Origin of the sequence: Campylobacter sp. 19-13652 (genome assembly GCF_019702925.1) — a bacterium.
Taxonomy (GTDB): domain Bacteria; phylum Campylobacterota; class Campylobacteria; order Campylobacterales; family Campylobacteraceae; genus Campylobacter_A.
Genome location: NZ_AP024713.1, coordinates 1148426 through 1206096 on the forward strand (window position 1 = coordinate 1148426; position 57671 = coordinate 1206096).

Consider the following 57671-nt stretch of genomic DNA (forward strand, 5'->3'; position numbering starts at 1 on the left):
TCCCGACATCCCAGTAAGGGAGAGTATCATCAGCCATGACTGGCTTAGCTTCTTGGTTCGAGATGGTACAAGGCGTTTCCCAGTCTGTATAGCCACGGACAGCGTTAAGCAATATATCTTTTAAAGATACACTGATTAACGCTATTTGTGTTAAATGTTAAGAGACAAGTTTAAAAGCTTTGTTTTAAAGAAGCTTCGCTTTAATAAAAAGTTTTATTTTACTTTTCTTGTTTTAGGATCTGTTTTTACGTAGCTTTTTTTCGTTAGGCTAGGCGGACAAATGAGAAACAAGGGAGTTACCAAATAGGTAATGACCGAAGTTTCGAATGCAGTCCAACGACGCATAACGGAAAAAGAGCAAGTAAAAATTACCCTTAACAAGGAAGTGATGCTTATTTAAGATAAGCAAACGAGCTATTAGTACTGGTCAGCTAAATGACTTTCATCACTTACACACCCAGCCTATCAAACAGATAGTCTTTCTGAGCTCTTAAAAGAAGATTCATCTTGGAGTTGGCTTCGAGCTTAGATGCTTTCAGCTCTTATCACATCCGAACTTAGCTACGCTGCGGTGCTCTTGGCAGAACAACAGCTACACCAGTGGTTCGTTCAACCCGGTCCTCTCGTACTAGGGTCAAATCTCCTCAATCTTCTTACGCCCACGGCAGATAGGGACCGAACTGTCTCACGACGTTCTGAACCCAGCTCGCGTACCGCTTTAAATGGCGAACAGCCATACCCTTGGGACCTGCTCCAGCCCCAGGATGCGATGAGCCGACATCGAGGTGCCAAACCTCCCCGTCGATGTGAGCTCTTGGGGGAGATCAGCCTGTTATCCCCGGGGTACCTTTTATCCTTTGAGCGATGGCCCTTCCACACAGAACCACCGGATCACTAAGACCGACTTTCGTCCCTGCTCGACCTGTATGTCTCGCAGTTAAGCTGGCTTTTGCCTTTATACTCTGCTGTCGATTTCCAACCGACATGAGCCAACCTTTGTAAGCCTCCGTTACATTTTGGGAGGCGACCGCCCCAGTCAAACTACCCACCAGACATTGTCCTACCTGAGGATAACTCAGGCTAGTTAGCTATCAGAATAAAAAAGAGTGGTATCTCAACAACGGCTCATATACAACTGGCGTCATATACTCAAAGCCTCCCACCTATCCTGCACATCTTTATCCCAATAGCAGTATCAAGCTGTAGTAAAGGTCCACGGGGTCTTTCCGTCTTGCCGCGGGTAGGAGGAATTTTCACCTCCACTACAATTTCACTGGATCCCTCTTTGAGACAGCTCCCATCTCGTTACGCCATTCATGCAGGTCGGTATTTAACCGACAAGGAATTTCGCTACCTTAGGACCGTTATAGTTACGGCCGCCGTTTACTCGGGCTTCGATCAAGAGCTTCGCTTACGCTAACCCCATCAATTAACCTTCGAGCACCGGGCAGGCGTCACACCCTATACATCCTCTTACGAGTTAGCAGAGTGCTGTGTTTTTGGTAAACAGTCGGGAGGGACTCTTTGTTGTAACCTTCCTGGCTTTTGGAGTAAATCCATACACCTGGTTAGGCACACCTTATACCGAAGATACGGTGCTATTTTGCAGAGTTCCTTAAAGAGAGTTCTTCCACGCGCCTTAGAATACTCATCCCACCCACCTGTGTCGGTTTACGGTACGGGCAACACTATCTAAACTTAGAAACTTTTCTTGGCTCGACGGCATCAGAGATTCTCACGCTACTCCGAAGAGTTTTGTGAGCCTTTCAGATCTCGGATAAAGAATTACGGATTTGCCTATAATTCAACCTACATCCTTAGACTAGCACTTCCATCAGCTAGCTCTCTTAGCCCTAAGCGTCCTTCCATCGCACAATAGTGTTGGTATTGGAATATTAACCAATTTGCCATCGCATACCCCTTTCGGACTTTGCTTAGGACCCGACTAACCCTACGATGACGAGCATCGCGTAGGAAACCTTGGGTTTACGGCGTTGGGGATTCTCACCCCAATTATCGCTACTCATGCCTGCATGCTCACTCCTATCCGCTCCAGCGCTCCTTACCGGTACACCTTCAACGCTGAATAGGACGCTCTCCTACCACTTGTCTATGACTATTAAGACTTTTTATACTCATATTTTATTTTATCTTTAAATTTAATCTTACCATTTAAAAACTCTACTATCTTTTAACAAAGAAAGCGAAGTATTTTAAAATGGATTTAAATGTTGCAATGGAATTTTACGAAGTAGCATACATAAAGTATGTAACTGAGTAAAATTTCAAGCTCATTTAAAGACACTTAAAAGACGAGCTAGTCTGAATAGTCATAGACAAGTCTAAAGCTTCGGTACTCATTTTAGCCCCGTTATATTTTCCGCGCAAAATCACTAGACCAGTGAGCTATTACGCTTTCTTTAAAGGATGGCTGCTTCTAAGCCAACCTCCTGGTTGTTTCAGTAACTTCACATCGTTTTCCACTTAAATGAGATTTAGGGACCTTAGCTGTTAGTCTGGGTTGTTCCCCTCTCGACGACGGATTTTATCACTCGCCGCCTGACTGCTGTGATTACATATAAGGTATTCGGAGTTTGATAGGGTTTGGTACATTGGTGTATGCCCTAGCCCATTCAGTGCTCTACCCCCTTATATTACGACACAACGCTATACCTAAATATATTTCGGAGAGAACCAGCTATCACGAAGTTTGATTGGCCTTTCACCCCTATCCACAAGTCATCCCATAGCTTTTCAACGCTAGCGGGTTCGGTCCTCCACTGGTTCTTACACCAGCTTCAACCTGCTCATGGATAGATCACTTCGTTTCGGGTCTGCAGCATCTGACTAATCGCCCTATTAAGACTCGCTTTCGCTACGGCTCCGGGTTTCCTTAACCTCGCCAGACACCACAACTCGCAGGCTCATTATGCAAAAGGCAGTCCATCACCCTGATAAATCATAGGGCTCTGAATGATTGTAAGTAAATGGTTTCAGGTTCTATTTCACTCTGATCACCTCAGTTCTTTTCACCTTTCCCTCACGGTACTTGTTCGCTATCGGTCTAGTAGTAGTATTTAGGGTTGGAAAGTGGTCTTCCCAGCTTCAGACAAGATTTCACGTGTCTCGCCCTACTCAGGATACTGCTAAGTAAAAATCAGATTTCGCATACGGGACTATCACCCTTTATAGTTAATCTTTCCAGATTATTCTGCTATCATCATTTAGTCTATATTGCAGTCCTACAACCCCTAGTGCAAGCACTAGGTTTGCCCTCTTACGCTTTCGCTCGCCGCTACTGACGTAATCTCTATTGATTTCTCTTCCTTTGGGTACTAAGATGTTTCAATTCCCCAAGTTCGCCCCGCATTGCGGTAGTATATATCTCTATATACTGGGTTGCCCCATTCGGAAATCTACGGATCAAAGCTTCTTGACAGCTCCCCGTAGCTTATCGCAGTCTAGTACGTCCTTCATCGCCTCTACTAGCCAAGGCATCCACCATTCACTCTTAGTAGCTTACCTTTTTTATACCTAATAATTATGTTAAAGTAATTAATAGGCAGAATATTAATATTCTAATTCGCATCACTTCCTTGCTAAAGGTAATTTCAAATTTAATGCTTGATTAAATTTAATCTTACGATACTTAATCTTTTATCTTTCAAGACGGAAAGCATTAACACTAAATTAGATAAGTTTTAAATCCTAATTTAGTTGTGATGTTAAACTTCTACTTTAAATACTAAACTTTATTAGTATATAAAGTGAAAAAAGATAAAATCTTAAGTCTTTAACAAGTCCTGTAAAATTGTTTTTTATTAAAACTTGCTTGTGACTCTTAACATTAATAAATTAAAGAACAACGATTTACAACATAAATAACTACATCGCTTCTAAAGACAAAAACAAGTTTGTTTTAGAAAGGATAATAATATAATGTAAAAGAAAAGCTTTATTAACTGTTAGAAAGTTAAAGGTGGTTTCTCAAATCGTGAGCTGGAATTATATAAGAGAGTTGCTTAAGAAAAGCTTAGAAAGTTGGGGGAATGGGGGGGGGTTATGAAATTTAAGTAGTTTTTTGATAAAATTTATAAAATATAGCTATAAAAAAGTTAAAAAATGAGGACTATCTTATGAAAAAAACAAACCATATATGTATCTTTGACACAGAAACCATACCAGATGTTGACGCACTAAGAGCCGTATATGGGTATGAGGGAGATGATGCAAGCGTCATGCAGCAAGCATTTGAAGTGCAAAAAAATAAAACTGGTAGCGAATTTTTACCTATAAATTTTCATAAAGTTGTGGCTATTTCGGCTGTGATGGCTGATGAATTTGGAAAATTTGAAAGAGTAAATAGCATAAAAGCAACAAGCGAGGGCGAGCTGATAAATAAATTTATCTCATTTATAAACTCACAAAATCCTAGGCTAATCAGCTTTAATGGACGAGGGTTTGACATGCCTATGCTTATGGTACGGGCGATGAAATACAATCTAAGCTGCCCAACCTATTTTGATACCAGTGGCGACGGCAAGGACAAATGGACAAACTACAGAAGCAGATATGATGGAGTGTTTCATCTGGATTTATGTGACCATATTGGAGATTTTGGGGCAGCTCGTGGCATAGGGCTAGATGCAATATGTAAAAGCGTAAACATACCTGGAAAATATGACACACATGGAGATGACGTTTTTAGGCTATATTTGCAAGACGAAATAGAAAAGATAGAGGAGTACTGCGAATCTGACACACTAAACACATACTGGCTTTTCCTAAAATACGAGCTTTTGCGCGGAAATATCACTGGACTTGATTACGCAAACCACCTCCTAGTTATGTCTGAGTGGCTTGACGAAAATAAACCAGAACAGGGGTATACGGAGGTATTTTGCATAGCGATAGATAATGAACTAGAGCGAATAAATTTAAGCCAAACAAGGCAAAATAACCAGCAAATAAAAGTTAAGCTAGAACAAGAAGCAATAAGCCCTATTAGTAAAGACGAGCTAAACTCAAAGCTCGATAAACTAGGAGTGCAAAAAGGGGTCACAAATTTAAAAAGCAAGCCAAAAAACCCACAAAATCAACCACAGGAACTGCAGGAAATAGAAACATATGACTTAGAGCTACCAGAGATAGATCTAGATAGTGAATAAAGGCGCGCTAGCAAAACCTGCACTAGAGCGCCAAAAACAAGGAAAAAGCGGACTACTCGTCGGCGCTCATCTCGCCATCTATGCTGATTTTTATCTCATCTCCTATCAAAGAAGAACCAAAGCCTTGGGCAAAATCAAAATCAGAGCGCTTTATCTTTCCAGAAAGACTAAAACCAACGATAGTTTTACCATCTTTTTGTAGATGTCCGTTTATATCAGTATCTAGCTTTACCTCTTTACTAACGCCAGCGATTGTCAAAACACCGACCATTTTTCCGTCATCTCCATCTGCTTTATAGTTAGTCATTTCAAAAGTCATGTCTGGATATTTGTCAACATTAAAAAAATCAGCCGTACGTAAATGCTCGTCCCTTTTTGAATTATCAGTATCTACACTAGCGACCTTTATATCGGCTTTTAGAGCATTAAATTTATTCTCTTTTACATCAAAATCTATCAAAGCAGAATAATCTTTAAAAAATCCATTTACATTTGATAATCCCATATGCTTTATTTTAAAAGCTACATTTGAGTGAGCCTTATCTAAGATAAAGGTATCTGCACTAAGACTACTTGATAGCGCTAATGCCGCTAAAGTAGAATATATAATTTTTTTCATGGTTTTCCTTTGTTTAAATTTATTTTTCTTATTCTATCTATCAAATTTAAACAAAACATATATTTTTAAATTTTACCGCGACTTTTTCTAAATAACACAAGGCGAAACAAAAATACAAATACCACAAATATAAAAAGTATCAAAAACGAAACAACTATCATAGTATTAGTACTAATTGGTGCACTAATCGCAGCGTCTTTATCGCTTTTTTTCAAAGATGAGCAAAGCAACCACCCATGATCTCCAACAAATCGACAAACGGCCTCTTTTACCTCTCCTGCATATTCATAAGCCACGCTTCCGTCTTTTTCTATATCGCCGCTGTCTAACTTGTCCATTATAGTGTGCATCACTGGCAAATGCTCTCCTTGGTTTTTGGCATCTGGGTGCATTAACATAGTAGAGTCTTTTTGTGAAATAAAGCTATAACTATTTTCACCAGCTCCCATTTTATTCATGGCTTTAATCACAGAATCAAGTCTCACATCAACACCAGCAACTCCTATAAATTTATCAGCTTTTATGATTGGTGCGTAAAAAGTAACTACGCTTTCGCCATTCAATCTCGTCCTGTAAGGCTCAGAGTACCCCACCTTAATCTTTCCACCAGTATACCACAAGCTCTTACGTGGGTCATAGCTACTATCTTTAGTTGGCGCTGGTATCACTCCGGCAGAGGACACAAACCCTCCGTCCTCCATACCATAATAAACCTCTAAATAATCACCCTGTTTAGCAAAAGCTTTAAGAACCTTTACTATCTCCTTATTGTCCACTTCTCCAAATTCGCTAGCTATGGTATCAGCAGCTATTTTAACTTGCCTAATATTGTTATTTATAAAATCATCAAGATATACTCCCACTCCATCTACTATTCTATTTTGAGTAGCTATAAAAGAGGTGCTTAATTTATCCTGTGTAATTTTATAATCAATAAATAAAAACGCTGAAAATGCGATAACTAAAGACGTAAGAAGCACAGCAACTATCCTAATAGCAATCTCATTCATGGCTTTTACCTTTTTGAGTAGTAATAAATTTATTAAAATAATAACATATTTTTTATAAATTATCTCTTTATTTTAGGAATAATACCCCCCCCCCATTTTTTTCAACAAATCCACCCTTTAGTAAAATATTTCCTTTATTAAAGAAGTTTTCCTTTAGTAAAACCTAGTAAAGAGCTGTAAAAACTGTAAAGAGTTGCAAAAAGCTTCACTTTAGTAAAATCTAGCAAAAAACTATAAAGAGTTATAAAAAGCTTTGCTTTACTAAAGAAGCTTTGCTTTGACTTATAATATATAGACCACTTAATAATTTAACAGGATGACTATTTATTGTATACACATTAAATAAGTAGACAAAGCAAAGCTTCTAAATACAACAAAATTAAACTATAATCAACAGGCATCTTGCACAATACAATAAAAACTGTATAAAAGTAGCTATCATACTAAACTTAGTCTAAGAGTGTTTTTTAGGTTTTTACACCAAGCTTTATAAAATTCTAAAAATCATGATGACATTGCTTTGTAATATTAGTCAATGCTAATATGCTAAAAGCTATTTATACAAATAGTGGAGTATGGTGAAGTTGGGCTTGTGCAGTTAATTAGAATTTGTAATTAAAAAATAACGCTATCTTTTAAAAAAGCCAAAGGTAAATGATATATACCTAAGATAATCTAGATAACCTAAAATACTATAATATCTTATAATACAGCTTTATAAGACATACTTACACAAAAACACTAATGTAGATAATTTTAATTTATATAAAATCATTAAATTTAAATAATTCATATAAATACTATATTAAGTAACCCTAAAAGCAAAGAAGCAACAAGGCAAAAAATCATAAGAGGAAATCATGGTGGGCCTAACAAGACTTGAACTTGTGACCTCACCCTTATCAGGGGTGCACTCTAACCAGCTGAGCTATAGGCCCTTATGAAGCTTAGCTAAGCCTTTGGCTTATGGCTTAACTATAATATAAATATTGTGCAGTTTGTAAGCATCTTTAAAAGGCTTTTTTGCTTTAAAGATGATGGCTTTTAAATTTGATGGTGGAGAATAGCGGGATCGAACCGCTGACCTCCTGCGTGCAAAGCAGGCGCTCTCCCAGCTGAGCTAATTCCCCAAACAAAAAAACAACAGACAATTAGCTAAGCCTTTATGCACGCAGTGTCTATATCGGTTCGCTTACGCTCACAACGATATATCCAAAAAAGCAAAGCAGTTTGCTTTTTTATGTGCAAAGCTCACACTCTACTAGCTGAGCTAATTCCCCATTAAACAGTAATAACTAAAAATAACTATAATAGCAATATAGCTAAATTTAACACATATTGCCACAATAAATAGCTAAGACAGTAAAAACATAAATATAAAAAGCTACTTGCTATTATATTTACATTATACTAGAAACTAAAAATATAACTTAGCTAGGACAATGCCTTTATCTATGTATAGTATATCACCCATACTAGATTAATGATATATTGTAAAATAGGTGTAATAAGTTATTTTATTTATCCTACCCATTTTTACTTTTACATTCACAAAGCTCACACTCTACTAGCTTAGCTTTATACTTTAGATTATTTAAATTCTAAGGTATTAATGCTAATTTATTTAATATTTCAATATAGTAATAACTATTAAAGATTTAACTACTCTTAACAACGGTATATAACAGGGATATAGGCTAAAAGCCTTAGCCTCTGCTTTTGCCTTTGTAAGTGAGTAATGTTAGTCTAATGTCAATCTTTCAAATCTAAACAAGGACGATTGAGATATTTTCCTTTGATAGATATCTTGTGAGAGAATATCTATTGTACTCTAGAAAGGAGGTGATCCAACCGCAGGTTCTCCTACGGTTACCTTGTTACGACTTCACCCCAGTCGCTGATTCCACTGTGGACCATAACCAGTTTGGTATTTGGGCTTCGAGTGAAATCAACTCCCATGGTGTGACGGGCGGTGAGTACAAGACCCGGGAACGTATTCACCGTAGCATGGCTGATCTACGATTACTAGCGATTCCGGCTTCATGCTCTCGAGTTGCAGAGAACAATCCGAACTGGGACATATTTTATAGATTTGCTCCACCTCGCGGTATTGCGTCTCATTGTATATGCCATTGTAGCACGTGTGTCGCCCTAGGCATAAGGGCCATGATGACTTGACGTCGTCCACACCTTCCTCCTCCTTGCGAAGGCAGTCTCATTAGAGTGCTCAGCCTAACTGTTAGCAACTAATGACGTGGGTTGCGCTCGTTGCGGGACTTAACCCAACATCTCACGACACGAGCTGACGACAGCCGTGCAGCACCTGTCTCAAGATTCTAGCAAGCTAGCACTCCCGTATCTCTACAGGATTTCTTGGATATCAAGCCTAGGTAAGGTTCTTCGCGTATCTTCGAATTAAACCACATGCTCCACCGCTTGTGCGGGTCCCCGTCTATTCCTTTGAGTTTTAATCTTGCGACCGTACTCCCCAGGCGGTATACTTAATCCGTTAGGTGCATTACTGCCTTGACTAGCAAAGCAACAACTAGTATACATCGTTTAGGGCGTGGACTACCAGGGTATCTAATCCTGTTTGCTCCCCACGCTTTCACGCCTTAGCGTCAGTTGAGTTCCAGCAGATCGCCTTCGCAATGGGTGTTCTTCTTGATCTCTACGGATTTTACCCCTACACCAAGAATTCCATCTGCCTCTCCCTCACTCTAGATTATCAGTTTCCCAAGCAGTTCTATGGTTAAGCCATAGGATTTCACAAAAGACTTGATAATCCGCCTACGCGTCCTTTACGCCCAGTGATTCCGAGTAACGCTTGCACCCTCCGTATTACCGCGGCTGCTGGCACGGAGTTAGCCGGTGCTTATTCCTTGAGTACCGTCATTTTTCTTCCTCAAGAAAAGGAGTTTACGCTCCGAAAAGTGTCATCCTCCACGCGGCGTTGCTGCTTCAGGGTTTCCCCCATTGAGCAATATTCCCTACTGCTGCCTCCCGTAGGAGTCTGGACCGTGTCTCAGTTCCAGTGTGACTGATCATCCTCTCAGACCAGTTACGCGTCATAGCCTTGGTGAGCCATTACCTCACCAACTAGCTGATACGATATAGCCTCATCCTACACCGAAAAACTTTCCCAACATAACTTGAGTTATGGTGGAGTATGGGGTATTAGCAGTCGTTTCCAACTGTTGTCCCCCAGTGTAGGGCAGATTAGCTATACATTACTCACCCGTGCGCCACTAACGCATAGTAGCAAGCTACTACTTGTCCGTTCGACTTGCATGTATTAGGCACGCCGCCAGCGTTCACTCTGAGCCAGGATCAAACTCTCCATATTAAAAATTAAATATGAAGTTTTAATCTAAAAACTTTTTAAATTTAATTTATTTAAAAAATAAATTGTTTCATTGTTTTAGACTTATTATCATAAATAATAAATAAGTCTGGCTCAATCGATCACTTGTTTAGATTTCAAAGATTGACTATTGAAATATTTAAATACTAACACTATTAAATTATAGAACAACGATTTATTATTAAAGCCTGTAATCATAAAAGCTTATGAAAGAGCTTTTAATGAGTAAAGGGTAAAGTAAAGAAAAGCTTTATTAACTGTTAGAAAGTTAAAGGTGGTTTCTCAAATCGTGAGCTGGAATTATATAAGAGAGTTGCTTAAGGGGGGCTTAAAAAAGCCTTTAAAACAAAATATTTTTTAATTCATACTCTAATGCCCCAAATACAATATCGTTTTTATTCTTGTCAAATTTAAAACTAGTGCTTATCTCGTTGCCGTTTTTTTCGAATACTCCGCTGGTTTTAACAAATTTATCAATTATATCTATAAAGACATATTCCTTATGGGTAAAAAACCTATCAAATACTTTAAAAAATTCGCTCACTCCAGCATCTATGCCTAATTTTCCATCAAATTTTAGTCGATTTAGTATAGGCTTGGCTTCATTTGAGTTTTTAGATATTGCTAATCTAAATTTTAAAAATGCGTTCAAAGAGTTTAAATTTTTTATACTAGCTCTTTCTAAAATAGCTTCAAAACCGCTATCAATAAGGGCGATTTTAGATATTTGAGGGTCTAGGTTTGGATTTAATGAGGTGCTTAAAAATGCGTTTAAATCTATATTCTTAAGTACCATGCTAATTCTAAAATCTTTTAAAGGATAAAATTTTTTGCTATCATTTAAAATGCCTATTTTTTCGATATTAAAATCGTAATTTACATTAATAAGCTCACGCTTTTTTACCTGTCTAGAAAGAAAAATTACATTATCAAAAATAAACTCATCGACTATATTTTTATAGCTTACAAAATCCACCCTAGCCTCTATGCTATCTGGCAGAATTTTATCCAAATCTATATTTTTCACAATGCTTTTTTGAGCAAAAATAGTGGCGTCAAAATCGCCATTTAGACTTATTTTGACACCATTTAAACTCAACTGTTTTTCATCACCTATAAGCTTTAAATTTTTAGCAAAGATATCTAAAATTTTAATTTCATTTGCATGGATTATTGACTTGATGCTTACACCCTGACTTATCTCAAAAACTTTAGAATAAAGTGCTGGAATCCGTACTAAAGCTTCGCTGGTTCCACTAATATAACTTTTTAAATTTATATTAAAGCTTGCTTTTTGGCTTTTATTATCGCTACTAAGACCATCTTTTAGCTTAACACTTAGCTCATTTTTGCTATCTACACCAAAAATAAAGCTAAGTAAAGAGTAGGATATTTCACTTTTTAGGCTATATGGTATATCGTCGCTTAAAGTCCCACTTATTTGAGCATTTGCTCGAAACAACCCTCTATCATAATCACTCATAGTAACACTTAAAACACCATATCTGCTTAGCTCATCAAGCTTTGCGTAAAACATGGACTGGGCTTTAATGCCTATATAATAGCTTGTAAAAAATAGCCCACAACCTAAAGCTAGCACAAAAGCTCCAGCAAAAACAAGGCGTCTTTTAAATCGCACAGATAAAAGCATTATCTTACCTTTTTTGCACTTACCCTACCAAGCCAAATATACCCAGCCACAAGCAGACAAACAACCACAACAGCTGGCAAATACCCACTACTTTCTACTAATTTAGCCAAGCTATCTCCTAAATAATAGCTACCAAATCCTAGCAAAATCGCCCAAATCAGTGAAGCAAATACATTTAAAATATTAAATTTAAAAAACGAATACCTAGCAAGCCCCATAGCAATAGGAACTAGCGTTTTAACACCGTATATAAATTTTTGCAAAAATACAAGCCAACTGCCATTTTTACGCACTAGCAAGCTACAATAACTAAGCTTTCTCTCCTGCCCCTTAAGATATGGCATTATGGCTGATTTATTATGTCTGCCGATATAAAAAAGTATGCTATCACCCAGAGCGTTTGCCGCAAAAGCCACGGCCACGCAAAGCCAAATATCTAGGCTTCCTTGTGCGCTTAAGATGCCGGCTGCGATAATAGCTAACATACCGCCCCCCAAAGAGTAAAAAAATAGTATCACATAGCCGTATGTGGCTAATGAATTTATTGTATCTTGCATTTTAAAATTACCTATTTTAAGTTTTCAAAATTTATGGCATTCATAAGCTCTGTATAAGCATAATCGTCACTCTGTCTAACATCTCCGCCATAGCTAATAACAGCCGCATCTAGGCTTGCTCCAGCGTAAAATCCACTATCCTTTGAAAGGGCATAGATATCACCATAAACCCCATTTTTGGTAGCAGAAGCAGATGCAAAAGTAGCTATCATGTCTGCTTTTAGGACGAGTTTTAGCCCCTTTATGTCCTCGATAAAAGACTGCTTCATCAAAAATAAAACCACCGCACTATCGCTGTATCCAGCCTGCAGCCCTGCTCCTCCACCGCCTATACTAACTAAGCTAACACTATCTACTAAATCCCCATTTAAAGCCACCATTACGCCGCTTCCACCTAGTCCGCCAAACACCAGTCCGACCTTTTTTACACTAGGGAAAATCACTATCGCCTTTGCCTTTTTTATAATATCAGGACGCACGTTATTTGTGCGTAAGACAGCTGTGTATGAGCGAGCTGCGTCTAGGAGCAATTCCTCGCTATCGCTAGCCTTAGCAAAGCTCACCAAAAACGCTAAACTCGCCAAAAAAATGATAAATTTATTTAGCCATCTGTATAGCACGGGTCTCCCTTATCACATTTACCTTTATCTCGCCTGGGTATTGCACTCGCTCTTCGATTTCGCTGGCTATCTCCTTTGCCACCAGCACCGCTTCATCATCGTTTATCAAATTTGCATTTGCGATGACACGTATCTCACGCCCAGCATTTATGGCGTAGGCCTGCTTTATACCCTCTTTGCTCTTTGCTATCTCCTCAATCTCCTGCACCCGCTTTAAAAAGCTCTCCAGCACCTCTCTCCTAGCCCCTGGGCGAGCCGCACTTAGCGTATCTGCTGCACACACAGCAGCGCTTTCTACGCTCGTGGCCTCCTCGTGTCCGTGGTGGGCGTAAATAGCGTTTATCACGACTGGATGCTCCTTGTAGCGGCGGCAGACTTCAGCGCCCAAATCCACGTGGCTACCCTCAAATTCGTGCGTCAAAGCCTTGCCAATATCGTGCAGTATCCCAGCGCGCTTAGCCAGCTTCTCATCTCCGCCAGTTTCAGCTGCGATTATTCCCGCCAGATGGGCGACTTCTAGGCTGTGAGCCAGGGCATTTTGTCCGTAGCTAGCGCGGAATTTAAGCTTGCCGATTAGCTTTACTATCTCAGGATGTATGCCGCTAAGCCCCAGATCCATCACGATATTTTCGCCCTCTTCTAGTATGCTAGCCTCAAACTCCTCCGTTACCTTTTTATGCAGGTCTTCTATGCGTGCTGGCTGTATGCGTCCATCCTCAACTAAAAGCTCAATGACGCGCGTTGCGATGGCGCGGCGGTAGAGATTAAAGCTGCTTAGGATTATGGCGTGTGGGGTATCATCGATGATTATATCCACGCCCAGCACCATCTCAAGCGTCTTGATATTTCGCCCTTCCTTGCCGATTATCCTACCCTTTAGGTCGTCGTTTTTAATATCGACGACGTTTATTAGCCTCTCAGCCGCAAACTCCCCAGCAAAGCGGCTTGTGGCCTGCGCTAGGATGTAATTTACCCGCTTTTTAAGCTCTCTTTTAGCTTCTTCTTCGCCTTTGCGGACGATGTGAGCTATGTCGGCTCGACTTTTTTCCTCCACTCGCTTTAGCACCTCGGCTTTAGCTTCTTCTTGCGTTAGCCCAGCGGCGTGCTCTAGGACTTTTAGCGCCTGGGCTAGCTTTTCTTGGTAGTTTGCCTTTAGGCTCTGCCCCTCTTCATACACACTTTTTGCCTCGTCTTGGGACTTTTTTAGCTCACTTTTGCCGTTTTCAAGCTCGCTCATTTGGGCTTTTATCTTAGCTTCAGCCTTGCCCAGCTCGTCAAATTTAAGCCCATACTCCTTTGTTAGCTTCGCACTTTTTTCATCATACTTTTTTCTAGCTTCAAACTCCGCTTCCTGCACGCTTATTTTGGCGTCTTTTAGCACTCTTTCGGCTTCAAATTCAATCGCCTTTGCCTTTGCTTTTGCCTGTTCTAAAAATATATTGTAATTTGCGTCGTTTATCTTTTTAGCGTACGCGTACCCAGCTCCTGCGCCCACTGCAGCGGCGAGCGAGCCTACTATAACCTCTATCATTTTTTCCTCTTTTTATATAATTTTGTCCAGGGGTTAGGTAAAAATCCCCTATTACATCATGCTTTAAGCTTACCTTTGCTTTTGCAAAATTATCCAAAGCGCTCACAAAAGCGAGCTTTGGTCTGTATCTAAGCCCAGCAAAAAATCTATCATAAAACCCTGCTCCATGCCCTATTCTAGCCATATTTGCATCAACTGCGACAGCAGGGACAATAGCCAAGTCTAACCTAGCTTTAAACTCTCCATTTCCTGCGCTTTCTCGCACATTAAAGCGCTTTTTACGCAAAGGAAGTCTCAATTTTACCATTTTTAAGCTAAGTCCTGCCATAAATGGCGATAATATCTCGCAATTTCTAGCACATTCACGCCTTAAACTATACACATCTATCTCATAATCAAGCGCCAAATAAAGCAGCACAGAGCGTGCTTTGCTAGCTTTTATTAAAGATTTTAATCTAGCACAAATTGCGTGAGATTTTAGTCTTACCTTTAATTCATCTTGCGACTTTAAAGCACGCAAAAACCTCTCTCGAAGCTCTTTTTTATCAAATTTAACGCTCATTTTAATAATCTTTATGTATAATTTGAACTATTTTATCAAATTTATTTTTAAGGAAAAAGATGAAAAGGCTTTTAGCTTGCGCTATGCTTGCATTTTTTATAACTGGATGTAGTGGAGAAAAAGAGAGTGGCGAAGAGACAAAAATCCAAGCACAAAATCAAGAAGCAGAAGTAGAAATAACGGAATTTAAGCTATCAAATTTATCAAACAGCACCATAGATGTAAGCACAATAAATGGTGGATTAAAGCTATCAGAAAATAAAGCCAGTGTAATAATTTTCGTAACTCCTAATTGCGCGCCTTGCAAAACGGAGCTTAGCTACATCTACACAATAGCGCAAAAATACAAAAGCGATGCAAAAATAATGCTAGCAATCCTGGGTGCGAGCGATGATGAGATAAAAGAGCTAAGTGATGAGTTTAACCTCGCCGATGAAGTCGTAACAAAAGCTCAAGACCTAGCCAAAGCACTAAACATAAACGCCCTACCAGCGATAATAATAAGCGATAAAAACGGAAATAAAATTCGTTCATATGTAGGGCTGGCACCAGTTGAAATGCTAGAAAGTGATATAAATTTGGCGGTGCTAAGATGATAGATATTATTAAAAAGGGCTTTGCAAAAACCTTTGGAGTGATGCGCGCTACTAAAAGCGATAGAAAAATAGACAAGCAAACCCTAGAGGAACTACTACTAGAAGCTGACGTGGCGTATGATATAGTGGAAGAAATAATCTACTACCTGCCGCCTGATGATATGGTAAAGCGGGCTGATTTAAAGCGGGTGATGGGTAGCTATTTTATCTACGAAAAAGAGCGTCAAACGCCCGTGGCAAAGCCCTTTGTGGAGCTGATTTTAGGCGTAAATGGAGCTGGCAAGACCACAAGCATAGCAAAGCTAGCAAATTTATACAAAAAAAGCGGCAAGAGCGTGGTGCTGGGGGCTTGCGACACTTTTAGGGCTGGGGCAGTCGAGCAGCTACGCCAGTGGGCTGCGCGCTTAGACGTGCCAATCATCGCCACAAAGCAGGGACACGACCCCTCAGCCGTGGCCTTTGACGCCATTAGCTCAGGCGTGGCAAGGGGGGCGGATAGAGTGGTGCTAGACACCGCTGGACGGCTAGAAAATCAGACAAATTTAAAAAGCGAGCTAGCCAAAATCGTCCGCATAAGCGACCGAGCTATGGCTGGAGCGCCACACCGCAAGATACTAGTCCTTGACGGCACGCAGGGCAATGCAGGGCTAGCGCAGGCAAAGGCGTTTAATGAGCTAGTTAGCCTTGATGGCGTCATCATCACAAAGCTAGACGGCACGGCAAAGGGCGGAATGCTCTTTTCAATCGCAGCCGAGCTCGAGCTGCCTATACTTTACATCGGCGTGGGCGAGAGTGCTGATGATTTGGCTGAGTTTAGCCCAGATGAGTTTTTAGACGGATTAATGGATAGTATTTTTAGCGAAAATTAAGCTTTAAGATAAAAAAGAAAATATTTTTTGGTCTGCCTTTGGACATCAGCAAGGCTTTTGCAAATGGCTAAATTTAAAAACTACATTATAAAAACTTAAGCACATTAACTTAAAAAGGCTTTTTGCAAAAGCATTAAGTCACCACCGCTACCCATATTAACTGCAAATTTTATTACTACCTTAGTCCCTTTTTGTTTCAAATTCAAAACCATACTTTATAAAATTATCAGGTTATAAAATATTTAGATGAATTGTTGTTTTAAAAACGGCAAAATCGAGTAAGTTACATTTGGCTCTTTTAGGCAAATAGTATTGCTTTTTAAATTCCCAGCTTTGTATAAATGGCTTATATATTGCTTGTATAGCAAGCGATATTTTCCGCTCATTCGCTTACGATATAGCAGTATATGCAGGCCATGAGATGGCTTAGTAAGGCAAGAGTCGCTCCACACAAAAAAGTCTATTTAAAAGCTATGACCTTAACCACCTAAGATAGCAAAACACATCTAGTTTGGGCAAAAATAGATGTTAGTGAGCATATTTACTTTGCAACAAGCAGGCTAGTTTTTATACCATTTTTTGCAAAGTGCAAAAGATTGCGCCGACATTACTTCGCAATACCAAAAGTTACTGGCAAGAATTAGCAAAATTAGGCTTGTGTTGGGGGGGGCAGAAATTATAATTAAAAGCAATATTATAGTTTAAAGTATTTAATAGCTCTTTGCCCCAAAAAGCAGGGGCAAAAAATTTAACAAGCACAAGGCTGGGGATTACATCATCCCCATACCGCCCATTCCGCCCATATCAGGCATTGCTGGCATAGCTGGCTTGTCTTCTTTTAGCTCGCTTATTGTAGCTTCAGTTGTTAGTAGCAGACTGGCTACAGAGACTGCATTTTGAAGTGCCACACGCTCGACTTTTACAGGGTCGATTATGCCCGCTTCAAACATATTCACATACTCGCCGCTTACTGCGTTAAAGCCGTAGTTATCGTCCTTGCTGCTATATACTGCATTTACGACTACGCCAGCGTCAAAGCCCGCATTTTCAGCTATCTGACGAAGTGGAGCTTTTACCGCACGAAGCACTATGTCAGCACCTATGGCTTCATCGCCGCTTAGGCTTAGTTTTACGCGCTTGCTAGCTAGGATTAGCGCAGAGCCACCACCTATTACGATACCCTCTTCCACTGCTGCACGAGTGGCGCTTAGTGCGTCATCTACGCGGTCTTTTTTCTCTTTCATCTCAGTTTCAGTGGCTGCACCTACTTTGATTACAGCTACACCGCCGCTTAGCTTGGCTAGGCGCTCTTGTAGTTTTTCTTTATCATAATCGCTCGTAGTTTCAGCTATTTGAGCCTTTATTTGAGCTACACGAGCTTCGATATTAGCCTTTTCGCCAGCACCATTTACGATAGTTGTGTTGTCTTTGTCGATTACGACGCTGCTAGCCTGTCCTAAGTCTGCTATAGACGCGCTTTCTAGCGTCCTGCCTAGCTCTTCACTAATGACTGAGCCGCCTGTTAGGATAGCGATGTCTTCTAGCATAGCCTTTCTGCGGTCGCCAAATCCAGGGGCTTTTACAGCACTTATATTTAGCACGCCACGTAGTTTATTTACCACTAGAGTGGCTAGCGCTTCGCCCTCGATGTCTTCAGCGATGATTAGTAGTGGCTTGCCTGTTTTTTGCACCTGCTCAAGCACTGGCAGAAGGTCTTTTAAATTTGTTATTTTCTTATCAAAAAGCAAGATGTATGGGCTGCTTAGCTCGACTTGCATTTTTTCAGGGTTTGTGATGAAATACGGGCTTAAGTATCCGCGGTCAAACTGCATACCCTCAACTACGCTTAGCTCGTCTTGGATAGACTTTGCTTCTTCAACCGTTATCACGCCGTCTTTGCCGACTTTTTCCATCGCGTCAGCTATTAGCTTGCCTATGCTCTCGTCTGAATTTGCCGAGATTGTAGCGATTTGAGCTATTTCCTTGCTGCCAGCTACCGCTTTTGCGATATTTTTTAGCTCAGCCGAAAGGGCTGCAGCAGCCTTATCCATACCACGCTTTACTTCGACTGGGTTTGCGCCAGCTGTTATGTTTCTTAAGCCCTCTTTAAAAACAGCGTGAGCTAGCACCGTAGCGGTCGTAGTGCCGTCGCCTGCTTGGTCGTTTGTCTTGCTAGCGACCTCTTTTACTAGGCTTGCGCCCATATTTTCGATAGTGTCTTTTAGCTCGACTTCCTTAGCCACGCTCACGCCGTCTTTTGTGATAGTAGGAGCGCCAAAGCTCTTTTGGATTAGCACATTTCTGCCACGTGGTCCCATTGTTACTTTTACTGCGTCATTTAGCTTACTTACGCCTTGATATAGTCTATTTCTAGCGTCGTCTGAGTAAAAAATTTCTTTTGCCATTTTCTTTCCTTGATTTAAATTTTAACTTATTTTATTACGCCTAGGACGTCGTCGATGTTTAGTACTAGGTAGTTTTTGCCCTCTAGGCTTACTTCAGTGCCGCCGTATTTAGCGAAAACGACCTTATCGCCGACTTTTACATTTTCTACTTCGCTACCTACAGCTTTTACTTCGCCGCTTAAAGGTTTTTCTTTGGCATTGTCAGGTATAATAATGCCAGTAGCTGTTGTCTTAGTCTCTTCTACACGCTCGACTAATACACGCTTGCCTAATGGTTGAAAGTTCATATTTTATCCTTTGGATTGATTTCAATTTTAGCACTCTTTATTTTTGAGTGATGAAATCATAGCAAAAATCCAAACAAAAGTCAATGAATTTTTATAAATTTTGCCAAAAACTTTAGTCTAATTGACTAAATATACATGATAGTAAAAAACTAATATTATTAAGGAAAATAGTATGAAAATAGCAAAAATAGTCACAATATTGCTTGTTTTACTAATCGTAGCAATTTACTCCTTAGCCTTTACAAACTACGCAAACTCGATACTTGCCTCATATGCAAGCAAAATTATAAAGGAAAAAAGCGGACTTGAGGTTAGGTTTGATAAATTTAAACTACGACCAAACAACCTAGACATAAAAGCAACCGCAAACAATGAGATAGAATTTGACATTCAAGGCAAGCTTGAGCTTTTAAAGCTTGGATTTGATTTAGATTATAGCATTAGCGCAAACAATCTAAAAAGTCTGGGGCTTAGTCTAAAAGATAAGGTGAATATAAGCGGAAAAGCACTAGGAAGTGCAAAAAATTTCTCAGTTAATGGTTCTGGGCGCGCACTTGGGTCAAATTTAAGCTTTTTAACAAATTTAAAAGACTTTAAACTAAACACACTAAAACTAGACGCAAGAGGGGCCAGGATAGAGGACGCACTAGCGATGATGTTAAAACCTGCTTACCTAAGCGGAAAAGTGGACTTGCTAGCCGATATAAACGAAAACTCACAGCAAAAACCAAGTGGTCCAGCAAGCATAAAAATAAATCAAGCCATTGCAAATAACGCACTAATAAAGAGCGATTTTGGCATTGATTTGCCACAAAATTTTATAATCACGGGAATAATTAACGCAAGACTAGACGGTGCTTTAGTGAGTGCCAAAACAGCACTTAATACCCCAGTGGCTACGATAAATGCGCAAAATACGCTTTATGATTTAGATCAAAAGCTCCTAAATACAGATCTTGAGGTAAAAATCGACGAGCTTTTAAGACTTGAGCCTATCATAAAGCAAAAGCTTAATGGTAAGGTAGAGCTAAATGCGAATGTGGGGCTTAAAAACGGACAGCTTAGCCAGCTAAATGCAAAGCTTGATGGGCTTGGAGGTAGCGTAATAGCCAGCCTAAACGCCGATGTACTAAACGCAAAAATAGAAAATATAGACATACAAAAAGCACTCGCCCTTGCGGCAAAACCACCACTCGCAAAAGGCAAAATAAATGGCGTAGCCCAGCTAAAAGGCATAATAAGCAAAAATATATCTGGTAGGGTATTTGCCAAAAGTGAGGCTGGAGTGCTAAATGCCGCTGAGCTAAATAAACTAGGCACAAACCTCCTAAAAGACATTAGCTTTAACGCAGATGTGGACGCAAGCCTCTCTGATAATGTAGCCGATTTTAGCGCAAACATTATAAGCGGACTTTTAAATTTGCAAAACCTAAAAGGGCGCTATGATTTAAGAGCAAAGGCTCTAAAGGCGACTTTTGGGCTTACTTCAGCTGATGCGAGCGAGTTTAAATCTGCGCTTAATGCTACCTTAAGCAGTCCTATAAATTTAAATGGGGAGATCATTACAAACGATACTGGGCTAGTGAGCTTAAAGACCGCTGGAGTAGCGCTTGGCGGAGACATACAGAGTAAATTTGACGGTAAAAACGCAAGCCTAAAAGCAAGTGCGCTTCATATAAGAGATCTATTTTTACTAGCTGGCAAACAACCTATCCTAGACGCTCTTTTAGACGCAAAAGCCGACATAAAAGGCTTTGATACACACTCTTTAAACGGAGATGCGAGCCTAAATTTAAAAAATGCAAAAATGAGCGCAAAAGAGATAGAAAAGCTCACAGGTAAAAAACCGGATGAGGATTTGATATTTGAGGCTAATATAGATAGCAAAATAGACGCACAAACGGCTAAATTTGAGGGCAAAATAGGCTCAAATTTAGCAAACATAAACGGGCTTAAGGCTAGTTATGATTTAAAAAATAGCGAGTATGAGTCTGAGTTTGACGTAATAAGCGATAATCTTTCAAAGCTTGCATTTTTAACAGGACGTAAGCTAAACGGTGCGATAAAAGCGCATGTAAATGCGCAAGGAAAGGGTGCTGATATTAAGGCTCAAATTAGCTCTAAGATATTTGACGGAGATTTAAGCGCTACGCTAAATGGGGATAAATTTGACGCAAAGATAAGTGATTTTAAGGTGCAGGAAATGCTAAAAATGGTCGATTTGCAGCCGTTTTATGAGGGGCTTTCAAACGGTACTTTTACGTATAATCTAAAAAATCAGCAGGGTGATTTTAATTTTGTTCTAAGCAAAGGGCAGCTAAAAAATACAAAACTGGTGCAGTTTGTCTCCACAATATCTACAAAAGATCTCTCAAAAGAGGTCTTTAATGATGGTAAATTTACAGGAAATCTCAATAAAAATATCATTGATTTTAAAGCAAATTTAGCCTCAGAATCAACAAACGCAGTGGTGGAAAAAGGGACATTTAACACAACGAACAAGGTCATAAACATACCGCTTAATTTAAAAATTCAAAAGACCGATTTAAGCGTAAAAATCACAGGCACCTCAGATGAGCCAAAATACAGCATAAACTCAGACTACCTAAAGCAAAAAGCGGCAAAGGCGATAGATAAACTGCTCGATAAAAGCTTAAAAGATGATAGCAAAAGCGACGTAAAAGAGCTTTTAAAAGGTCTATTTAATTAATGCTTAAGGTGGGGTTATCCTGCCTTTAAACTTGAGTTTTTTATTTGGCTCTTTTAAACAATAGTGCTGTTTTACAAAATTGCAAAAGCAAGCTACCAACATATGTGAGTAGCTTAGCTCCGATTTTAATAGTGCGCAAAAGCCACTCAGCCAAAAATCATGCAACCACCTGTTGGCAGTTATGTCTTACACTACCGCCACATGAGTTTGGGCGATTTTGCAGGAATTAGGATGATAACTACTAAGTAGGGTGTGCCTTATTAAGTTAGTAGACAAGCATATCGCTTTACGATGTAAGCAAGTAGTGTTTTGATTTTACTGTGGCTTAAAATTTGTAAATAAAATAATGCTATTTGTTTAAAAGAGCCTTTTATTTTATAAAAATAGCTTAAATGAAAATCAGCTCGTGCGCCCATATGCGATAAATGATAAAAATAGACGCACTTTTAATTTTTTAAAATGATAAAATTATCAATAAAGCCCAAATTTTCCGTCTTTACGTTTATAAATCACACGCATTTTCGCATCCATATCGTAAAAAACAAAAAACTGCATACTCTCGTCACCTTTAAGCTTTTCTAAAGCCTCCTCTATCTCAAGTGGCTTATATAGCTCAAGCTCCATAGGTACGATTTCGTCAATATTTTCTAGCTCAATTGCCTCAATCCCCACACTCTGACGCTCACTTTTATCGTCGTCTTTGCCTTTTACGGTAGTGCGTCTGTCATGCTCACGCCTAAGCACCTTAGCTGCCCTGCTAGTAGCCTCATCAACAGCAGCGTACAGGTCTTTATTTTTCTGCCTTACGACGATGGTTTCTTTATGGGCTAGATTTAGAATTAACTCCACACTAAAGCCCTTTTTACCCTGCCTCTCATCAGCACTTATTACGCATTTTACGGATATGATGTCTAGGTTATATTTCTCAAGCGTCTCAAACGACGATACGACATAGTTTTTAATCGGTTCGGTTAGCTCAAACTGTTTGCCTGTGATGCTTGTATTCATCATCTCCTCCTTACTTGGTGTGAGCTAATTATAACATAATTTAAAATAAATTTTTAATTTTAAATTTAATATTGTTGGCTTTTTAAATTTAAAAAAGTATTATTTTTTACCATAAAATCCATAAAAAAGTCGCCTTTATTTTAAATTTTTAAATTAAAAATTTTTAATTTTCTTATTAAAGTCCCTTGGATGTTAGAGATTATAGTAGCCTTTACCATTACTCGCAACTCTTTAATAGTCGCCTCATTTGCGCTAAAAGCACCACTGCAAAGCCCTATATCATCGCTATATGTTAGCTCATAGCTAGCGATTACTTCGCCATTAGAAAAGCTTTTTTGAAATTTATCCAAACAGCTTTGATTAAAGTCATGTTTTAGCACTTCATTAATCACGACGGCTTCGCTTGATAGCGCCACAAGATCTGCTTTTGTCTTTGCTATTTGAGTGCTTTTAATAGCGCTAGTAGTGGCTGCCTCCTTTAACACAAACGCCCCAACAATACCCAGTAGCACAAGTGCGCCTATGGCGCTTAGTAAAATATACCCACGCTTCATAGCAAAATCTCTTTAGCACATATCTCATCAATGCAAAGCTCAATCTCCGTCCCAGCCTCGCTAATACTAAATTTAGCCCCACTAAGCCCATCTATTATCAGTGCCTTTGGCGCACTAATAAGACTCTCATCAAGCCACGGATGCCAATCATGATAAAGCCAAATTGCTCCACTATCTTTATCAAAGCTTAAAGCATACGCACTAGATGCCAGAGTATACGCGCCGCTTATTTGCCCTTTATAGCCAGGCTTAATCTGCAAAATGTCATCACCACTTGCTCTAACCAAGGCAAGAGAATTATCCCCAAAATAGCCAAAATCACTGGTATTATAACTCACTCCATTAAAAATAGCCACCACCTTAAACTCACTAGCAAAATCCACCCCAGCACTTTGCGAAAATGCCTCTAAAATGTTTGAGGGTTTAAATTTAGTAATAATTTTCTCCCTATTGCTCCTACTCATATCAACAAGTGATAAATACGAGCTTTGCGCATATTCATTAGCACTAACCCAAAGTAGCTTATCCTCGCTAGATAAAACGCTTTGGGCAATATGGGAACGATAATAAGCGCTAATTATATTAATGGCTGAGTTTAAAGATTGAAGTTTTTGGGATTTTAAAGCCGAGTTTAAAAGCTCATAACTTAGGGTGTTTGAATAAAAAATCGCCCTAGCTACTACGCCAAAAACCAAAATAGCCACACAAAGCTCAACCAAGCTAAAGCCAGGCTTTTTAAGGCTGTAAAATTTTATATTTTCTGCCATGTAAAATTTTTAGGCGCAACAGGTAGAGTGAGATTTAAAGTATCGCTTTGTATTTGGGGTGCTTTAGGCGATTTATCAAAACAGCCAAAGCCGTATTTATCGCAAAATTCGCTATCTTTACCGATACCGCCACTACGCTCTTTTAATCTAGTGGCTAAAATTTGCTTTTGAGCCACTAGAGCCTGCAAGCTCTCTTGTGAGTTTTTAGCACTTAATGCTACCTTTGATATAGGCAGTACAGCAGATATGCTAATGCCAAGTATAATAATAGCAAAGCAAAGCTCAACTAGGCTAAAGCCCTTTAAAAGCCTGCTTTGCATATTAAATTTATTTACTCTCCTCAGAATTAGCCAAAAAATCAGATATGCGCTCCGATTGTCCATATTCTGGATATTTTGCCACGTCTAGGACGACTTGAGAGAGGGTTTTGTTGTCTAAATTTATCACAACTGGGGCGATGAAATTTACAGTTGAGTTTTCAAGAGGAATAGCCACAACCATAATATTATACACACGCAAAGCGCTGTTTTCGTTAATCTGCATAAGCTCCTCGTAGTATGTTGGCACCTCAAAATCATAGCTACGCAAAGCATAAGGGTTTATCGCAGTAAATGAAGTCGCATCGTCTTTACTTTGCAGCCTTACAAAGAACTGATCTATTTCAACAAGCTCAAAGCTCTTAATATGCTCAAAGCCTAAAATAGGGCTTGCAACATTCAAAATCATAAATTATCCTTTTTGTAATTTTGCTTATTTTATCTTATTTTAAATTAAAAAATGAAAAAACTATCAAATTTATGCAAAAATAATGCCAAAAAAGCTAAAATAAGCAAAAAATTTAAAAAAGAGGTAAAGATGAGACATAAATTTATCGCCAAATCAGCCCTGACGATATTTGTAGTTGCGTTTTTTGTTGCTTGTAGTGCAAAGCAAGATGACGGACTTTATGGACTTAGCCCTGATGCGTGGTATGAGCAAATATTAGAGGATATAAAAAGCAGCGATTTAGAAAATGCTGATAAGCACTATACTTCATTTTCTAGCGAGCATGTAAGGTCGCCACTACTTGAGCAGATGCTTTTAATCCTAGCTCAAGCACACGCTAGAAACGAGGAGTATATACTGGCTAATTACTACCTAGACGAGTATATCAAAAAGTACGGCGATGGAGGGAGCAAGACCGAATTTGCTGAGTTTTTAAAGATAAAGGCAAACTTTGACTCATTTACTCAGCCAGATAGAAATCAAAAGCTAATCGAGGATAGCATAGCTGGCATTGAGCGCTTTATATATATGTATCCAAATACGCAATTTCGTCCGCTAATTGAGACAATGCTTGTTAAATTTAAACTAGCTAATTACTTTTTGCAAGAGCAAATAAAAAGCCTTTACGAGCGCACTGGGCGAGAAATATCCGCTGACATCTACACTCAAAGGCTAGAAAACTCGCCTATGAAAGATGCTGATATGATAGCGCCTGATTTACCATGGTATAGAAAGATATTTGAGTAGGAGATAAATTTGCAAATAAATGAAAATAGAATTTTTCCAGCCGAGCTTCCGATAGTAGTCCAGGAGGAGTTTTTATATCCGTTTATGATTACTCCTTTATTTTTTGGTGCTGGCGATGAAGACAATATAAAAGCTGTCGAACTAGCCAAAAATACAAACAATATGATACTTGTAGTACCTAGCAAAAGCTCTGATATTAGGGGCATAGAAGATATATATGACGCTGGCGTAATATGTACGATACTCAGGCTTCAACAGCTAAGTGAAGGCAGGGTAAAAGTGCTAGTACAAGGCTACGAAAAAGGACGCATAATAGGAGCTATAAGCCCAAATCCACCGGTTGCACTAGTAGATCGCATACGAGTAATCCGCCCAAATGAGGTGCAAACTGAAGCCTCTTTAGCCGTATTGCGAGATAACGTAAGAGCCTTAGCCAGCATAAGCCACTATTTTACACCAGATCTATTAAAAACCATAGAGGAAAGCTCAGAAGCCACGAGAGTATGCGATATAATAAGCAGCGCACTTAGACTAAAAAAGAGCCTTGCTTATGAGCTTTTTATAGAGCCTGAGCTAGAGGTTAGGCTAGAAATGCTAATAGAGCATATAGCAGAGGAGATAGAGACAAATAAACTCCAAAAAGAGATAAAAAACAAAACTCACTCCAAAATAGACAAGATAAATAAAGAGTATTTCCTAAAAGAACAGCTAAAGCAAATCCAGCAAGAGCTAGGCACTGATACAAGCCGTGATGAGGAGCTGCAGGAGTATAGAGACAAGCTAGAAGCTAAGAAAAAATTTATGCCAGATGATGCGTATAAGGAGATAAAAAAGCAGATTGAAAAGCTAAGCCGTATGCACCCAGATAGCGCGGACGCCAACACTATCCAAAGCTACCTTGACTGGGTTGTGGAGGTGCCTTTTGAAAAGCTGGCTAAGAAAAAAACCTCAATGGCAGAGGTGGCAAAGCAGCTAAATGAGGACCACTACAGCCTAGCAAAGCCAAAAGAGCGGATTGAGGAGTATTTTGCCTTGCGTGAGCTTTTGGCTCTGCGTGGGGTGAGCGAGAAGGTAAATGGCGGGGCGATTTTGTGCTTTGCTGGCCCTCCAGGCGTGGGCAAAACCAGCCTAGCAAATTCCATCGCCAAAGCCCTAAAGCGTGAGCTAGTGCGTATCGCTCTGGGCGGGCTTGAAGACGTAAATGAGCTACGTGGGCACCGCCGCACCTACATAGGCGCTATGCCAGGGCGAATCGTGCAGGGTATAATCGAAGCTGGGCAGATGAACCCAGTCGTGGTGCTTGATGAGATAGATAAGGTAGGCAGGAGCTACCGCGGCGATCCGACGGCGGTGCTGCTTGAGATACTTGACCCTGAGCAGAATAATAAATTTAGGGATTATTATTTAAATTTTAACATCGACTTAAGCAAGATAATCTTTATCGCCACGGCAAACGATGTGGGTGCGATACCAGCGCCACTGCGAGATAGGATGGAGTTTATCCACCTAAGCAGCTACACCCCGCAGGAGAAATTTGAAATCGCTAAAAAATACCTAATCCCACAGGAGCTTAAAAAGCATGGGCTTAAGCCAAATGATGTGAGCTTTGATAAGGCGGCTTTAAATTTATTAATAAGCGACTACACTCGTGAAAGTGGCGTGAGAAATCTCCGCCGCCGCATAGCAGATGTGCTGCGTAAAGTCGCAAAGTCCCTACTGCTTGACCCAGACGCACCAAAGGCAAAAATCACGAGCAAAAACCTAAAAGACTACCTAGAAAAGAAAGTCTATGAGATAGAACCAGCCGATAAAAAAGACCGCATAGGCGAGGTAAATGGGCTAGCCTGGACTAGCGTGGGCGGCGATGTGCTGCGCATTGAGGCGGTGCGTATCGAGGGCAAGGGCGCTATGCAAATCACAGGGCAGCTAGGTGATGTAATGAAAGAGAGTGCGTCCATAGCCTTTAGCGTGATAAAGGTGCTAATAGATCGTGGCGAGCTAAAAATCCCAGCCAAAATCATACCAGCCCGCCCTGATGATAAGCGTCCGCTCACCCCAAGCGACGTCTATCGCCGATATGATCTGCACCTGCACGTCCCAGAGGGTGCGACGCCAAAGGATGGGCCAAGCGCAGGTATCACAATGGCAACTGCGATAGCCTCCATTCTAAGCGACATTAAAGTCCGCCACGACGTGGCAATGACTGGCGAGCTAACGCTAAGCGGACGAGTGCTGCCTATTGGTGGGCTAAAAGAAAAGCTCATCGCCGCCTTTAAAGCTGGCATAAAAACGGCGCTCATACCACGCAAAAACTACGACCGAGATTTGGCGGATATACCTGATGAAGTCAAAAACAGCCTGCAAATAATCCCAGTCGATAAAATCGAGGACGTATTGGAGCTAGCACTAAAAGCCTAATTAAATTTATAGCTAAGTCTTAAGCTTGTATTAAGACTTAGTCCTGCTTTTGGGCTTTTTACTTTTTGATTACAGTGTGACAACCCAAGGGGCTTTAATTTGGCTTAAACCGTAAAACTTTAGTTTTTGGCTTTGATTTAAATTTATTTTATACTTAAAAAAGTAAAGAGCCTTAAGCTTAAATTCTTTTTTGTCAAGAAAACGAGCCACTGTTGCGAAATCCCCCCCCATTTTTTATTTACCCATCACTCACATAGCTGAGTGATATACTCGCTAGGGTTCAGTTTCGCTTCACCTAGAAACTGCGGCTACGCCTTGTTTTAAAGAAGCTTACTACTTACGACACGCCAACTAGCAGCCGTCTCGCCCACCGATGCCCACACGCACTTTTTTACACAAAGGCTAGGTTTACTTAACGTTACAGCTTTTCTTCTTTGCGCTAGTGGGAAAGGGGCTTGAATTACTGCACTGCGTTTGTTTTCATAGAAGCTGCTACTTCGTCTTGCTTTACAAAGTCGCTCCCTTTCTTTCATTCCAGCACCCTAAAACCCCACTAATTCGTGGTAGTACCCTTAAGTATGACAGTCGCTACTTCGCAACGTTGGCACGATTTTTAGAAGCTCACTTTGTATCGCTATAAAAATCGGTAATAAGCCACTCATTACGTGGGGTTTTGGGTGCAAAGCTTTTCTACGCAGGTATCGAGCGGAGATTGCCAAACAAGGACTAGCTATATGCGAAGTATCGCTCGTCTTGGCAAGGCGAATTTTAAATTTGCGACAGGAGCATACATATAGTATGTGACTGAGCGAATTTAAAAACCAACGCAGTATAAGGCAAAAAGACAAGCTGGCTTAAAAGCTAAATCAAGCAAAATCCAAACTAACACACATACTTTTCTTGCCACTTTTTAAGCTCGCTAAAATATCCTCCGTTAGCACTCCTATCCAAGCTAGCGAGATATTTGCCATAATATTCAAGTACCTCATTTAAGCACCGCTCACAAAAGGCGTCCCAAGCGTGCTATAAACCATCAAGCAATCACAATCACCGCCAGCAAATTTGGCATTCGTGCCGGCACTCTATGTAACGCAAAAAATACAGCCACCTCAAAGTCACTTGATACGCCGCCATTTTCCCAAGATGTGGGCTAGGCTTTTGCCTACTCTTTGGCGATTTATTCTTTGGTATTTTCATACGCATACATGCTTAGCTTTTAGCCGCCTTTAAATCAAACTCCACCCGGCCATAAACACATCAGCAAGCTCAGTGCAAGCGTCTGCTAGCCCCAGCTTGTAGTATCTTTTCGCACACTCTTTACCTTGGCGTTTGAAGTATTCTGCGGACGTAGTGCGTTTTTTCATACTCCACGCCAGCCAGCGAAGCCTTGCTTAAAGCAATGCTAACTCGCGCCTAGCTCTTTTTTGCGTTTAAAAGTCTAAATGCTAGGCAGATTAGGCGATAAATTTAAATATATTATTCAAGCTAGCTCCTTTTTTAAGCAGGATTTCATCACGACTAGCTTTAATTTTATTTAGTCCGCTCCAAATTTAAACCAATAATGCGAAGTATCATGAGGCGATTTTCCAAAGAGGCTTTACTTTACTTGCGCTACTTTCATGGCTTGCACACATTAGATACGGTTGCAAGCAATTTTAAAACAAAGCGTACTTATAATGCAAAGCATCGCTCGTATTAGCAAGACGCGAAATATGCAATCACAGCGCCTGCGGACTTGGGCGTAACGAGGCGAGCCTATATTATTTAAAAGAGGTAAGCCTATCCCTTGCTGCTTGCGTTATCTCCTCCTCATAATCATAAAATTTAAAAGTAGCGCCGTGCTGCGAAAATCCGCTTAAAATATCCCCACTTTGGCGGTTTTTAAGATCCATCGCAGCTACTTTAAACCCATCAAGTGTAGTGCAAAACTCAACAAGCCTAGCAGGCGGAGTCTTAAGCTTAGTAAACAAAAAGCACCAGCCCACTCCGCCATTTCGCCCTACCCTACCGCGCAGCTGATGAAGCGTGGCTAGTCCCAGCCGCTCAGCCCCAACTATAACTATCGTACTAAGACGAGGCAAAGATATACCCACCTCAACCACAGTCGTGCTTAAAAGTATATCCCCACTCTGCCTAAACTCACGCAAGATACGCTCTTTCTCCCTATCTTTGCCGTGAGTAATAAAGACATTTTTAAAATTTGCTAGCCAAAACGCACTTGCCTCATCAAGACTTTGGTATTTTGAGGCTTCTGAAGTGTTTACAAGTGGATATACGATGATAGTTTGTTTGCCTTGCGATATTTGGGATTTTATGTGAGTAATGAGCGAGCTAAAGCCAGATGGCTGCAAAATCTCCGTGATAATGTGCTTTTTAAATGGAATTTGTTTAAGAAAACTAAACTTAACCATAAAAGACTGTATGAGGCTTAGCGTGCGCGGAATCGGCGTAGCAGAAAACTGCACAAAATGAGGACTAAACTCACGACTTGAGGCTAGATTTGAAACAAGCTGGCGCTGAGCCGAGCCAAAACGGTGCTGCTCATCGACCATTACCAGTCTAGCCTCTGGTAGCTTCATATAAAGCAAAGCGTGGGTGCCGATTATTAAATTTGCATTTGGTGCTAGCGGCTTTTTAGTCTGAATCTCATCCGTCTCGTCTATATCATCACCAAAGCCATCATCACGCACTCGCCCACCACCAAGCACGAGTCGTATAGACATAAACTCAGGCAGCAGTCTCTTTGCTTCATCGTAAAGCTGCTCAGCCAGGATTGAGGTAGGCGCCATTAGCACGGCTGTATCTGGGTATACGCTTAGGGCTGAGGCTAGGATTACTAACGTCTTGCCACTACCCACATCACCCATTACCACACGCCTTGCAGCCTCAGGCTTAACTAAATCATTGCGCACATCACTAATAGCGGCTAGCTGGTCGGCAGTGGGGGTAAATGGCAGATTACCAAGCCAGCCTTTTATATCAAAAAGTGCTACGGGACTAGCTGGGACGGTTGTCTTTTTTGCGCTTAGTTTTTTAATATAGTTAAATATTTCTATAAATTTAAGCCTCTTAATTAGCTCGCTATCCTCACTCTCAAGCATAGCAATAGCCCAAACTCCGCGTTCACTAGCACTGTGAAAGCTAAGCAGTGCCTCAGCCTCATCAGCGTTTAACCCCTCTTTTAAAAGCGCATCACGGCTTACATACCTAGCCACCAAAGCCGCCAACTCGTCGCTTTTAAGCTCTGATTTATACCTTAAAATAATTGAGTTTATGTTTGTGATTATTCGTGGATTTGTCAGCTGATAGCTACCATAGACAAAGTGGCATTTACCGGATAGCACGAGCTCCTTATTTGCGCCAAAAGCCCCAAAATGCCACGGCTTTGCGTGAAAGATGACGACCTTTATCTCACATTCCCACTGCTCACACCAAGCAAGCGCTATCATCATGCCTCCACTTGCGCGACGAGAGTGCTTCATTTTCACACTCACGCATACAGCGCCCTCTTTTGGGCTTTGCGTCAGCGTCGTATCATCCACGCTACTAGGCAGATAAAGCGCTAGATCAAGCAGGCTAAACACGCCTATTTTGGCTAGTTTCGCGGCGTCTTGTTTGCTAAAAGCACTCATAGAGCTCTAGTTTAGCCTTCGTTTTTTAATACAGCAAAGCTTAACTCATTTATCTCGCTATGGGATTTGATAAATTCATTTAGCTCATCAAGGCTAAGCGCGGCTATCCTCTCACGCTCTTTTAAAAACTCCCCAAGCCGTCCATACTCGTAAAACTCGCTATCAGCGACATTCGCCCTAGCAAAAAGTGTCTCAAGTGAGAGCGGAAGGCTACCTTGTAGGAATTTTTTCGCCTGAGATAGCTCGGATTGCTTTACGCCATGCTTGATAAATTTATCAAACTCATCTCGCACCACAGCTATAGCTTCCTTTGCGCTTTCATTTTTAGTCTGCAAATATCCATACATGTACGAGGCTGATTTACCAATTACCGCCTTTGCGTACGCACTATATGCAAGCCCACGCTTTACTCGCACTTCCTCCATTATTCGGCTTCCAAAGCCACTCTCGCCAAGGATAAAACTAGCCACTCTGGCCTTGTATCGCTCCTCATTTTGCACATTAAACGCAGAGGCAAAATTTATATAAGCTTGCTCAGATTCTTTTAAACTTAAGCTCTCAAAAGGTACTTTTACAGGGCTAAAACGCCTTACTTCCCTGCTCTGCCCCACTGGCAAAACCTCTATTACCTGCGCTATTTTTGCCACGTCATTATCGCTTAAATCGCCGCCGCATACAACGTATAAATTCGCCAAATCAAGGTGCGAAGCTAAAAATCCTCGCACATCATCAAGGCTTAAATTTTTAAGGCTAGCCGCCGTACCTATGCTAGGATTTGCCAGCGCCGTACCAAAGAAAAACTGCTCAAAAAGCGCCGTACGAACGACATAGTCATTGTCATTATCGTAGTTTGATATTTCGCCAAGGCTTAGGGCTTTACACTTGTCAAATTCGCTTTGGATTAGATTTGACTCACTAAGTACGAGCCTTAATTTTTCAAGTGCAAACTCATAATGCTCCTTTAGTGCGTCAAGCTCGATTACTAGCTTTTCTCTGCCCACACTTGCATTTATGCCGACTGCTTTGCGCTCACATTCGCTGGCAAACAGGGACGATCCAAGGCTTAAGCATCCCTCATTTAGCATTTGTGCACTTAGTCTAGCTAATCCAGCTTTTGCCGCGCTTGCGCCGTCCTCATTTGCCCCAGCCCCACGCCAGCAAAGCCTAATAAAAGCCACGGGCAGGCTCTTTGAGCCTTCAAATACTACTGGTACGCTCACGCCATTTACGTTTAAGCTTAAAATTTTCGCCATTTTTACCCTTTTAAATTTATTTTACCCTTTGGGCTTGTTTTTTATTTTGGTTTTTAAGTCAGCAACACCCAAATAATCAATGCTACAGCTTTTAAATTTACTCCCCAAAAGCTATCTAGCTTTAGTATATCATCAGCCAGGCTATCACGCAAAGCTAGTCGTAGCCTTTTAAGCTGTCACAACGCAAACCGCCAAAGCCAGCAGATACACTCGCAATACTAATTGCAAAGCTCCTAGCCACGCCTAAAAACGACGCACAGCAACGCAAGCTCCCACAATACGCATTGCAAAGGCTCTTAGTAACGCCTGCTAGACGCACCCACAAAGCCCCCAGCCACTTTTGCTAGCAAATTTAAATTTACGCCACCCAGCCACACGCCACACAAGCCAAGCTTAAAACCGCCTTAAAATGTCATAGTTCGTATTTCGCTGGGCTGGTAGCTCGCCCACGTCGCGGATTAGCTCTATCATCTGCTCGCTATTCATTCTATATTTTGCCCCAGCTGCGGCGACGACGTTTTCTTCCATCATCGTGCTACCTAGGTCATTTGCCCCAAAAAGCAACGCAAGCTGCCCCACGTAGCTACCCTGCGTCACCCAGCTGCTTTGGATATTTTTAAAGTTATCCAGATACAGCCGTGAGACTGCAAGCAGGCGGAGATAGCGGTTTGAGCTTTGCTTTTTTATCTCTGGATAAAGGCGCGCTAGCTCGGTGTTTGCCCCCTGAAAGCTCCACAAAATAAACGCCCTAAAGCCCCCAGTCTCATCCTGCAAAGCCCTGATATGCTCCCAGTGCCGCACTATCTCCTCGTCCGTCTCAAGCGTGCCAAACATCATTGTCGCCGTCGTTTTCATCCCCACTTCGTGCGCCTCTTTATGTATGCGTAGCCAGCCTGCGGTATCGACTTTCTTAGGCGCGATTAGCTCACGCACCCTGTCGCTTAGCACCTCCGCCCCAGCCCCTGGCATAGAGTACATCCCAGCCTGCTTTAGCCGCGCTAGGACTTCGCGAGTGGAGATTTTAGAAATGCGAGCTATGTAGTCTATCTCGACTGCTGAAAAGCCGTGTATGTCGATGCTTGGATAGTGTGTGGCGATAAATTTAACAAGCTCTTCATACCACTCGATTTTAAGCTTAGGATGCACGCCGCCTTGAAAGAGTATCTGCGTGCCGCCTATGGCGATTAGCTCTTCTATCTTTTTGCCGATCTCTTCATAGCTTAGGATATAGGCGTCCGCTTCCTTTGCGTGGCGGTAAAAGGCGCAAAATTTACAATCCACCCAGCACACGTTTGTGTAGTTTATGTTTCTGTCGATTATAAAAGTGGTGATTTTTTCGGGGTGTAGCTGTCTTTTTCGCTCGAGCGCCAGCCGCCCCAGCTCGTGAAGTGGAGCGTTTTTTATCAAATCTAAAGCTTCGTCATTGCTTAATCTCATAAATAAACCTTTTTAAATTTAAAGCCTAGATTATACATTAATTAGCTTTTGGTTTTTATTAAGCTAGCCTTGCGCCTTTTCTTGATCTTTTTCCCTCTCTTTAGCCCGCCTTATCGAGCCCTCTTTTTGGATATTTTTCTTTTGAGCTAAAAATATATGCTCCTCAAGCACAACAACCGAAAAAGTCCCCTCAAAGACCTTAATATCCTTTATCCGCCCTATTACTCTGACCTCACGCTTTCTTGACTCGTCAAAGTGTGCACTCGCATCAAATTCTACCACGTCGCCTAGTTTTGCAGGTCCAAAGAGATTAATGCGCGAATTAATAGTGATCGCATAAGTCTCATTTATAGCAGCAAGCGCTGCGTAATTTGCCGCACTTATCACAAAGCCAGAGTGTACAAGCCCCTCATTATCACACACCATCTCATCAGAGGTAAAAAGCTTCGTTCTTGCTCTATTTTTCTTTAGTTCTGTTACCACGCCGCTTAGCGCTATTTTTATATTTGGTGAGGTATTTAGCTCGTTGCGCAGGGGGTTTTCCTCCTCTGGCAAGACTATATTACTCTCCTCAAGCCCCTCGTAAATATCATCAGCCATTATTTTCCTTTAAATTTTTACTCTGACATAAACGCGCTTTGGAGCAGGATAGCCCTCTATTGTTAGATTTGGGTTAACTGGATCTAAAAAATCATTCAAGCTCTGCCCCATTATCCACTCTGTTTTGCGCTGTTCGACATGGTCTGTTTGCGAAACTCCAAGCACTTCAAATTCTTTAAATTTAGCCCTCTCGCACCAGCCTCTAAGAGCACTAATACTGGGAATAAAATAGATATTTGGTATCTTTGAATAACTCCCCCTAGGACAAAGTGCTATCTCCTCATCACTATCAATAAACATCGTATCTATTATAGCCTCGCCACCTGCATTTAGGCTAGATTTTAGCTGCTTTAGCATACCGACCGGATCGCTTCTGTGATATATCACACCAAGGCAGAAAATAGTATCAAATTTATGCTCATAAAATGGCAAATGCTCCACACCAAGCATCTCATATTCCATGCCGCTTTTCATAAAATGATCAATAAATTTAAACTGCATAAAGGTACGTACGCTAGGGTCAAAGCCAACTATGCGCGCTGGCAAAAAAGGCAGCATCCTATACATATAATAGCCGTTGTTACACCCCACATCAGCGACTGTTTTACCATTTAAATTTAAATGCGGCGCAAGCAGATTAAACTTAATAAAGCTCTGCCACTCGCTGTCTATTAAAAGCTCGCCCAGCCTAAAAGGCCCCTTGCGCCACGGCATTAGCTGCTTTGCTAGGCTTTTTACCTGCTCTTTAAAGCTAAAATCCGCACTAAAATTCGCGCTTATCACATCACCATAGCTAGTCTCACACTCTACATTTTTAAGCGCCTTAATCTTTGCTAAAAGGCTTGAGTTTGCTGGTGTATTTAGAATTCTTTGCGCCTCATTTCTAGCCTGTTCTATCATAGCTAGTTCCAGTCTATAATGTTGTGATCGCACTTTTTTTGGTACGTGCCTGTGGCGTCATAATACTCCTTACAATCATTATAATACTGCGTCGAGACGCCACGCTCGTTTAAATAAACGCAACCAGAAAAGAAAAAAAGCGCAAAAATCACGCCAAAGCCTAAGCGCAAACAGTTCACTGATACGCCCTTACTATCTCGCGTAGCACACTTTCTATGCGATCCACGCTAGCTAGCTCGCAACGTTCGCTAACTGAGTGCGGAGAGTAAATATTTGGGCCTATTGAGCAGGCCTCTTTTATGCCGCTTTGTGTATCTTTGATAACCCCAGCCTCAAGCCCAGCATGTACGGCGGCGATTTTGGCATTTTTATTAAAGCCCTGTAGATATTTTAGCACATCTGCACTAAAGCTGCCTACTTCTGGCTTCCACGGCACACTTCTATCCTTGCTAGTTGTGTTAAATCCAAGAGCGTGCGCTAAGCTAACCGTCTCAAACTCAAGCCTATGAAGTCCCTCCCAGCTCATAGAACGAGCAAAAAACTCAAGCTCCACAACGCCATTTTCTTGCTTGATTAAAGATAAATTTATGCTATCAATAGGCATTTTAAGATCCACGTCAAAGCTTCTGACGCCTTGGGCAAATGAATTTATTAAAGCCAGTATCTGCGCGCTATATTCTAGGCTTTTATACTCTGCCTCAAGTTTTTTTACGCTTACGTTTTCGCACTTTTTTGGCGCTGTTTTAAATATCGCCACAGCGCGAGCTGCAACTGGTATGGAGTTGCTTCGCTCGCCACCATTTATCTCGCATAAAACGCCGTCATTTTTAGCCACAAACTCGCCCAGTACCTTTATTGCGTTTGGGATATTTTTATGTATGTCTATACCAGAATGCCCCCCAGCTAAGCCAGAGACAACGACCTCATAACACTCGCCCTTTACGCCATTTACAAATCTTGCAGGAACACTGGCAAAGACATTTACACCGCCAGCACAGCCTACTATTACCTCATCATCGCTTTCGCTGTCTAAATTTAAAAGATAGCTAGATTTTAACTCGCCTTTAAAGCCATTTGCACCGATAAGCCCAACCTCCTCATCGTTTGTAAAAAGACACTCAAGGTTGTCAAACTCGCTAAGCATTTGCATCATCATAGCTACGCCCATGCCGTTATCTGCGCCCAGGCTTGAGTTTTTTGCACGCAAAAAGCCATCATCGCTAAAAACAAGCTCTAAATTTGGAGCATCACCTATACAAACCATATCATAATGACTTTGCAAGCAAAGCTTTGGACTACCCTTTATAGCGTGGATATTTCCTAGCTCATCAACACCAATCTCGCAGCCTTTATCACGGCAAAAATCGACTAAAAAATCCCTCAATCTAGCAGTATCAAAACTGCAGTGCGGAATGCTAGCTATGCGCTTAAAATGCTCAATACTTGCGCTCATAATAAATTCCTTAAGCATGATTTAGTCTTGATTTTACAATTAATAGAATAAATTTTTAATAAATTAAGAATAAAAGCTATGATATAATCTTTTTTATATTTTCATAAGGATACTTAATGCAAAAGCTTGTGCTAATAGGCGCTTCTACAGGGGGACCTGGACACATAAAAAAGCTACTTCACGATATAAAAATAGGGAGCAATACAATCCTAATCGCTCAGCATATGAATAAGCTTTTCTTACCCTCATTTGCCTCACAGCTTGAAAGAGAAACTGGCGTAACAAGCGAGCTTTTAAGTCAAAGAAGCCTGCTAAAGAGTGGCTGCATATATGTGTGTGATCAAAACTTCGAGCTAACAGACGCCCTACCTCTAAGCGCAAAGCCATCAGAAGCGGTTACGACATATTCACCAAACGTGGATCTGCTTTTTCACTCTGGTGTTAAAATTTTAAAAAATATTAAAACAATGGCGATACTTCTAACTGGCATAGGAGATGATGGTGCTAAAGGGCTAAATGAACTACAAAAAGCTGGCGCTAAATGCCTAGCAGAAAGCGAGGAAAGCGCAATCGTCTACGGCATGCCAAAGCGTGCACTTGAGCTAAATCCAAACATAAAATCATTAAGTCTTATGTCCATAAAAAAAGAATTAGAGGAGTTTTTAAATGTTTTTTAAAAAATCCAAAGAGATAGTCCAAGAGGCGACAAATAACGAGGTTGCACCTAGTGATATTAGCGGATTTAACGAACTTATGCGCTATATTAAGGAATTTAGTGGTGTTGATTTAGAGCAAAAGCGAGACATAACCATGCAGCGCCTTAGTAGTTTTGCTAAAAATAACAGCATAAGCACCTATGCGATGCTGCTTTCACGCATTAAAAGCAACACCGAACTAAGGCAGGATATATTAAATTTAGTAACCGTAAATGAGACCTATTTTTACAGGGAGCTAGCCCAGCTAAAAGATGTCATAGCCTACGCAAAAAGCCTAGGCAGCGCTCGAATACTCTGCGCCCCTTGCAGTAGCGGAGATGAGGTTTATTCTATCGCTATGCTAGCTTATGAGGCAAGCTTACCAAATCCTCTAATTAGCATAACTGGCATAGACATAAACTCAGAGGCCATAGCTCAGTGCAATGCTGGCGAGTACTCTCCTAGAAGCCTGCACCGCCTAAGCGAGGAGCAAAAAAAGCAGTTTTTTGAAAATATGGGGGATAAATTTTTAATAAAGAAATCCATGCTCGCAAAGTGTGAGTTTAAGATAATAAATGTCTTTGATGATGCGCTTTTTGGGCTTGGGAAATTTGATATAGTGCTTTCAAGAAATATGATGATATATTTTGATGATGATTTTAGACTAAAGTGTATTGAGCGGCTTGCAAAGGTACTAAAAAGCGGCGGTAGGCTCTATGCTGGGCATGCTGATTTGGTGCCTAATAGCAGGGAATATGAGAAAAAATTTATAAACGGTAGCAGCTTTTATGAGAGGGTTTAGGAGAGCTTAAAGGCTCTTTTAACCCATAAAAGATAAACCGCCCCCACAAAAAATAAAACCCCCAAAATCGCCGTAATAAGGCTTAAGCTAAATCCAGCGTCAAAAAGCCAGCCTATCACAAATGACGTAAGCGAGCCTACGCTTAAAAATATCATGTCAGTATATGCCACGACCCTGCCGTAAAATCTCTCATCGGTGTGGGTTTGAATGAGCGTATATGTGTAAGACCAAAGCGTAGAGGTAAAAAATCCGGCCACAAAAAGCCCTATAAAAGCGGCGTAAAAGTCAAACTGAAACAAAGCCCAAAGCACTATCCCCACACCCTGTCCTAAATACAAAAATACAAGCGTGGAGTTGTTTGTAAAGCGGCTTAAAATAGCTGGAGAGATCATTAAAGCAACTGCACGAACGCCGTTTGTAAAGCCTATGGCTAGTGGGATTGAGATGACTGCGGCGTATTTATACTCCGCTAAAAGTGCCACAAGTGTGTCATAAGCAGTAAGCCCTACAAAGCTGTGAAGGAGGATTAAATTTAACACAAGCGGATTTTGACGCAGATAGCTAAGCCCACTTTTAAGCATGGCTAGGGCTCGTTCTGATTTATGGCTTGCCTCTATGTCTGCCTTAAGGCGAAGCAGTATAAAAAAAGCCAGCAAAAATAGCGCAAAATCAAACAAAAATGCACTAACTATGCCAAAAAAGTGGATATAAACCCCAGCCAAACTCATGCCAGCCGTGTAGCTTACAGCCCAGATTATGGAGTGGATTTCATTTGCTAGCTTTAGCTCGGATTTGCTTAAAATTCTAGGAAGCAGGCTCATCTGCGTCTGAAAGCTAACTCCAGCCACGCCCATTCTAATAAAAATAAGCCCCACCAAAAGCCACAAAAGCTTAATATCATCGATAAAAACAAGCAAAAGCACGCTAAAAGTCTCAATAAGTAACGCACCCATTAAAAGCGACTTTGGTCTTATCCTATCTATAAGCACTCCGCTAAATGGCGCTAGTACAACTCCAGGAATAAATGCCATAGCTGCGCAAAGCGTAATCGCCCAAACTGGGGCTTTAAGCTCAATAAGCAGGGTAAAAATACCAGTATGCGAAAACCACGCACCAAAATAGCAAATAAGCTGTACAGTGCTTAAAATGCGGAAGTTTTCGTTATTTTTTAATAAATTTATAAAATCTCTCATCGTAAATTAGCGCCTATTTAAAGCAGATAAAGCTCATAAAATTCCCCCACTTAAATACGCTCTCAACATGCGAAAATCCAGCCTCTAGCATAAGCGCGCGGTTTTCGGCTTCGGTGTAGGGGATTAAGACATTCTCTAACGCCTCGCGCTTTTGGGCTATTTCGTAGCGCGAATAGCCCTGAGCTAGTTTATACTCCTCATAAATATCTATCATCTCCTTTGCTAGACGCTTATCCTCATAGATTATCTTTTCACTAAAAATAAATACCCCACCATCGCTTAGCCCACTGCATATACGTGCGGCAAGCTCGCTACGGCGAATTGGACGGATAAACTGCATGGTGTAGTTTAAAATAATCGCTTCATAGCCTGAGGGCTTAAACGCTAATATATCGCCCATGCTAAGCTTGATTTCTGCGCCAAAGGCCTTGCATTTTGCCTGCGCACGCTCTATCATCGCACTTGCTTCATCAATACCAAAAAGCAGCAAATCAGGGCGTTTTTGCCAAAGCAAAAGTAGGGTAGTTGCAGTCGAACAGCCAAGATCCATTACTCTTGCGCCACAAGGCAGCCTTTTAGCCAGCAGGTTAGTTATTAGCGCACTTGAGACATCGTAGTATGGCACGCTTCTATTTATCATATCATCAAATACGCTTGCCACGCTAGCATCAAATTCAAACTGCTTATCACGTGCGCTTAAAAATAGCTCATCTTTTAGCAAAGTATCTCTCCTGCTGTTTTTATATCAAGCTCTATCTGCTTTTTTAGTTCGGCTAGGCTGGGGAATTTAAAATTATCTCGAATATGTTTAATAAATTCCACCCTAACCCTACCGCTAATCTCGCCCAAATCCCTAAAAAGCACATGCGTCTCAAAGGCATATCTGCCGTCAGTACTAGCCCTATGCCCTAAAAAGCTCACACTATCATAGTACTGAGTGCCTAAAATAGTGCGAGTAGCGTAAACTCCGTCCTTTGGCAGGACATAACTACTGGTGGATAAATTTATAGTAGCAAAAAGCTCCTTGTGCCCTAGCCCCTGCCCCCTAATAACATCAGCGCACACTCCATAAGCCCTACCCAAAAGCCGCCTAGCCTCGCTTACATCTGCTCGAAACAGCATACTGCGAATAAGCGCACTATGCACACTAAAGCCATCCAGCCTAAACTCAGGCACAACCAAAGTCTCGCCATCAAAAAGCTCCATAAGCTCATTTACGCCAGAAGTCCTGGACTTTCCAAAGCGAAAATCATACCCTACAACTATCTGCTTTAAGCTTTTAAATTCCTTTTGCAAAATAGCGACAAACTCACCCCCATCTAGATCCTTGATGCGATTAATATCAAGCACATAAACAGATTTTTCAATCAAACTAATACGCTCGGCTATGGTCGTTAAATACGGGCTTTGATGCGTGTCAATAAGTAGCACGGCACCACTTTTGCCAAGGAGGGAGATAAGCTCTTTATGCCCTAAATGCACCCCGTCAAATCTACCTATAGCAAGCTGCGTAACCTCATCTACGCTAGCCTCACGCTCGCACGAAACGGTAAAAATACTCGACATTCCCCTCCTTTCCAAGTATCCCACACTCCCTAGTATCAGCTAGTACTAAATTTAGCCTAGCCGCCTCTAGCTCAAAGGATTTTTGCGCACTTAAAATCGCCTTTTTATCCAGTACCACACCCTTTTTACTACGCCTTGCCTCCTTGCCGACCTCAAACTGCGGCTTAAAAAGCAAAATAATACTAGCGCCTACTTTTGCGTTTTTACAAAGTGCTTCAAGAATAAGCTTAAGCGAGATAAAAGATACATCACAGGTGATTAGATCAAATTTATCATCACTTTTAAAGCCCCTTATGTCAGTCTGTTCAAAAACCCTTGCGCGCGTATCTTGCAAAATCAAAGGCGAAATCTGCCCCTGCCCCACATCAACTCCAAGGACACTTGCTACACCACTAGATAAAAGCACCTGCATAAAGCCTCCCGTACTACACCCAACATCAAGTACGCTAAGTCCAGCTACGCTAAAGCCGCTCGAGGCTAGATATGTCTTTAGTTTTAAGGCTGCGCGCCCCACATACACATCGCCAAGCTGCTCTATGTGCGCATCATCGCGTAAAATTTGACTGCTTTTTGCTATGATGGCTTTATCTGCTAGCACACCGCCAAGCGCGATAAGCTCGCTTGCTTGATTTCGGCTTATGCCAAGTCGTTCGCTTACTAGCCTATCAGCCCTCACCCTTTAGCCTCTCATATTCTGCTTCGTCTATGACTTTTACGCCTAGCTCATTTGCCTTTTCTAGCTTGCTCCCAGCTGCCTCTCCAGCTAGGAGATAGTCCGTTTTCTTACTTACAGAGCCTACTACCTTTGCGCCCAAGCCCTCAAGCTCGGCCTTTATCTCATCTCTGGGGCGGCTTAGAGTGCCAGTGATGACTATGCTTTTGCCACTAAATGCAAGGCTGTGCCTGCTTTCGCCAGCACTAACGCTAGGGCGCACCTCATCTAAAAGCTCAGCTATCGCCTCGCCATTTATTTTGATAAACTCAACCAAAGCGCTACTCATCTGCTCGCCAAAGCCCTCAATTAAAATAATCTCATCAAATTTAGCCCCCAGCCACTCTAGCCCAAATGTCGCTTCTATCTTTTTAGCTGCTACTTCACCTATATGCTCGCAGCCAAGCCCAGCAATAAAGCGCCAAAGCGGTGCGCCACGGCTAGCGTCAATAGCGTTTAAAAGATTATTTGCCTTTTTCTCTTTAAAGCCTTCAAGAGCCATAACATCATCAAATTTAAGCCTATAAATATCCGCAATCCCCCTAATAAGCCCAGCCTCAAATAGCTGCTTTACAATAGCATCGCCAAGCCCATCAATGTTTAGGCATTTTTTAGATGCGTAATAGATTATCGAGTTTATCACGCGCGCTTGGCAGCTTAAATTTTGACATTTTATAAACACCCCTTCATCAAGCAAATGCGACCCACACTCTGGGCAGTGGCTAGGGCGGATTATCTCGCTCTCGCTGCCGTCTCTGCGATCTTTAAACACACCTGTTATCTTTGGTATGACATCTCCAGAGCGGATAATACTGACGTAATCTCCTTTCATAAGCCCAAGGCGCGCTATCTCGTCAAAGTTATGCAAAGTGGCTGATTTTACATTTGCGCCGTCTATATCCACAGGCTCTAGCACCCCAACAGGCGTAACCACACCGCTTCGCCCCACCTGCAAAGCCACATCAATCAGCCTAGTAACTTTCTCGATAGCTGGGAATTTAAAAGCCACCATAAATTTAGGAAACTTAACGGTATAGCCAAGCCCAGCGCAAAATGCCGAATCATCAACACGCACCACCATGCCATCCATTAGCACCTCGCGCTCATTACGCTCTTTTAAAAGCTCATCATAGGCCGCATTTATCTCACTCTCGCCATTGCAAATTTTAAAAAATTTATCCCTAAAAAAGCCAAGAGAACGCACAAAATCCATAATCTCGCTATGCTTTTTATAAGGCAGGATATGCTCGCCCACACCCCACGGGATAAATAACAGCCGCCTGCTTGCAGTTATGGCGCTATCAAGCTGTCTTAGGCTACCGCTTGCGGCGTTTCTAGGGTTTGCCAGCGGAGGCTCGCCACTCTCTATACGCTTTTTGTTTATGGTTTCAAAGTCGCTTTTTTTAATGACGACCTCGCCACGAATTTCAATAAGCCCCTTGTACTCTATCGTTAGGGGGATTGATTTAATCGTCTTTGCATTTTGCGTTACGTCCTCGCCAACGACGCCATCCCCACGAGTTAAGGCCCTAACTAAAACGCCATTTTCATAAAGCAAATTTAGGCTAGCTCCGTCAAATTTAGGCTCAGCGACAAAGCTTGCGTTAAATTTATCCCCACGCTCTAGCCACGCATTAAGCTCATCTTTGCTAAAAATATCCTCCATACTCCACATACGCTTTATATGCGCTGCCTTGCTAAAGCCCTCGCTTAGTGCGCCGCCGACTCGCTTAGTAGGCGAAAAAGAAAGCGCCCTGTCTGGATTTTGCTCCTCATAGCTTAAAACATCATGATAAAGCCTATCATACTCCTCATCGCTTGCTAATGGCGCATCGTCTGTATAATACGCCTTTGCCCATAAATTTAGCGTCGATACTGCGTTTTCATACTCTTTTTGTGTCATAGTCTTACCATAAATTTATATCATTATAAGCGTCATTTAGCGCAAAAAGCTGAGCGTGCTCTGCCACGTCGTGAGTTCTTATTATTTCAGCGCCGTTTTGTGCAGCCATCAGGTGTAAAAAAAGCGACCCAGCTAGCCTATCTTTTACATCGCTTTTATAAAATGCGTTTATCACCGACTTTCTGCTAGCCCCCACTAAAAGCGGATAGCCCAGCCTGTTAAAGTGGGATAAATGCTTTATTAAAAGCATATTATGCTCGGCGGTCTTGCCAAAACCTATGCCGACATCAAGGACTATCTTTTTTGCCCCCCTATCCTTAGCAGCCGCTATTTTAGCTGTAAAAAAATCGCTAATCTCGCCTAGCAAATCATCATAGTGCGGACTATCTTGCATATTTTTAGGATTTCCCTGCATATGCATAATGCAAAGCGGCACATCATATTTAGCGGCCAAAAAGGCCAAATTTTCATTAGCCGATATATCATTTATAAAGCTAAAACCCCTATCAAGCGCATACTCTAAGCAATGCTCATCAAAGCTATCAAGGCTTAGCCTCACATTTTCATATATTTTTAGCCTATAAATCTCATCTAAAAGCCACTTCAATCTAGCAAATTCCGCCTCAGCTCCGATATACTCGCTGCCAGGTCTTGAGCTAACAGCCCCAATATCAACATAGCTAGCACCAGCCTTTATCATCTGCTCTATTTTTTCTATAGCAGCTACGCCACTTTTGCGACTAGCTGGGTTAAAGCTATCTTCGTTTATATTTACAACGCCCATTATGCTAACACCAGACGGCTCGTATGAGCTAGCAGATAAAAATTTAGCCAGCTCTTTTAACGAGAAGTCTTGTGCACTCTCTTTTTTTGCCAGTATCTTTAACTGGGCTGGAGTGGCCATCAAAACGGCTTGAAATTTATCTCGTCCGCCTAAAATCGTATCTTTATGCGTTAGCAAATCAGCCCCAACGCTAAGGGCATCTTGCTTTAAAATATTTGCCGCAGCTGCTTTAATATCTTTTAAAAGGATAAATTTAATCTCAGACTTTTTATGCATTATGATAGCTCCAGCCGCACTTGCGCCTATATAGCCAGCAAGCTTATCAAAATCGCTTTTTGGATTTATCTCATAAATTTTCATCTGCGTCCTTTGTGTAAGATTAAGAGCAAAAGCGGGGTCAAAAGAGCGTGGGATTTAGCATTTAAATCAGCTAGTGATATTAGCTTGTAAAAATACTCATACTCATCTAAGCTAAATCGCATTCCAATCCTGATTGCCTCATCAATAATAGCTGAAATTACCGCTTTTAGGTCGTTTTTTGCAATCTCTCCTACCCTTTCGCCAGCCTCTATCTTGTCTAAAAACTCAAGCATACTTTTTAGAGTGAGGGTTTGTAAATTTAAATCCAGCTCGTATCTTTGAGTATTTGCACTATCTTTTGTAAGAACAGGAAGCCTTGAGCGAATAGTTGGTAAAAAAAGGCTTTTAGCGGAGGCAGCTAAGATAAAAACGATATTTTTAGGCGGTTCTTCGATGATTTTTAAAAGTGCATTTTGAGCCGCACTTGAGTAAGCGCCAGCAAGCACTACGATAAATTTTTGGCTAACCTCAGCTATATAAGCCTCTGAAATAATGGCTCTAGCGTCATCTACTAAAAGCTCATCTGTTTCAAAAAATCTTAGTGAATTTATGCCGTATTTGGCTATTAGCTCATCTTTTAGGGCATTAAAATCGCCGCTAATAATAATGCAAGAGCTCAAACACTCGCCTTTGCTAAAAGCACCGCATCCACGCTTTTGCTAAAAAGCTTAAATAAAGAGACAAGCTTATTATCAAGCCTCTCATCAGAGCTATTTAGATAAAAGCCATTTTGAGACTGCTCATCAAATAGCCACATGTAGCTCATGTCACTTGACTTAGCCAGTGCCGCCCTAGTATCAGAGCTTTTGCCTATGTAAAAATAGACAAAGCCGTTTGCAAAAGTAATGCTAAGCATATCCTCAAGCAGGTCTGATTGTTCCTTTACACTTATCTCATCAAAGCGAGGATATAGCGCTCGCAAGGAAAAAAACGGCAACATCGGACGTGTGGCTGGCAGGGGATTTATATGAGATAGAAAATACTTCTCAAACCACTCCCGCTCCCTATCTGTGATGATGATAAATGCTCGCCCTTGCAAAAGATACGACAGCCTAGTAGCCAGCAGCGGCGCCCACTCGCTTAGACGCTGCTCCATCCAGCTCATGCCCACACCCTCATCACGTATAGCAGCTAGGCTCCAGCTCCTAAAATCCTGCATAAAAGACCTAAGCGTCGAGCTTATAAGCGTCGTGAAGCACCCTCACCGCAAGCTCGCCGTACTTTTGATCTACTATCATGGATAGTTTTATTTCGCTAGTTGAGATCATCTGTATATTTATGCCTTCACGCGCTAGCGTCTCAAACGCTAGACATGCCACGCCACTGTGGCTTTTCATGCCTACGCCAACGACTGAAACTTTTACGATAGCGTCGTTAAATTCGATATGTTTAGCAGCCTGAAGCTTATCCATAGCGCGTCTTGCGATTTCTAGCTCATTTTGAGGCACTGTAAAGCCTAGATTTGTAGTACCGTCGTGTCCGACGTTTTGGATTATCATATCTACGTTTACATTCTCTTTTGCTAGAGTGGTAAATATCTCAGCCGCGATACCAGGCTTATCTACTACGCCCCTAAGTGTAACGCGCGCTTGATTTTTATCCAATGCTATGCCGCTTACTAAAACTGCTTCCATTATATTATCCTCTCCTGTTATTAATGTACCTTCATTATCGTTAAAGCTGCTTCTAGTTACTAGCTTTACATTTAGCTTTTTAGCTAGCTCGACTGAGCGATTTTGCAGGACTTTTGCCCCTGCGCTTGCAAGCTCTAGCATCTCCTCATAGCTTATTCGCTCTAGCTTTTTTGCCTTTTTCTCTATGCGTGGGTCTGTGGTATAAACTCCATCAACGTCAGTATAAATTTCACACAAATCCGCCTTTAACGCCCCAGCTACCGCCACAGCAGATAGGTCGCTCCCACCCCTGCCAAGCGTAGTTATGTCTCCATTTTCATCTACGCCCTGAAAGCCAGCTACGACTACTACTCTGCCTCTCTCAAGCTCGCTTTTTATCCTAGAGGTGTCAATCTCCTCTATGCGCGCTTTAGTGTGTACACTATCGGTATAAATTTTTGCCATAGCGCCAGTTAGCCCCACGGTTTCTATGCCTTTTTCATTTAGTGCGATTGTAAGAAGCGCCGTAGTAACCTGCTCTCCAGAGCTTAAAAGCATATCCATAGCTACTGCATTTGGCACCTTGCTAAAATGCTCACCGTACTCTACAAGCTGGTTTGTAACCCCACTCATAGCAGAGACTACCACGACTATATCATTTCCATCTTTTTTAGCTCTTGCGACTCTATCTGCCACGGCTTCGATACGCTCTAGCGTACCCACACTAGTGCCGCCATATTTTTGCACTATTAGCATTTAGATATATCCTTTCTCTTTAAAGTAGCTTAAAACCTTCGCATAAATCGGCTTTTTAAAGTGATTTATACTATCAAGCACGCTATTTGCATTTACAAATTTATACTCACTAAACTCAGCCTCATGCGTACCTAGCACTATCTTTGCACTCGGTCTAAGACGCACTAAAAAATACTTCTGCGTCTGTCCGTCATAATTATAAGTCTTTTTACTGCTCGCCCCAGCTGGAAAATCATAGCTAAGCCACTGAGGATACTCGCCAAGCACCTCTACATCATCGGTGCCTATCTCCTCTCTTAGCTCGCGCTTAAGAGCCTCAAGCTCACTCTCTCCAGCATCAATGCCACCTTGAGGAAACTGCCAGACGTCCTTTAAGTCAATCCTACGAGCCAAAAAGACCTCACATTTAAACGGATATGCGCTACTTAGCACGACGGCCGCCACATTTGGTCTGTACTTTTTTTGCATTCTCTTACCTATTTATTAAAAATCTTGACATAGTAGCAAAAAAGAGTTTATACTCGGTTTAAATTTATCTCCACTTTTATGCTAAAATGGCTAAAAATTTAAAGGCTTTATAGTGCTACTTTACATACATATACCATTTTGCGAATCAAAATGCCCCTACTGCGCCTTTGGCTCACTGGTAGGGCAAAAGGATAAATTTAAAGCTTATTTTAAGGCATTAATCAAAGATTTCGATAGCTTTAGCAAGGATTTAGCAGGAGTTAAATTTGAAACCGTATTTATAGGTGGCGGAACGCCCAGTGTGGTGGATGCCGCACTTTATGAGGAGCTTTTTTTAAAGATTAGTCCGTTTTTGGAAAAAGAGGCAGAAATTACCTCTGAAGCTAATCCAAACTCCGCAAGCTTTGAGTGGATTAGCAAAATGAAGGAATTTGGACTAAATAGGCTAAGCATGGGCGCACAGAGCTTTTATAATGATAAGCTAAAAATGCTAGGACGCACACATGATAAAAGCGCAGTCTTTAAAGCGGTAGAGGCTGCAAAAAAAGCAGGACTTAAGCGCATTAGTGTGGATTTAATTTATGGCACAGCACTTGATAATAAAGAGCGCATAAAAGGCGAAGTAGCGGCCATAAAATCGCTTAACATAAGCCACGCCTCAGCCTATACCCTAACGCTTGAGGAGGGTACGCCATTTCAAAATAGATTGGAGCTTTCAAAAGATGACGAAGCCCTAGCAAGGCTAGTAAAAGATGAGCTAGAAAATGTGGGGCTTAAGCGCTATGAGGTGTCAAATTTTGGCGATATTTGCAGGCATAATCTAGGATACTGGCAGGGCAAGGAATATCTTGGAATTGGTGCTTATAGCGTGGGGTTTTTAGGGGGTGCTAGGCTTTATGCGCCAAAGAGCTTAAATCAGTATCTAGCCTCCCCAAACTCTAGGCAAAAAGAGGTGCTAAGCAGCGATGACATGGTGCTTGAGCGGCTATTTTTGGGGCTTAGAAGCTGCGTAGGTGTAGAGATAAAAAGCCTGCCAAACGCATGGCAAGAAAAGGCGCAAACACTAATAAATGAAAAAAAGCTCGAACAAAGGGGAGATAAAATTTACGCAAAAGAGTATCTTTTAGCCGATGAGTTAGCGCTTTACATCACGCTTTAAATTCAAACATAAGTAAAAAAAGGCTAAAATGGCGAGAATTGTTTAAAAAGGGTAAATTTATGTTTGGTATGAGCCTTCCTGAAATACTTATAATAGCCATAATTGCCGTGCTATTTTTAGGTCCTGATAAACTGCCTGAAGCGATGGTGCAGATTGCAAAATTCTTTAAAACCGTAAAAAAAGGCGTAAATGACGCAAAAGCGAGCTTTGAATCAGAGATAAAAATAGCCGAACTAAAAGAAGACGCACAAAAGTATAAACAATCCCTAGAAGAGGCCACAAGCACGGTACGTAAAAAGCTTACATTTGAGGAGCTTGACGAGATAAAGAAAAACTTAAATAGTGGTGCCGAGGCTATAAATAAAGGCTTAAACACCATTAAAAACCCAGTTAACGCAGTAAAAGACGAGCTAAAAAATCTCTCCAAAGAGCAAATTTTAACCCCTGAGCAAAATAAAAGCGAACTGGCTCAAAATGGCGGCAGGAGAGCAGCTAGAATGCAAGAATTAAGCGAGCAAACAAAAGCCGATAAAAATAGAGATAGTGATAAATTTGAAAATCTAAGCGCACATGACAAGCCTAGCGCAATTAACGAGCTAGAGGTAGCAAAAAATTCCAAAACAGCTCAAGAAACATACAGGATAGACAAATTTCAAACAATAAACAAATCTAGCGAAAATAGTGAGCAAAGCAAGATAAACGAGACTAGCGAAAAAAACCTAAAAAAGGGGGCTAGCGATGTTTGAGGAGCTTCGTCCGCACCTAGCAGAACTTAGAAAGCGCCTTGGCATTAGCGTAGCGGCTGTGATGATAGCGTTTGTGGCGTGCTTTAGCTTTTGGAATCCGATACTTGATTTTATGACTGCACCGCTAAAGGCGGTCTTGCCAGCGGGGAGTAATATCATCTTTACCGAGGTGCAAGAGCCGTTTTTTACCGCGATGAAGGTGGCATTTTTTACTGGGCTTGTGGCGAGTTTGCCTGTGATATTTTGGCAGTTTTGGCTATTTGTGGCACCAGGGCTTTATGAAAATGAGAAAAAATATGTCATACCATTTGTCATTTCAGCTAGCATAATGTTTGCCTGTGGTGCGGCATTTTGCTATTATGTAGTAACCCCTCTTGGGTTTAAATTTTTAATAAACTTTGGCGGCGAGCTTTTTACCGCACTACCTAAAATAGGCGATTATGTCGGATTTTTTACAAAGCTTGTCATAGCCTTTGGGGTGGCTTTTGAGCTGCCTGTACTTACATTTTTCTTAGCAAAGCTTGGGCTTGTTGACGATGAGGCGCTTAAAAAATTCTTTAAATACGCCGTTGTTATAATATTTATTTTTTCAGCTATAATGACGCCTCCTGACGTACTAAGCCAGTTTTTAATGGCGTTTCCACTAATGGGACTTTATGGGCTTTCCATCCTAATAGCAAAGCTTGTAAAAAAAGAGGAGGAAAAAGAGGAACAAGCCCAAAATGAGGATGCAAGCCCCAGCTCAAAAGTAAGCGAATTTGACGAAGTAGAGTATGATGAGGATTTAGATGAAACAGGCGCTAACTCAGACAAATAGCTATGATTATCATCTGCCAGATGAACTAATCGCAAAAGCCCCAACCATGCCGAAAGAGGAGGCTAGGCTTTTAGTTTACAGGAGAGAAAATGGTAGCATAGAGCATTTTAAATTTAAAGATTTACCAGATTTAATCCCTCAAAATACAGCCATAATTTTTAATGACACAAAGGTTATAAAAGCTAGACTTTTTGGCACAAAGCAAAGCGGAGGCGCTAGGGAGATAATGCTAAATCAGCCAGTGGGCAAAAATGGAACATTTAGCTGCTACATTAAAGGTAGGGTAAAAAGTGGCGATATAATAAATTTGAAAAACGGCATAAACGCCGAAGTTTTAGAGCTTTTTGATGATGGACTTAGGGTTGTTAGACTTATAAAAAACAGCAAATATCTAAGCACAAACGAGGTGCTAAAAGCCACAGATAAAATAGGCATCATACCTCTGCCACCGTATCTAAAAAGAGATGCCGACACAGACGATGAGAGCTGGTATCAAAGCATATTTGCTAAAAACAAGGGTGCCGTGGCTGCACCAACTGCTAGCCTTCATTTTAGCAATGATTTAATGAAAAAAATATCGGATAAATTTAAAACCGCATACATCACACTTCACGTAGGCGCTGGGACGTTTAAGGGCGTAGAGTGCGAGGATATTAGAGAGCATACTATGCACCATGAAAGCTATTTTATCCCTGAAAGCACAGCAAATATAATAAAGAGCGATACACCCATACTAGGCGTTGGCACGACTGTAACTAGGACGATAGAATATTACGCAAGAAACGGATTAAAAAGCGGAGAGTGTGATCTGTTTTTAAACCCGCTAAATCCACCCATTAGGCAAAATTTCTTGCTTACAAACTTTCATCTACCAAAAAGCACTCTGATAATGCTAGTAGCAGGCTTTGTTGGCTTAGAACAGACAAAGAAAATTTATGCCACAGCGATAGAAAACGGATATAGGTTTTACTCCTACGGCGATGGGATGATAGTACTATGAAAACAGACCTACTAGATAGAATCAGTCTGCTACTTGAGGGGCTTTACGAGGACGCAAAGCAGACAAAAAACATCATACTATTTGACTATGCTCTAACCTACCCTAGGGTATTTGAAACAGACGTGATGCCAATCGTAAAAGCATGTGAATACCTAAACAAATACCTGCTTTTTAATCAATCAAGCTCAAGGGTGTTATTTGAGTTTAGGCTCACAAATTACGCTAGAGACCACGTCGTATTTGACATAAATCTAACCTCATCAAAGCAGATAGAATCGAGCTATGACGATAAATACTTAAATCTAGCCAAAAGACAGATCAAGCTAGCTGGTATAGAGCTAAAGCTAGCAGAAAATACCATAAACATGTCAATAAAGCTCGCCACATCAAAAGAACCACCTCGCCAAAGCCTGCCTAGCATAAACCAAAGCATACTAAAAAAATACCATGCCATTATCTCCTATCCAGACATAAAGGGGTTTGACATACTAAAATCGCAGCTTGAGCATCTAGGTATAAATGTCCGCCCAACAAACGATTATCTAAGTGCGTTTGAGCATATAATAAATCCTATCTATACACCAAATTTAGTATTTATCCACAAAAACGACATACTGAGCGAACAGGACAAAAAAGAGATACTAAAAGCCAAAAAAACAAAAGGCTTTAGTGTAATCATCATCTGCGAAAATGACGTAAATTTAAAGGGCTTTGATGAGTTTTTCATACTAAATCAGCCGTACACTTACGATATGCTTTATGCAATAATATCCGTCAGCTACTCGCGCTCTTTGGCAAATTCATAAGGCAAAAAATGACAACTGATAAGTACATATTTTACACCTGCGCTGGGCTAATTTTAATAAGCATTGTCTTTTCGCTCTCACTTTCAGTTTATACAGTTGTATTTTTTAACTACGGTGAGTTTCACTTTTTTATTAGGCAGTTTGGTGTGGGGCTTTTGGCGATTTTTCTAATGTGGGCAATAAGTCGCCTAAATCCTGATAAGGCTCTTAAGCCTATAGGTTTTACTCTGCTGTTTTCCTGTCTCGTGCTTATGTCTATTATGCGGTTTTTGCCAGCTTCCATGGTAACTGAATCTGGTGGTGCCGCACGCTGGATTAGGCTTCCTGGCTTTTCTCTAGCTCCTGTTGAGTTTTTTAAGGTCGGCTTTATATATTTTCTAGCTTGGTCGTTTAGTCGACGCATAGGCAATGAAAAGCTCAGCATTCCACAGGAATTTAAACTCATGCTACCCTATCTTTGCGTACTAGCAGTTGTGGCGTGCCTAATTGCTATAATGCAAAATGACCTAGGACAGGTAGTAGTGCTTACGCTTACGCTTATTATGATGGCGTGGTTTGCAGGGACTAGCATGAGGCTGTTTTCTATAGGATTATTACTGGCAATACTCGGTGCAAGCGTAATAATCCTGACCTCAGATCACCGCATAGCGCGTATAAAATCATGGTGGGGCACAGCGCAGGATATGGTACTATCTGTGCTACCTTCTTGGCTTGAGGATACGCTTAGGGTTACAGACGCTCCAGCCCCATATCAAATTTCATACTCGCTTAACGCCATTCGACACGGAAATTTCTTTGGAGAAGGACTAGGTGGAGGGATATTTAAGCTTGGATTTTTAAGCGAAGTGCATACTGATTTTGTGCTCTCTGGCATAGCTGAGGAGCTAGGGCTTGCTGGCATATGCCTCATACTTGTGCTATTTGTATTTTTAATTTTTAGAATTTTTAGAGTAAGCGGCAGGTGCGAGGATAAGGCACACCATCTATTTTGCATGGGTGTAGCACTCATGCTTGCTATTAGCTTTTTAATGAATAGTTACGGAATTACCTCACTAACACCATTAAAGGGCATTGCAGTGCCATTTTTAAGCTATGGGGGCAGCTCCATGCTAGCCTCAAGTATAGCCATAGGAATGGTACTAATGATAAGTAAAAGGATAAAATCGTGATAGTTTTAACAGGTGGTGGCACAGGCGGACATCTAGCCATAGCAAGAAGCCTAGCCGAGGCTTTAAAAAAACGTGGCGAGGAGATAGCTTTTATAGGCTCAACAAGTGGGCAAGACATGGCGTGGTTTGACGGCTCAGGGGAGTTTAGTGCTACCATTTTTTTGCCCAGCAAAGGCGTAGTAAATAAGCGTGGACTTGCAAAAATTTCAGCCGCTTTTAGTATCCTAAAACTCGCCATAAAAGCACGTAGCCATCTAAAAAACATAAATGCAAAAGCGGTAATTAGCGTAGGCGGATACTCAGCAGCACCAGCCAGCTTAGCTGCACTTAGCCTAAATCTGCCACTTTTTATCCATGAACAAAACGCAGCCGTAGGCAGGCTAAATAGCCTTCTTAAGCCCTTTGCTAGGGGGTTTTATAGCTCATATGCAAAGGGGATTTACACCAACTACCCTGTAAAAGATGAGTTTTTTAGCACAGCGCGAGTAAGGAGTGAGCTAAAAACGGTGCTATTTCTTGGTGGCTCACAAGGCGCAAAAGCGATAAACGAACTAGCCATCAACCTTTATCCAAAGCTTAATCAAATAGGCGTAAAAATACTTCATCAATGCGGCAAAGGTTCGATAGATACGGTGCTTAGCAAATACAAAAACCTAGGCGCAAACGATGTGGAGGTATTTGAATTTAGCACTGATATGCCAAATTTGATGAGCAAGGCCGATTTAGCCATATCTAGGGCTGGGGCTAGCAGCGTTTGGGAGCTAGCGGCAAACGCCCTGCCAGCAGTGTTTATCCCATATCCTTACGCAGCAAGCGATCATCAAAGGCTAAACGCTCTAGCCTTAAAAGACTGCTCAAAAATCTGTCTACAAAATGGCTCAAGTGTGGATGCAAACGAGATATGGGATATTATAAATAGCTTAAATTTAAAAGCAATAAGCATGGCGTTAAAAGAAAAAATTAAGCCAAATGGCGCTGACGCCATAGTTGCTGATGTGCTAAGCAAGCTATAAAATGGCTTATCCAGAGGCTTTTTATAGCCTCGTTTTGTTTATTGTCTTAAACTAAAATGATGATATGGGCTTATTAAATTTAAGCTATTTTAAACAATAGCGCTGCTTTATAAATTTATACATCACGCTTTTTAATCCCACGTATAGCAAAGTGGCATATTAGCTTAGAAAATAACCGCTAAGTATCCTAGCATGGTAGGCATTTGCCCTGCATACAGTTTCTAAGAAAAAGCAAAAACTAGGCGGTAATAAATATATCGCTTACAACACAAATGGCATAAAAGTAGTATGCACCCTAAGCCTTTGTGGGACTTACTAAATTTTAAAAACTCCAAAAATTGCGTCATTGCAAGAAAAATATTTAGATTTTAATTTTTTTGCGTATAAAATTTTAAATCTCTGTTTTAAAAAAGTATTGCTTTTTTAAAGCTTAATTTGGTTTTAGCAAGCTAGCACCACGTATATGAGTGGCTTAGCACAGCAACTGCTTGCTGTGCGTGCATAAAGCGAATAGGCGAGTATATCGCAAAGCGATACGAGCCGCAAAAAAGCAGTCGTCGTCCTAAGTCCTACGGACTTAATGGCGTTCCCCAGATTTTTGCGCTGAGTTTTTACGAAGTGCTAAAATCGTGCCGACCTTGTAAAACAATGTCGGTAATGCCAAAAACCACTGGCACGAATTAGAGGAGCTGTGCCTACTTTAATGTCGCTAAGGAGAAATTTTTTAACAGAGCCTATTTAAATTTATTTAATGCAAAGTCACAAATATACTTTATAAAAATAGCGCCATTAAATTATCCAAGCCATAAAAAGCAAAACCAAACGATAATTTATGCCATATAATTGGACACGCATACACCAAAAACCGCTCTTGCAAAAACTAATATTGCACCAAAATAAAGCACAAAACGAAGTCACAACTTTGATAAATTTAAATAATTTTTAAAAATTTTAACTAATTTTAATATTTTTGTGTGTATTATTTTATTTATTTTCGTGTGAAAGGCAGGCTATGCATATTACAGACGGCGTTTTATCCACCCAGACCTTAATCATCTCAAGTGCCGTATCAGCGGTATTTCTGATAGCTTCAATACGTAGCACAAAAGAGCATGAGCTGCCACAAATAGCGCTATTTTCCGCCTTATTTTTCATAGCTAGCTTTATTCACATACCAGTTGGCATATCTAGTGCGCACCTTATTTTATCAGGGCTTATAGGCGCTTCGATTGGTTTTGGCTGTTTTTTAGCTATATTTGTAGCACTTTTTTTACAGGCTCTACTTTTTGGATTTGGAGGACTTAGTTCGCTGCTGTCAAATACCCTAGTCATGGCGCTTCCTGCGTATTTGCTCTACCTGGGAAACAGCCTGATTTTTAAAAAATCGTTTGGCACTTTAAGGATTGTCCTAGACTTTGCCATAGGCTCGCTAAGCACCCTATTTTCAGCACTTTTGCTCTCACTTTTGCTATATACTAGTAACGACGCCCTAGCCCCAGCCGCCATATCCATACTCATAGCGCATATCCCACTTAGCATAGTCGAGGGCATAATCACAGCAGCTGGCATGAGTTTTTACCGCAGGATAGCACTAAGTGCGAGTATTGCCTAATGCGAATATCTCGCTAATACTGGCGCTTTTTTACTCTATTTTTGTGAGCATTTTACCATTAAAAGCGCCTATTTTACCCATAGCGATAGTTTCTATGCTGACATTTTTATCCTGTAAAGAAAAGGTCAAAGTGATAAAAAAAATGCTTGGCATAAATTTATTCTTAATACTTATATTTTTAAGCTATATCTATGCGCAAAAATTCGAACTCGCATACCTTAGCTTCATACGCTCAAACCTTACAATCTTATTTATAGTAAGCCTATTTAGCGCACTATCAAGCGCTCACATAGCAGCCGCAATGGCTAAAATAGGCGCCCCATACAAGCTAACCGTGGTGCTATTTTTAGCAGTTAAATTTATCGAACAGTTTTTTATAGATTTAGTTTTATTTAAACAAAGGCTTCTTGCTAGAGGTCTAAAGCCAGCCACAAACCGCCTCACATACAAAGCCTACTCTAGCTTTATAGCACTACTTATATTTATGGGATTTTCTAGAGCCCAAATGGCTAAAGAGTGCATAATAGCGAGGGGTTTTAACAACTTAGCGCTTAAAAAAATTTATAAAGAAAAGCTTAATGCGCTAGACTTTTTCTGGTGTGTTAAGCTAATAGTTTTTATGGTTTTGGAGATATTATGGACGCTTTATCGGTAAAAAACTTATCCTATTCATACGGCGATAAGATTGTTTTAAAAGACGTAAGCTTAAAGATTAAATTTGGCGAAAAAATCGGACTAAAAGGCGCAAATGGAAGCGGCAAAAGCACCTTGCTTAGATGTCTTGCTGGGCTTTGCGAGTGCAAAAGTGATGAGTTTTTAATATTTGGACAAGATATAAATAAAAATGGATATGAGAACACAAGAAGCAAGGTTGGGTTTTTATTTCAGCAAAGTGAAGAGCAGTTTATCTTTCCGATAGTAAAAGATGACGTTAAATTTGAACTGCTCGCTCAGGGCTTAAGTGATGAAAAAGCCCAAAATATCAGCACAGAGATGCTAAAAAAGCTAAATCTC

The 57671-nt window shown here is 41.0% G+C and carries 50 protein-coding genes, 2 tRNA genes, 3 rRNA genes and 1 pseudogene (2 of these 56 running past the window's edge); 18 read left to right on the plus strand and 38 right to left on the minus strand.

Annotated features, from left to right (window positions below; genetic code table 11):
* Together rrf and LBC_RS05590 are read right to left on the minus strand one after the other, a co-directional pair.
* Nucleotides 1-100: ribosomal RNA gene (gene rrf / locus LBC_RS05585) — 5S ribosomal RNA — on the minus strand (it extends 19 nt beyond the left edge of the window).
* 297 nt (nt 101-397) lie between these two features.
* Nucleotides 398-3525: ribosomal RNA gene (locus LBC_RS05590) — 23S ribosomal RNA — on the minus strand.
* 611 nt (nt 3526-4136) lie between these two features.
* Between LBC_RS05590 and LBC_RS05595 the strand changes: the two genes are divergently transcribed.
* The gene (locus LBC_RS05595) at nt 4137-5168 is read left to right on the plus strand and encodes a 3'-5' exonuclease (RefSeq protein ID WP_221253357.1); all 1032 of its coding nucleotides are present in this window, start codon (nt 4137-4139) and stop codon (nt 5166-5168) included.
* 52 nt (nt 5169-5220) lie between these two features.
* Here the strand turns inward: LBC_RS05595 and LBC_RS05600 are convergent, their stop codons facing one another.
* The 10 genes from LBC_RS05600 to LBC_RS05645 form a co-directional block, all read right to left on the minus strand.
* Nucleotides 5221-5787: a YceI family protein gene (locus LBC_RS05600; protein WP_221253359.1), complete on the minus strand. Its 567-nt coding sequence runs from the start codon at nt 5785-5787 to the stop codon at nt 5221-5223.
* A 65-nt stretch (nt 5788-5852) separates the two neighbouring features.
* A complete protein-coding gene (locus LBC_RS05605; RefSeq protein WP_221253361.1) occupies nt 5853-6797 on the minus strand; it encodes a cache domain-containing protein in 945 nt (314 codons plus the stop codon).
* Nucleotides 6798-7658: 861 nt separating this feature from the next.
* Nucleotides 7659-7735: transfer RNA gene (locus LBC_RS05610), tRNA-Ile, on the minus strand.
* Between the two features lie 116 nt (nt 7736-7851).
* Nucleotides 7852-7927, minus strand: a tRNA-Ala gene (locus tag LBC_RS05615).
* 705 nt (nt 7928-8632) lie between these two features.
* Nucleotides 8633-10143 (minus strand): 16S ribosomal RNA (locus tag LBC_RS05620).
* A gap of 358 nt (nt 10144-10501) precedes the next feature.
* Nucleotides 10502-11812, minus strand: coding sequence for a DUF945 family protein (locus tag LBC_RS05625; protein ID WP_221253363.1), 1311 nt, complete (start codon nt 11810-11812; stop codon nt 10502-10504).
* Entirely contained in the window at nt 11812-12369 is a 558-nt protein-coding gene (locus tag LBC_RS05630; RefSeq protein WP_221253365.1) for a DedA family protein, read from the minus strand. Before LBC_RS05630 ends, LBC_RS05625 begins: the two co-directional genes overlap by 1 nt.
* A gap of 11 nt (nt 12370-12380) precedes the next feature.
* Entirely contained in the window at nt 12381-12989 is a 609-nt protein-coding gene (locus LBC_RS05635; RefSeq protein ID WP_221253367.1) for a YSC84-related protein, read from the minus strand.
* Nucleotides 12967-14520 (minus strand): ribonuclease Y, encoded by a 1554-nt coding sequence (gene rny / locus LBC_RS05640; RefSeq protein WP_221253370.1) that lies wholly within the window; start codon nt 14518-14520, stop codon nt 12967-12969. Before rny ends, LBC_RS05635 begins: the two co-directional genes overlap by 23 nt.
* Nucleotides 14453-15082, minus strand: coding sequence for a 5-formyltetrahydrofolate cyclo-ligase (locus LBC_RS05645; protein WP_221253372.1), 630 nt, complete (start codon nt 15080-15082; stop codon nt 14453-14455). Before LBC_RS05645 ends, rny begins: the two co-directional genes overlap by 68 nt.
* A gap of 59 nt (nt 15083-15141) precedes the next feature.
* On the opposite strand from LBC_RS05645, the gene LBC_RS05650 reads away from it, so the two are divergent.
* Complete coding sequence (locus tag LBC_RS05650) at nt 15142-15678, plus strand: thioredoxin family protein (RefSeq protein WP_221253374.1); 537 nt, start codon at nt 15142-15144, stop codon at nt 15676-15678.
* Nucleotides 15675-16547 carry a signal recognition particle-docking protein FtsY gene (gene ftsY, locus LBC_RS05655; protein ID WP_221253377.1) on the plus strand — a complete coding sequence of 291 codons (873 nt, stop codon included), beginning with the start codon at nt 15675-15677 and terminating at the stop codon, nt 16545-16547. Before LBC_RS05650 ends, ftsY begins: the two co-directional genes overlap by 4 nt.
* 770 nt (nt 16548-17317) lie before the next feature.
* Here the strand turns inward: ftsY and groL are convergent.
* Together groL and groES are read right to left on the minus strand one after the other, a co-directional pair.
* The gene (gene groL / locus LBC_RS05660) at nt 17318-18952 is read right to left on the minus strand and encodes a chaperonin GroEL (RefSeq protein ID WP_221253378.1); all 1635 of its coding nucleotides are present in this window, start codon (nt 18950-18952) and stop codon (nt 17318-17320) included.
* Nucleotides 18953-18978: 26 nt separating this feature from the next.
* Nucleotides 18979-19239, minus strand: a complete 261-nt coding sequence (groES, locus tag LBC_RS05665) for a co-chaperone GroES (RefSeq protein ID WP_221253379.1) — start codon at nt 19237-19239, stop codon at nt 18979-18981.
* A gap of 172 nt (nt 19240-19411) precedes the next feature.
* On the opposite strand from groES, the gene LBC_RS05670 reads away from it, so the two are divergent.
* Nucleotides 19412-21949 carry a hypothetical protein gene (locus LBC_RS05670; RefSeq protein WP_221253381.1) on the plus strand — a complete coding sequence of 846 codons (2538 nt, stop codon included), beginning with the start codon at nt 19412-19414 and terminating at the stop codon, nt 21947-21949.
* 471 nt (nt 21950-22420) lie between these two features.
* On the opposite strand, the gene hpf is transcribed toward LBC_RS05670, so the two are convergent.
* The 5 genes from hpf to fliW form a co-directional block, all read right to left on the minus strand.
* A complete protein-coding gene (gene hpf, locus LBC_RS05675) occupies nt 22421-22957 on the minus strand; it encodes a ribosome hibernation-promoting factor, HPF/YfiA family (protein ID WP_221254973.1) in 537 nt (178 codons plus the stop codon).
* 140 nt (nt 22958-23097) lie between these two features.
* Nucleotides 23098-23511: a hypothetical protein gene (locus LBC_RS05680; RefSeq protein ID WP_221253383.1), complete on the minus strand. Its 414-nt coding sequence runs from the start codon at nt 23509-23511 to the stop codon at nt 23098-23100.
* Nucleotides 23508-24278: a type II secretion system protein gene (locus tag LBC_RS05685; RefSeq protein WP_221253389.1), complete on the minus strand. Its 771-nt coding sequence runs from the start codon at nt 24276-24278 to the stop codon at nt 23508-23510. Before LBC_RS05685 ends, LBC_RS05680 begins: the two co-directional genes overlap by 4 nt.
* Nucleotides 24263-24598 (minus strand): type II secretion system protein, encoded by a 336-nt coding sequence (locus tag LBC_RS05690; RefSeq protein ID WP_221253390.1) that lies wholly within the window; start codon nt 24596-24598, stop codon nt 24263-24265. Before LBC_RS05690 ends, LBC_RS05685 begins: the two co-directional genes overlap by 16 nt.
* A 7-nt stretch (nt 24599-24605) precedes the next feature.
* Nucleotides 24606-25004 carry a flagellar assembly protein FliW gene (gene fliW, locus LBC_RS05695; RefSeq protein ID WP_221253391.1) on the minus strand — a complete coding sequence of 133 codons (399 nt, stop codon included), beginning with the start codon at nt 25002-25004 and terminating at the stop codon, nt 24606-24608.
* A gap of 129 nt (nt 25005-25133) precedes the next feature.
* On the opposite strand from fliW, the gene LBC_RS05700 reads away from it, so the two are divergent.
* Nucleotides 25134-25790: an outer membrane protein assembly factor BamD gene (locus LBC_RS05700; RefSeq protein WP_221253402.1), complete on the plus strand. Its 657-nt coding sequence runs from the start codon at nt 25134-25136 to the stop codon at nt 25788-25790.
* Nucleotides 25791-25799: 9 nt separating this feature from the next.
* Nucleotides 25800-28208 carry an endopeptidase La gene (gene lon / locus LBC_RS05705; protein ID WP_221253403.1) on the plus strand — a complete coding sequence of 803 codons (2409 nt, stop codon included), beginning with the start codon at nt 25800-25802 and terminating at the stop codon, nt 28206-28208.
* 320 nt (nt 28209-28528) lie between these two features.
* On the opposite strand, the gene LBC_RS05710 is transcribed toward lon, so the two are convergent.
* From LBC_RS05710 to LBC_RS05750, 9 genes are all read right to left on the minus strand, one after another.
* A complete protein-coding gene (locus tag LBC_RS05710; protein WP_221253404.1) occupies nt 28529-28741 on the minus strand; it encodes a hypothetical protein in 213 nt (70 codons plus the stop codon).
* A gap of 693 nt (nt 28742-29434) precedes the next feature.
* Complete coding sequence (locus LBC_RS05715; protein WP_221253405.1) at nt 29435-29572, minus strand: hypothetical protein; 138 nt, start codon at nt 29570-29572, stop codon at nt 29435-29437.
* 396 nt (nt 29573-29968) lie between these two features.
* The gene (gene recG, locus LBC_RS05720) at nt 29969-31840 is read right to left on the minus strand and encodes an ATP-dependent DNA helicase RecG (protein ID WP_221253406.1); all 1872 of its coding nucleotides are present in this window, start codon (nt 31838-31840) and stop codon (nt 29969-29971) included.
* A gap of 11 nt (nt 31841-31851) precedes the next feature.
* On the minus strand, nt 31852-33093 hold the full coding sequence (locus LBC_RS05725) for a pitrilysin family protein (protein WP_221253407.1): 1242 nt from the start codon (nt 33091-33093) through the stop codon (nt 31852-31854).
* Between the two features lie 393 nt (nt 33094-33486).
* Entirely contained in the window at nt 33487-34530 is a 1044-nt protein-coding gene (locus LBC_RS05730) for a dehypoxanthine futalosine cyclase (RefSeq protein ID WP_221253409.1), read from the minus strand.
* Nucleotides 34531-34593: 63 nt separating this feature from the next.
* Complete coding sequence (locus LBC_RS05735) at nt 34594-35130, minus strand: PaaI family thioesterase (RefSeq protein WP_221253411.1); 537 nt, start codon at nt 35128-35130, stop codon at nt 34594-34596.
* A 9-nt stretch (nt 35131-35139) separates the two neighbouring features.
* Entirely contained in the window at nt 35140-36030 is an 891-nt protein-coding gene (gene cmoB / locus LBC_RS05740; protein ID WP_221253413.1) for a tRNA 5-methoxyuridine(34)/uridine 5-oxyacetic acid(34) synthase CmoB, read from the minus strand.
* Nucleotides 36031-36032: 2 nt separating this feature from the next.
* Nucleotides 36033-36209: a hypothetical protein gene (locus LBC_RS05745; RefSeq protein ID WP_221255002.1), complete on the minus strand. Its 177-nt coding sequence runs from the start codon at nt 36207-36209 to the stop codon at nt 36033-36035.
* Nucleotides 36206-37483 (minus strand): M28 family peptidase, encoded by a 1278-nt coding sequence (locus LBC_RS05750; RefSeq protein WP_260173330.1) that lies wholly within the window; start codon nt 37481-37483, stop codon nt 36206-36208. Before LBC_RS05750 ends, LBC_RS05745 begins: the two co-directional genes overlap by 4 nt.
* Before the next feature lie 116 nt (nt 37484-37599).
* Between LBC_RS05750 and LBC_RS05755 the strand changes: the two genes are divergently transcribed.
* Together LBC_RS05755 and LBC_RS05760 are read left to right on the plus strand one after the other, a co-directional pair.
* Complete coding sequence (locus LBC_RS05755) at nt 37600-38160, plus strand: CheB methylesterase domain-containing protein (RefSeq protein ID WP_221253417.1); 561 nt, start codon at nt 37600-37602, stop codon at nt 38158-38160.
* A complete protein-coding gene (locus LBC_RS05760; protein WP_221253419.1) occupies nt 38150-38980 on the plus strand; it encodes a protein-glutamate O-methyltransferase CheR in 831 nt (276 codons plus the stop codon). The genes LBC_RS05755 and LBC_RS05760 overlap by 11 nt, the downstream gene beginning before the upstream one ends.
* Here the strand turns inward: LBC_RS05760 and LBC_RS05765 are convergent.
* From LBC_RS05765 to LBC_RS05810, 10 genes are read right to left on the minus strand one after another with little or no spacing between them, the layout of a single operon-like run.
* Nucleotides 38977-40173: an MFS transporter gene (locus LBC_RS05765; protein ID WP_221253421.1), complete on the minus strand. Its 1197-nt coding sequence runs from the start codon at nt 40171-40173 to the stop codon at nt 38977-38979. The two genes, LBC_RS05760 and LBC_RS05765, sit on opposite strands and share 4 nt — an antisense overlap.
* 13 nt (nt 40174-40186) lie before the next feature.
* Nucleotides 40187-40894: a carboxy-S-adenosyl-L-methionine synthase CmoA gene (gene cmoA, locus LBC_RS05770; RefSeq protein ID WP_221253423.1), complete on the minus strand. Its 708-nt coding sequence runs from the start codon at nt 40892-40894 to the stop codon at nt 40187-40189.
* Nucleotides 40888-41739 (minus strand): bifunctional riboflavin kinase/FAD synthetase, encoded by an 852-nt coding sequence (locus LBC_RS05775; protein ID WP_221253424.1) that lies wholly within the window; start codon nt 41737-41739, stop codon nt 40888-40890. The genes cmoA and LBC_RS05775 overlap by 7 nt, the downstream gene beginning before the upstream one ends.
* Complete coding sequence (locus LBC_RS05780) at nt 41705-42415, minus strand: TlyA family RNA methyltransferase (RefSeq protein WP_221253426.1); 711 nt, start codon at nt 42413-42415, stop codon at nt 41705-41707. The genes LBC_RS05775 and LBC_RS05780 overlap by 35 nt, the downstream gene beginning before the upstream one ends.
* Entirely contained in the window at nt 42405-44354 is a 1950-nt protein-coding gene (ligA, locus tag LBC_RS05785; protein ID WP_221253428.1) for an NAD-dependent DNA ligase LigA, read from the minus strand. The genes LBC_RS05780 and ligA overlap by 11 nt, the downstream gene beginning before the upstream one ends.
* A gap of 4 nt (nt 44355-44358) precedes the next feature.
* Nucleotides 44359-45498, minus strand: a complete 1140-nt coding sequence (folP, locus tag LBC_RS05790; protein ID WP_221253429.1) for a dihydropteroate synthase — start codon at nt 45496-45498, stop codon at nt 44359-44361.
* The gene (locus LBC_RS05795) at nt 45495-46118 is read right to left on the minus strand and encodes a DNA polymerase III subunit delta' (protein WP_221253430.1); all 624 of its coding nucleotides are present in this window, start codon (nt 46116-46118) and stop codon (nt 45495-45497) included. The genes folP and LBC_RS05795 overlap by 4 nt, the downstream gene beginning before the upstream one ends.
* Nucleotides 46115-46657: a HobA family DNA replication regulator gene (locus LBC_RS05800; protein ID WP_221253431.1), complete on the minus strand. Its 543-nt coding sequence runs from the start codon at nt 46655-46657 to the stop codon at nt 46115-46117. Before LBC_RS05800 ends, LBC_RS05795 begins: the two co-directional genes overlap by 4 nt.
* Before the next feature lie 7 nt (nt 46658-46664).
* Complete coding sequence (locus LBC_RS05805; protein ID WP_221253432.1) at nt 46665-47867, minus strand: aspartate kinase; 1203 nt, start codon at nt 47865-47867, stop codon at nt 46665-46667.
* Nucleotides 47868-48335: an RNA pyrophosphohydrolase gene (locus LBC_RS05810; protein WP_221253433.1), complete on the minus strand. Its 468-nt coding sequence runs from the start codon at nt 48333-48335 to the stop codon at nt 47868-47870. It lies immediately after the preceding gene.
* Nucleotides 48336-48447: 112 nt separating this feature from the next.
* Here LBC_RS05810 and hemW point away from each other — a divergent pair, with 112 nt between their 5' ends.
* The 10 genes and pseudogenes from hemW to LBC_RS05860 all read left to right on the plus strand — a co-directional run.
* The gene (hemW, locus tag LBC_RS05815) at nt 48448-49494 is read left to right on the plus strand and encodes a radical SAM family heme chaperone HemW (protein WP_221253434.1); all 1047 of its coding nucleotides are present in this window, start codon (nt 48448-48450) and stop codon (nt 49492-49494) included.
* 59 nt (nt 49495-49553) lie between these two features.
* Nucleotides 49554-49931, plus strand: a pseudogene (tatB, locus tag LBC_RS09035) (Sec-independent protein translocase protein TatB); the annotation flags it as partial.
* A 301-nt stretch (nt 49932-50232) separates the two neighbouring features.
* Entirely contained in the window at nt 50233-51057 is an 825-nt protein-coding gene (gene tatC / locus LBC_RS05825; RefSeq protein WP_221253435.1) for a twin-arginine translocase subunit TatC, read from the plus strand.
* Nucleotides 51029-52057: a tRNA preQ1(34) S-adenosylmethionine ribosyltransferase-isomerase QueA gene (gene queA / locus LBC_RS05830; RefSeq protein ID WP_221253437.1), complete on the plus strand. Its 1029-nt coding sequence runs from the start codon at nt 51029-51031 to the stop codon at nt 52055-52057. Before tatC ends, queA begins: the two co-directional genes overlap by 29 nt.
* On the plus strand, nt 52054-52863 hold the full coding sequence (locus LBC_RS05835) for a hypothetical protein (RefSeq protein WP_221253439.1): 810 nt from the start codon (nt 52054-52056) through the stop codon (nt 52861-52863). Before queA ends, LBC_RS05835 begins: the two co-directional genes overlap by 4 nt.
* Before the next feature lie 8 nt (nt 52864-52871).
* Nucleotides 52872-54032: a putative peptidoglycan glycosyltransferase FtsW gene (locus LBC_RS05840; RefSeq protein WP_221253441.1), complete on the plus strand. Its 1161-nt coding sequence runs from the start codon at nt 52872-52874 to the stop codon at nt 54030-54032.
* Nucleotides 54029-55045 (plus strand): undecaprenyldiphospho-muramoylpentapeptide beta-N-acetylglucosaminyltransferase, encoded by a 1017-nt coding sequence (gene murG / locus LBC_RS05845; protein ID WP_221253443.1) that lies wholly within the window; start codon nt 54029-54031, stop codon nt 55043-55045. The genes LBC_RS05840 and murG overlap by 4 nt, the downstream gene beginning before the upstream one ends.
* A 1012-nt stretch (nt 55046-56057) precedes the next feature.
* Nucleotides 56058-56657 carry a cobalt transporter CbiM gene (gene cbiM, locus LBC_RS05850; RefSeq protein ID WP_221253445.1) on the plus strand — a complete coding sequence of 200 codons (600 nt, stop codon included), beginning with the start codon at nt 56058-56060 and terminating at the stop codon, nt 56655-56657.
* Nucleotides 56641-57312, plus strand: coding sequence for an energy-coupling factor transporter transmembrane component T (locus LBC_RS05855; RefSeq protein ID WP_221253447.1), 672 nt, complete (start codon nt 56641-56643; stop codon nt 57310-57312). Before cbiM ends, LBC_RS05855 begins: the two co-directional genes overlap by 17 nt.
* A protein-coding gene (locus tag LBC_RS05860; RefSeq protein ID WP_221253449.1) for an energy-coupling factor ABC transporter ATP-binding protein crosses the window boundary here: on the plus strand, nt 57294-57671 show its 5' portion. Its footprint extends 246 nt past the window's final position; 378 of the gene's 624 nt are visible here — the first part of the coding sequence; it begins with the start codon at nt 57294-57296; its stop codon lies off the right edge, out of view. The genes LBC_RS05855 and LBC_RS05860 overlap by 19 nt, the downstream gene beginning before the upstream one ends.

What these genes read in the sequence shown, in the direction of transcription:
- LBC_RS05595 (WP_221253357.1), top strand. Translation starts at nt 4,137, where the DNA reads ATGAAAAAAACAAACCATATATGTATCTTTGACACAGAAACCATACCA.
- LBC_RS05600 (WP_221253359.1), bottom strand. Translation starts at nt 5,787, where the DNA reads ATGAAAAAAATTATATATTCTACTTTAGCGGCATTAGCGCTATCAAGT.
- LBC_RS05605 (WP_221253361.1), bottom strand. Translation starts at nt 6,797, where the DNA reads ATGAATGAGATTGCTATTAGGATAGTTGCTGTGCTTCTTACGTCTTTA.
- LBC_RS05625 (WP_221253363.1), bottom strand. Translation starts at nt 11,812, where the DNA reads ATGCTTTTATCTGTGCGATTTAAAAGACGCCTTGTTTTTGCTGGAGCT.
- LBC_RS05630 (WP_221253365.1), bottom strand. Translation starts at nt 12,369, where the DNA reads ATGCAAGATACAATAAATTCATTAGCCACATACGGCTATGTGATACTA.
- rny (WP_221253370.1), bottom strand. Translation starts at nt 14,520, where the DNA reads ATGATAGAGGTTATAGTAGGCTCGCTCGCCGCTGCAGTGGGCGCAGGA.
- LBC_RS05645 (WP_221253372.1), bottom strand. Translation starts at nt 15,082, where the DNA reads ATGAGCGTTAAATTTGATAAAAAAGAGCTTCGAGAGAGGTTTTTGCGT.
- LBC_RS05650 (WP_221253374.1), top strand. Translation starts at nt 15,142, where the DNA reads ATGAAAAGGCTTTTAGCTTGCGCTATGCTTGCATTTTTTATAACTGGA.
- ftsY (WP_221253377.1), top strand. Translation starts at nt 15,675, where the DNA reads ATGATAGATATTATTAAAAAGGGCTTTGCAAAAACCTTTGGAGTGATG.
- groL (WP_221253378.1), bottom strand. Translation starts at nt 18,952, where the DNA reads ATGGCAAAAGAAATTTTTTACTCAGACGACGCTAGAAATAGACTATAT.
- groES (WP_221253379.1), bottom strand. Translation starts at nt 19,239, where the DNA reads ATGAACTTTCAACCATTAGGCAAGCGTGTATTAGTCGAGCGTGTAGAA.
- LBC_RS05670 (WP_221253381.1), top strand. Translation starts at nt 19,412, where the DNA reads ATGAAAATAGCAAAAATAGTCACAATATTGCTTGTTTTACTAATCGTA.
- hpf (WP_221254973.1), bottom strand. Translation starts at nt 22,957, where the DNA reads ATGAATACAAGCATCACAGGCAAACAGTTTGAGCTAACCGAACCGATT.
- LBC_RS05680 (WP_221253383.1), bottom strand. Translation starts at nt 23,511, where the DNA reads ATGAAGCGTGGGTATATTTTACTAAGCGCCATAGGCGCACTTGTGCTA.
- LBC_RS05685 (WP_221253389.1), bottom strand. Translation starts at nt 24,278, where the DNA reads ATGGCAGAAAATATAAAATTTTACAGCCTTAAAAAGCCTGGCTTTAGC.
- LBC_RS05690 (WP_221253390.1), bottom strand. Translation starts at nt 24,598, where the DNA reads ATGCAAAGCAGGCTTTTAAAGGGCTTTAGCCTAGTTGAGCTTTGCTTT.
- fliW (WP_221253391.1), bottom strand. Translation starts at nt 25,004, where the DNA reads ATGATTTTGAATGTTGCAAGCCCTATTTTAGGCTTTGAGCATATTAAG.
- LBC_RS05700 (WP_221253402.1), top strand. Translation starts at nt 25,134, where the DNA reads ATGAGACATAAATTTATCGCCAAATCAGCCCTGACGATATTTGTAGTT.
- LBC_RS05710 (WP_221253404.1), bottom strand. Translation starts at nt 28,741, where the DNA reads ATGAAAGAAAGGGAGCGACTTTGTAAAGCAAGACGAAGTAGCAGCTTC.
- LBC_RS05715 (WP_221253405.1), bottom strand. Translation starts at nt 29,572, where the DNA reads ATGAAAAAACGCACTACGTCCGCAGAATACTTCAAACGCCAAGGTAAA.
- recG (WP_221253406.1), bottom strand. Translation starts at nt 31,840, where the DNA reads ATGAGTGCTTTTAGCAAACAAGACGCCGCGAAACTAGCCAAAATAGGC.
- LBC_RS05725 (WP_221253407.1), bottom strand. Translation starts at nt 33,093, where the DNA reads ATGGCGAAAATTTTAAGCTTAAACGTAAATGGCGTGAGCGTACCAGTA.
- LBC_RS05730 (WP_221253409.1), bottom strand. Translation starts at nt 34,530, where the DNA reads ATGAGATTAAGCAATGACGAAGCTTTAGATTTGATAAAAAACGCTCCA.
- LBC_RS05735 (WP_221253411.1), bottom strand. Translation starts at nt 35,130, where the DNA reads ATGGCTGATGATATTTACGAGGGGCTTGAGGAGAGTAATATAGTCTTG.
- cmoB (WP_221253413.1), bottom strand. Translation starts at nt 36,030, where the DNA reads ATGATAGAACAGGCTAGAAATGAGGCGCAAAGAATTCTAAATACACCA.
- LBC_RS05750 (WP_260173330.1), bottom strand. Translation starts at nt 37,483, where the DNA reads ATGAGCGCAAGTATTGAGCATTTTAAGCGCATAGCTAGCATTCCGCAC.
- LBC_RS05755 (WP_221253417.1), top strand. Translation starts at nt 37,600, where the DNA reads ATGCAAAAGCTTGTGCTAATAGGCGCTTCTACAGGGGGACCTGGACAC.
- LBC_RS05760 (WP_221253419.1), top strand. Translation starts at nt 38,150, where the DNA reads ATGTTTTTTAAAAAATCCAAAGAGATAGTCCAAGAGGCGACAAATAAC.
- LBC_RS05765 (WP_221253421.1), bottom strand. Translation starts at nt 40,173, where the DNA reads ATGAGAGATTTTATAAATTTATTAAAAAATAACGAAAACTTCCGCATT.
- LBC_RS05775 (WP_221253424.1), bottom strand. Translation starts at nt 41,739, where the DNA reads ATGTCGAGTATTTTTACCGTTTCGTGCGAGCGTGAGGCTAGCGTAGAT.
- ligA (WP_221253428.1), bottom strand. Translation starts at nt 44,354, where the DNA reads ATGACACAAAAAGAGTATGAAAACGCAGTATCGACGCTAAATTTATGG.
- folP (WP_221253429.1), bottom strand. Translation starts at nt 45,498, where the DNA reads ATGAAAATTTATGAGATAAATCCAAAAAGCGATTTTGATAAGCTTGCT.
- LBC_RS05800 (WP_221253431.1), bottom strand. Translation starts at nt 46,657, where the DNA reads ATGCAGGATTTTAGGAGCTGGAGCCTAGCTGCTATACGTGATGAGGGT.
- LBC_RS05805 (WP_221253432.1), bottom strand. Translation starts at nt 47,867, where the DNA reads ATGCTAATAGTGCAAAAATATGGCGGCACTAGTGTGGGTACGCTAGAG.
- LBC_RS05810 (WP_221253433.1), bottom strand. Translation starts at nt 48,335, where the DNA reads ATGCAAAAAAAGTACAGACCAAATGTGGCGGCCGTCGTGCTAAGTAGC.
- tatC (WP_221253435.1), top strand. Translation starts at nt 50,233, where the DNA reads ATGTTTGAGGAGCTTCGTCCGCACCTAGCAGAACTTAGAAAGCGCCTT.
- queA (WP_221253437.1), top strand. Translation starts at nt 51,029, where the DNA reads ATGAAACAGGCGCTAACTCAGACAAATAGCTATGATTATCATCTGCCA.
- LBC_RS05835 (WP_221253439.1), top strand. Translation starts at nt 52,054, where the DNA reads ATGAAAACAGACCTACTAGATAGAATCAGTCTGCTACTTGAGGGGCTT.
- LBC_RS05840 (WP_221253441.1), top strand. Translation starts at nt 52,872, where the DNA reads ATGACAACTGATAAGTACATATTTTACACCTGCGCTGGGCTAATTTTA.
- cbiM (WP_221253445.1), top strand. Translation starts at nt 56,058, where the DNA reads ATGCATATTACAGACGGCGTTTTATCCACCCAGACCTTAATCATCTCA.